This is a genomic window from Marinobacter sp. ST-43, assembly GCF_030541085.1.
Classification (GTDB): Bacteria; Pseudomonadota; Gammaproteobacteria; order Pseudomonadales; family Oleiphilaceae; genus Marinobacter; species Marinobacter nauticus.
Genome location: NZ_JASSVO010000021.1, coordinates 1 through 48,706 on the forward strand (window position 1 = coordinate 1; position 48,706 = coordinate 48,706).

The window sequence follows — 48,706 nt, forward strand, 5'->3', positions numbered from 1 at the left end:
TACGCATGAGCCGAAAGCACTGACTGGGTGAATGGATGTCAGATGCTATTATATCGCTCCAAGCCTTGTTATTGCAGGCTTTGGGCGTGAGTTCAGCTCGTTGAAGTCACGGATTCAGGAAGTATTTGAAAATTTCGAGCGTATATAAACCATTCACCGCCACCATTTTGATCACGGATAAAGGCCTTTGTGTGCTCAAACTCCAAATAAGGAGCGACATCGATACCTTTTCCTATTCTATGGACCGAGTCAGCCCTTCGTTCTTCAATAAAATCAATAAGTGCTACAAAGCCCTCCGATTGAGAAAGCTGAATTTCTTCGAAGGCTGGTAGTCTGGGATAAAACTGGTGAAGGGCAAAGGACCACTGGCAGCCAAAGAAAGCCGACTTGGAAAGAATAACGAAAATGTAGTAGGCACCCTGATTCTCGAGCGCAATGAGTTCTCCTGGTCGTAGGTGCTGCATGCTCGTCCTCCATGGCTAACGCTAGCCAGCATGCGCGGCTACGAAATGGAGGCGAAGCCGCAATGTAGTAGACGTCGCCGTGCCTGGCATGGTTATACAGACTTTGCCACCAACATTTTGGTAGCACCTTTTTGAAACCGGTAGCTAACAGGCTGCAACGACACATCGATACCATTTGCGGATAATGCCGTCATGACCTGATCCAAATGCTTCGATACCTCTCCATCCAGCGATACAACAGGAAAGACGCGAACCTCAGACGCAACTCTGCATAGCTCTCGCAGTGATTCCAAGTGAGCCGCCCCATTTACATGGTCACTGTAGAGAAAAAGATAATGGGAGCAGAGTGCCAAATCGAATTCAGAGTCAGGAAACGGCAGCGAAGGCAACGATGCTGATACATACCGCCCTTGCCGACAACCCGCATCAAAGTCGGACAGGAACCTCGACATGGCCTTCATCCGAACTTCGCCAAGCTGCTCGACGTTACTTAGTGATTCCCAGATATAGTTGTCTGCGCCCTGCCGCATTTTAGCCATTATTTCCGGGTACACGTCATCAATTCGGTGGCGTATTTCATCAGCCTTGAACTGGTATAGCGGATCACAAGACGTAACCTGGCACCCACGGTCTGTTGCCTCTACATTGAAGCTCGCCGGGCCATCACCACAACCAAGGATATGCTTGCTCAGGTCACCCTCGGATAATCCGAACATCGCCTGGTATTCTTCAAAAGACCGGCCCCATGGGACTACGCTGGTTAACTCCAAACCTGACTCTCCTTAGTCTGTATAACGCCAAGTTCAGCGGCCGCCTTGGAGTGCAACGGAAAGGCGGTCCGGTGGAGGCCCGTAGGGCCGGAACGAACTGGAACGATTGGTTATGCAGCCGACTCCTCGTAGATGACCTCAATTTCTCCGACGATATTGTCGTTGAAGTTTTCTAGGTCCTCTGCGGGAATCCACCACTCTGTGTGGTGCCTGCCACCAACTTGCTCAATACGGTATTTCTCGACGAACCCACGTCTTACCCTAAATCTGGTGACGTACCCTTTGCCGAACTGAGAGACATTCCATTTGTTGACCTCGATGGCATAGGCCTCGTTTGTCACCGGATAGAAGATGGGCTGTTCAGGAAGTCTTGGAGGCCACCTCTTGAACCCACTCTCCGCCACGAGATCCAGTTCTTTTTGACCGCAAGGGCGATACATTGTTATCAGTTCTTCTTCACTCAACTCTGGATATCTCCCTTGCATAACGCTGAGCACAGCGGCGACCTTGGAATGGCGACGAAGGAGCCATGGAAAGGGCGTCCGGCGGCCATCGGCCGCGTACTGCTGCGACTTGTTAGCTGGGGGCATCACTGAAGCCCGATCCCTGGCAACCAACATCGCAGCCTACACCGCTGCCCTTGCACCAAAATTCGCCGGTGCATTTTTGCTGAAACCACCGCCAATAATGCGGTGAATGAACCTGAACATCAGAGTAGCAGGTAAGCAAGGAACCAGCTCTCGGCGGACAGCCCCGCGCGGTTAACTCCAATTCCTAAACCACTACCGGTGGCCGATTGAGCTGCCAGCAAGACGCCAGATTTTCGGGCCTTGGCAGAGCTATAAACCATCCGGTTTTACTGCCAATTTCCGGCCAAGGCCAATGGCACCCAGCCACAAAAAAAGACCAAAGCACTACCAGCTAACGCCGCAAACACGCGCGGCTTTGTAGTGAAGGCAAAGCCGCAACGGAAAAGACGTCGCAGTGCTTTGCCTTGTTAACACTTATTTCTGCAGATAATCCAGCCATTGGTTCAATGAGATGAATTTTGTTGCAGCTTGCTTCAATTCATATGCGGCGTGGTCCCAGAACACTACGACGACTCTATAACCTTCAGCCTTCAAGTCCTCAATAACGGGTACGTAGTCTTTATCGCCTGCAACCAAGACTATTTCTGAGTCGTTTTTATCAACTTTTGTGTATGCGTCCTTGGTCATTGAGTGTGCAATGGCCACGTCTACCTTCTTTTCTTTCCCGGCGGCGTTGCGATCATAGGTCACAACTTCAAAGCCCTTTCGTTCAACCATGGCCCAGAAACTATCTGACGGCGGGGGCGATCCCCAGAGCTTTGCACAGCCAACCTGCCGCTCATCCTCGCCACACAAGTACTCGTAAAGCTTCCCATAGTCCAATTTATATTGGAAATTGAAGACTCTTCGATCTATCGCATCATTTAGATCTGCTGCCATTCCCACTTCAACGGCCGAGACTCTCTGCGCCTCTATAAAGACGTTTGAATTATCAACATAAGTATATGAAAGCATCTATGCTCCTTGGTTGTAGTGTTAACAGCTTATTAGTTTGCTTTCTTATTAAACCGCAACACCATCACCCAGTCCAATACTGCTTCACAACCTGAATAACCTCGATTTTTCAGATCATTACCCCTCCATCTCAGGGGGCTTTTGAGCTTTTGGTTCTGTGAAAAGTGTGCACGCGGGATATTTATGCACGTTTTTGCACGTTAAATCCAGTGGGTCGAATTTTTCCCATGCTGAAACAGATACCTACAGAGATGCATTGTGAAAAGCGAGCAGGGCCGTGCAAATTAAGCCGCAAGAATTTTGGCGTTTTTGGGTGTTTTTTATTATAACTGTACGTACATACAGCATTCAGCCACGGAGGGCGAGCGTGTCGAAATCACCGTTTCTACAATCGGTCCGCACAGAAATTAGGACAAAGCAGTACAGCTACCGAACCGAGAAGTCCTATCTTTACTGGGTTCGTCAGTTCATCATTTTCAATGACAAGAAGCACCCAAAAGTCATGGGTAATCACGAAATTGAGCGTTTCCTGAATCACCTCGCCGTCAATCGGGGAGTCAGTCCGGGCACTCAAAATCAGGCGCTATGCGCGATTATTTTTGTCTACAAGCATGTGCTGAAGCGGGAGATTGAAAACCTACAGTACAAGATGACGAAAACGCCTCGACGCATGCCAACCGTTCTGAGTCCCGATGAAGTTGCTTCTATTCTTCAAAACATGGATGCAGAGTATTGGCTCATCACTGCGCTTCTTTATGGATGCGGTTTGAGAATCAACGAAGCTCTTTCGCTTCGCGTGAAAGACATCGACCTAAAAAGCCGCAGTTTGCTCGTATTCAACGGTAAGGGACGAAAAGATCGATACACACTGATTCCAGGCAATCTAAGAGAAAACATGGAGCGACAATTCGCCCATGTCAGGGCTGTACATGAGTCCGATCTGGCCGATGGATTCGGGCTTACGTCAGTGCCGGCCTCACTTCACAAGAAGTATGGACCGGCCATGAAGGACTTTGGTTGGCAGTACCTGTTCCCATCCGTAACAAGATGCGTTCATCCCATCGCTGGTTATGTGTGCCGCCACCATCTTCATCATTCATCGTACTCGCGGCGATTGAGGCAGGCCGTTCTGGCCACGGAAATCACCAAGCGTGTGACGGCTCATACCTTTCGGCATGCCTTTGCGACAGAGTTATTGAGATCGGGGAGCGATATCAGGACGGTTCAGGAAATTCTTGGGCATAGCGACATTCGAACGACAGAAATCTACACGCATGTCATTGGCGATCGACGTGCTGGAACCGTCAGCCCTTTTGATCGTTTGCCAAGTTCTTGATGGGGCGTTGCTTACCCGTTTAAGGGGCGTAAAGCCTGGAATTGGGAGTGCGGCGAATGTTCGCTTTTGTTTAGGTGCTGGTCGCAAAGCGAACATTCTGGGGTCAGTTCACGAAACGGAAAAAATTGTACGCTAAGCCTTTGGCATCAATGATATCGACACCATTTTTTCCACAATTCATAAAGTTGCGCAGTAATTAGTCGACGACTGGCCCTTGCTAAATAATTTTCATTTCAGCATGAGTTGTGCTTTAAAAATTCAATTCTGCAACTACACTCATTGGGCGAACAGAGCGAGAAATCCGCCGTTAATTCCAATAGCGGGTACGCGAATGAATATCAGCTCTTAGGGGAATATTATGTTAAATTGTCTATTCACCGCTGAAGAACTAACCCCCCAATAACCCCTGCGCAAAATGCCCAGTAGCAAACGCCAGCCCCGCTGCGGCCGTACCCATGATCAAAGTCCGGAGTCCTGATCGCATTGCTGGTAAGCCATAGACGATACTTTTAAGCATTCCGATACCCAAGAAGACGACGCCTGCCAAACCAAGACTCGTCAGGAACTGAATCTGACTCTCCATACCCGGGATGGCATAAGGCAGTAAAGGTAAAGCACCAACCGACAAAAATGCGGCGAAGGTAGTCAACGCGGCTCGGCGTGGGCTGAGTCCGGCACCCGAGAGTCCGTACTCTTCTCGCAACATGGTTGCTACCCACACATCGGGATTACGACTGATAGCCTCCACTACTTGCTCCAGCAATTCGCCGTCGAATCCCTTCGCCTGAAACAGCTGGCGAATTTCCTCACGTTCACCTTCTGGCACAGCACGGATATGTTCACGTTCTGTGCGTTCAGCAAATTTGATCTGATTCAACTGCGCCTGGCCCGCTTCGTAATTACTTACCGCCATGCTGAAGCCGTCTGCAATCAGGTTTGCAAAGCCGAGTACCAACGCAACCTGTGGCGAGAAACCTGCGCCGAACGCACCCGATACAACCGCAAACGTTGTAACGCAGCCATCGATGCCGCCAAGCACAGCATCTGGTAGCGTCGAGGCCTTAACGGGACCAGCAAGCCGTGCACGAACGGCATTAGGCTGGTGCTCGCTGAGCAGTCTTTCATTTTCTGTGGATGGCATCTTTCAGCTTCCTGTTCAGGACGCGATTTGGTGCTTTGGGATTATAGGCTCAGTTCGACCTTGTCACTTTATCTGTCAATATACATCTTCAAGATAACGTCCCTGGCCTCTCAGAGTTTCAATATCGATGTGCAAGGGTTTGATAATGTCTTCTATAACCTGCCGCACAGCCGCCGCCATATCCCGGCCACCACAGACCAGTATCTGCGCACCGGTGTTAACCATCTGTCGCACGGCTAATTCATCCTGTTTGAGCTTATCCTGCACGTAGGCGCGCTCGTCTGTTCTTGAGAAGGCTGTGTTCAGCCCGCTCAGTCGATGATCCTCAAGATAGCGCCCAAGCTCAGGTTGGTAGAGAAAATCTGACCTGGCATCGCGACCGCCCCAGTACAGATACATAGGGTTGCAACTGGTATTGTTTCTGATGAAACCGGTTAACGGACCAATCCCGGCACCTGCACCGACAAGAATCACTGGTCGGTTACCGGTAGCTGGCCGAAAGCCTGGATTGGGGCGGATGAAGCCATCGATACAATCACCCGGCTTGAGGTCATGCAAATAACCGGAGCAAAGACCGCCGGCCTGCTTACGGACGCATATCTCAACAATTTCGTCATTTGCCGAGGACGCGAGCGAGTAGAACCGCGGGGGTTGACCGTGTGGGGGAATAACCCCCAAAAGGTCTCCCGCCTCGAACGGTGGCAGCGCTTTAAATCTTCTTGGAGAAGCCGTTAGCCATCCGCCCTGCTCCGCCGGTTTGAACCGGAAGATACTGGTGGGCGCCTGAACCGCAATCCCGTAATCCGCCCTTTCTACCAGTTCCAGTTTGACCGTTGCTGGCTGCAATGCACAGTAGTTCAAGAAAAGCGGAGTACCGATAACCTCACCAACCCGGTTTCCCCACTCACTGAATTGCGAGGCAGAACACCGATCAATCAGTTCAATGGCGTGCAAACGGCTGACGCCTTTACCGGCGAGCGCAGCATCCACCGACAAGGCAAACTGACAGAAGTTCGGAAACTGCCGGTCACCAAAACCCAGTACCGTGTATCGCAGGTTCTTCTCAGCCCGGAATTCTTTGAGCCTGGCCATAAACTGCCGGGCCGATGCGGGTGCATCACCATCACCGTATGTCGAAGTCAGCACGAACAGCCTGGAAGCCTGCGGATACTGCTTAGCCAGGGCATTCATCTCGCTGCAATGCACGCGGAAACCGGCCTTATTCAGGCTGCTATGGAGTTCCTGGGCAAATCCCCAGGTGGCATTACCTTCGGAGCCGACCAGAATAATTGTATCCGCCTGAGCGGCATCGGCGTTGTCAGGAAGCTGCCCTGAAGACCGGCGACGCTGCCACCAGATGGTTGCACCTGTTATCGAGAGAGCTGGCACAGTCAGTGCCGCAGCGCCAAGAATCAGGCCAAGCCACCATAGGCCTTCACCGGTGTGCAAACGTACAATCCAGTCCTGCAATACGCCGCTGTCAGAGCGCGGCTGGAACTGCAGCAACTCGCCCGTAGCCTGGTCCACGAATCCGGAGCCGCCGGCGGTTGACAGCGAATAGACGTCCTGCGGATCACCGGGATAGGGAAACACCAGTTCCCGGAGTTCGCCAAGATCGAAATTGCCTAGCGCTTTTAAGGTGCCCACAGGCGATGGTTGCCCGCCCGAGACCTCAGCCGGAAACCTTGGCCCGGTGTCAGGCGCTTCAGCCAGCAAACCAAAGCGCTGTGCGGACATATAGCTGCCGGTCAGCGCGGATAACAGTAGGCCGAGCACGGCAAACCGGGCCAATTCGGCATGGATTCGTTTCCCGCCAGAGCCGGAAAGCGGTCTTAATATATTCTTCCAACCCCCGGTACGCCGGGCTATCAAAAATATTCCCGAAAGACACAGAAGCACCGTCAAAACAGCCAATACGCCGGCCAGCGCTCTACCGGCATCATCCAGCATAAACGCACGATGCAGATCCTTGATCCAGCCAAAGAATGCGGAAGGTTCGTAGGGCGTGCCCTCACCTGTTACCGGATTCACCAGATCCGCACCGGCCTGGCCGTCACGGCTGTAATAGACAATGACCTTGCCAGAAGGCTCTCGCACGATCTGCTCAGTCCCGGGATAGTGAGCAACGACCCGGTCTGCCAGCTCGGCAATACTGACTTCACCGGAAGCCGGAATGACCGCTGACACTCTATCCAGCGTCGGAGCCAAAGCCAACACAGCTCCCGTGACCGAGAGAACGATCAGGAACACGCCTGCAAGCAAACCCGGTAAACTGTGGAACTTGCGCAACATAATAGCCGATGCTCCTGGTGAATTATTGAAGCTCGTAGGTCAGAGCGCGCACGTAACCACGTCCTGAAACCGGCTTTCCGGACCCTTCGGTGGTCAGGGGGGCTATCACATCGGCTCTGATATCGCGCATATCTTCAACAGCAGAGTCGACTCGAACCTCATAGCCGTTGTCGATCAGCGAATCATCGAGGTTCAGAGTCACTTTCAGCGTGCGGCCACTGGTAACACTGGCGCCAGTCAAGCCGTCATACTCTGCAGGATCAAGCCCACTGCCCCGGGCCCAGCCTCCCAGGTGTTTGTAGTATTTAGATTTCTTCCCGGAAACCCAAAGGGTACCCTGATACTCTCCGGCGGCATCGGTAAGATACAGCGCCAGATAGGCTCCATCGCCGCCGTAATTCTGTAGTTCCGTAGTGAAGGTCACGTCACGGGCCTGGGCGAATACCGGTAAAGCCAAGGCGGCGAAAAGGCTGCAAGTGAGAACAAACGTTTTCATAAATGGTCTCCAAAAACCTGATGAACGTTAAAGGAACAGGGCAAATTCGCTGAGTTACTCAACGGTAACCGTGGGACGCCCCTTGACGATGCCGTTGCGTGGCGCCTGACTTTTGGGATTGTCCTGTCCATTTTTCCTGTTGCCGCGGTCCCTCTCCTCATCGTCACTGTCTTCACGCTCCCATTTCATCATGGTCAATGAAGCGGGCGCGAAAGAGGCTTCTGCCCTGACCCCATCGGCATCGAGGCCCCGGACTTCATAACAACCGTCGTCAACCTTTATTCGGTGAACTGTCCAGCCTTCGGCTTCCAGCTTTTCACGCAGATTTTCACGGGGCTGCCAACTCGCCACCGGATCATCGCAGTCGTCATCGGCCACTGCGGTACCGCTCAGAAGTAACAAAGACAGGCTCAGAATAATGGGTTTGGTCTTCATGGTGTCTCTCCTGCTGGTTGTGTTAAATCCACTCTAAGGCGCTAACCTGACAACGACCTGAACAAACGAGGCCATTTCAGCGGAACTGAAAAGCTTCTTTATGGAAGCGAGTCAGGCGGAAGGGTGCTGCCCGCAAGCCGTTTCTAATGGCTTCCCCCAGCCCTGCCGGGCCGCAGAACCAGACCTCTGCGCCTGCTGCCGAGCGTCCGTTGGTAGACAACGTCTCGGCAGACAACCTCTGCCCCTTGCTGCTGTCATGAATCTCGAGGTGTATCCCGGGAAAGCCATCGCAAAGCGCCCGAAGTCGATCCACCATGGGATCCTGGCCGGCGTTGCGCGTGCAGTAATGCAGATCGGCTTCAGGCACGGTGGCGTCGGTGGCGCTGCTTAGAGCTTCGAGCCAGGCCAGAAACGGCGTGATCCCGATGCCACCGGCTATCCAGATCTGGTGGGATTTGCGGTTGCGGCGATCGAAGTTAAAACAGCCGTAAGGGCCTTCTATATTTACGGTTTGCCCCACGCTGATTTTTTGGCTCAGATTGCGGGTGAAGTCGCCGAGCGATTTAATGATGAACGTAACCGTGCCATTTTCCCTATCGGCACTGGCAATCGTGAACGGGTGCGCGCCCTCTAGTCGGTCGAAGGTCACAAAGGCGAATTGCCCCGCACGGTGACCGGGCCATGCCGGCCCCATGTGGCAGGTAACTTCGGTGACGTCCCGGTCTGGTGTTTTGATCGCGGTGACCATGCCGCGAACCTGGCGACGACGACCAACTCTGCCGGTCAGGGATAGCCCGCTGGCGATGCTGCCGCCAAAGAGCAAAATGGCCATCAGCACACCGATTGGCTGCTGCCACCATTGCAGCGGAGTAAGCCACGCCGCGTGGAAAGCGAGCAACAGATAAAGCACCGGCATGCCGCGATGCAAATAGCGCCAGTATTTGTAGGGGAACTTGCGCAACAAGGTGATCAGCAGCATGGCGAACAGCAGATAGATGGCGAACTCCCCTACCTCTTCCGCCGCATCGCGCATGGTGTCGATGAACCCGGAATAATCCTGATCGTGCAGCTTGCCGGCTTTTCCGAACACCGACTCTATTACATCGTCACCCATTTCAATCAGCCAATGGGCGGCGGCGAATACCACGGCCAGAATGCCCGCCCATTTGTGGGTGCGATAGATCTGATCCAACCCGCCCAGCGGTCTCTCCAACCAGGCTGGGCGCAGTGCCAACATCATGGCTAGTGACATCAGAGCAATGGATAACAGCCCACTGAGCAGCAGGCTCTGGTCATAGACTGCCCAGGGAGAACCGGCCCCAGGACCTGCAAAGAGGTTCCAGGCCCATAGGCCCAAAACCAACACAACGAAAGGAAAAATCATCCGCATCATCACATCTCCTGCGATCGGTACCTGGAATATTCCCCCGAAGGCTAGCGCCCAAACCTGACAGCCAGCTGAAGGTCGGTGAAGAGAGATCGAAGCGTTATTGACCATTCAGGCTGTTGTCAGGTTCGAGCTGTAGTATCTTGATTTCAGGGCTGGGTCAGAGGTGAACAATGCGGGTTCTTTTGGTGGAGGATACGGCGGGATTGGGCGAGGCGGTCCGGGATCAGATTGCGGACGACGGCCACGCCGTGGACTGGGTGCAAACTCTGCGCTTTGCTGAGGCGAGTATCAGGACCACAGCCTACGACCTGATTCTGCTGGACCTGATGCTGCCCGACGGCCATGGCTTCGGCTTTTTGCGAACGATCCGGGCTACCGGAATAACAACACCGGTGATCATTCTGACCGCCAGGGATCAGGTGTCTGACCGGATTGAAGGATTGAATGCCGGTGCTGACGACTACCTGGTCAAACCCTTTGATCTTTCGGAGTTGTCGGCCCGCGTGGCCGCGGTGGCTCGCCGATATCGCGGCAATCCAAGCCCGATCATACAAGTGGGCGAGCTGATGATTGATCTTGGCGATCACCGCATCAGTCGCAACGGCCTGCCGGTAGAACTTACGGCACGGGAGTGGGCATTGTTTGAGGGCTTTATCCAGCGACCCGGAATGCTGTTATCGCGATCGCAACTGGAGGATCGTCTATACGCTTTCGGGGCCGAAATCGAAAGTAACACCATCGAAGTTTATGTCAGCCGTCTGCGTAAAAAGCTGGGGCGGGACGCCATCGTAACCGTCAGGGGAATGGGCTATCGCCTGGAAACACATGGCCATTAGAACCAGTCTGCAAAAAACACTCGGTATCGGCCTGACGCTCGGCGTCACCCTCCTCTGGCTGCTGGGCGTGACCGCTTCGGGACTGGTGGCGCAGCACGAAATGAACGAGGTCTTCGACAGTGCCCTGGAAGAAACCGCCCAGCGAATACTGCCACTGGCGGTCACCGACATCCTGAACCGGGAGAACGGAGCGGGCAATCAAAAGGCCCCAGCCCTGAAAGACCATGACGAATATCTGACTTATCTGGTACGGGATGAACACGGAAATATTCTGCTCCAGTCCCACGATGCAGACCCTGGCGTGTTTAGTACAATCCCCGCGGAAGGGTTTTCAGACACTCTGACCCACCGGCTATATGGCGTATCTGCAGTCAGTAATACCATCTATCTTGAAGTGGCCGAACCCTTGGCGCACCGGCGTGAATCCGCCCTGGAGGCGGGTTTGGCCTTACTGATGCCTTTAATGGTTTTGATTCCGGTCAGCCTGGTGGGTGTCTGGTGGATTGTCCGGCTTTCCCTTCGCAAGGTGGTCGATTTTCAGCAAGACATTGAATCCCGCGGCGCGGGAGATCTGTCCCCTGTTGTAGAAAAGCACTTACCCCGTGAATTCGAACCAATCGCTATTGCCGTCAACCGACTGCTTGAGCGATTACACCGTGCACTTGAATCGGAACGGAGCTTTACCGCCAACAGTGCCCATGAACTGCGGACACCTCTCGCAACAGCACTCGCCAAAGTGCAGCGGCTGAAAACCAGAGTGCCCGATGATCATCTGAAGAACGATGTTGCGGAAATTGAAGAAGCGTTACGCAGTCTGTCTGTGCTGTCCGGAAAACTGCTCGAATTGGCAAAAGCAGAAGGCGGCGGTGCACTCTCACAAAGCCAGCAGGACCTTGCGCCCATCCTCGCGATGATAGCCCGGGATTTTGAGGACCATGCACCCGGGCGAATTGTTTTATCGCTGCCGGAGCGCGAAGCGAACTCCTTTCTTGATCCCGACGCCTTCGCCATCCTGGTGCGTAACCTGATCGAGAATGCGCTTAAGCATGGCTCCCGTAGCGAGCCGGTGGAGATCAACCTGAACGATAATGGCGTTCTAAGAATCTCCAATGGTGGTGAAAGGGTGCCACCTGAACAGCTCGCTCTTTTAAGAAACCGGTTTGCAAGGGCCAAAACAGAGGCAGCAGGTTCTGGCCTGGGCCTCGCGATTGCCGATGCGATTGCTAAAGGTGCCGGCATGACCTTGCATCTCAGATCGCCGGCAACAGGACGGCAGGATGGTTTTGAAGCGGAGCTGAATCTGGCATGTATCTGACACTCACCGACATTGTGCTGCTGACGAGCATCATTCAATCACTGGCTCTTGCTGTTTTTCTCCTACTTCCATCCAACATTGGGCTGATTTCTAACCGGCTCCTGGTTGCCACTCTTGTTTTCTTCGCCGCCGGGCTGGGAGAGATCTTCCTCTATGGCAGCGGGCTTGCGCTCCAGCACCCAAACTTCGCCTACCTCGGAACACTCATCGGACTTTTGCAAGCAGGCACGCTCTATCTATATGCGCAATCGCTGATGTATCAGAATTTCCAGTTGCGCGGGAAACATCTCGTGCACACGTTGCTATTCTGGGTTGTCGGTGCAATTTTCCTGGTTGAATATTATTTGCAGCCGAGCGAGACCAAAGTTCAGATTCTGCTTGAACGGGACCACCCGGGCGTACTTACCTCTCCCATTCTTGCAGTCGCTATTCACGCGGTCTTTCTGGGCTACCTGTGCACGACGATTCGTGCGATCAACCGTTTCGGCCTTGGTATTCGACAGATTTTCTCGAGTATTGAAAACAAACAACTTGCCTGGTTACGTGCGCTCCTGATCGGCTATGCAGTGGCCTGGACCGTCAGCATGTTGTACTGCCTTACGGCGCATGTGTTCAAAAGCGCGCCCGGAACCGAGTGGGTGGCCGGCGCTGGCGCTGTAACGGGCTTCATTTTCATCAATTTTCTGATGATAAATTCTCTTCGCCAACCCGTTGTTTTCTCTGGATTGGCAGCAGACCAGGCCGCCTTGCTGGAAGAAGAGCCCGCACCGCAGTTTGATCACGCATTAAAGGTCAGGCTCGAACAGTTAGTGCACCAGGAAAAGCCTCACTTGCACCCCAACCTCACTCTGGAACAACTTTCACGGAAATTGGACGCCCCTTCAAGAGAGGTTTCACGAGCCATTAACCAGGGCTTTGGCTGCAATTTCTTTGAGTTCGTCAGTCGCTATCGCATCGACGAAGCGAAATCGCGACTGGCCGATGCAGCCAATCAGAAAAATATTCTGCAGATTATGTATGAATCTGGTTTCAACTCGAAGTCCGTATTCAATACTGCTTTCAAGAAAGAGACAGGATTTACCCCCAGTGAATATCGCCGACGAGCCCTGCAGGGCGATATTCGCCCCGAGCCTCAATCCTGAACCTGGCAATCAGACGTTCGAGTACGCTCCCACCCGATACTAAAACCTCTAACTAACTGAATCGTTTATTTTTATTTCTAAACCATGGAATCGGTTCGGTTTCGTACTTGCGAACGATTCTTTGGCCTGCCTTCCGTACTCTGGTTGCCAAGCGTCACCAAACCCGGTGCTCGTGAAGCTCAACGCAATATGAGGAGGTTATGTATGAAAACCAAATTAAGCAAAACCGCTGTTCCTGCAGTGGCCGCAGCAATCTTAAGCCTGATATTTGCCGGTAGCGCCCAAGCTCATTGTGATGCTCTGGACGGTCCGGTGATTACCGAAGCCCGTGCGGCGCTGGAGTCAGGCAATGTTAAACCCTTGCTCAAATGGGTGCCGGCAAAGGATGAGGCAGAAATCAAAAGGGTATTCGCCGATGTGCGACAAGTCCGCGGGCAAAGCGAAACTGCGAAACACATTGCCGATCAGCATTTGTTCTCGACGCTCGTTGAGGTTCATCGTGCCTCCGAAGGCGCACCCTTTACGGGCATCAAGCCTTCGGGACAGATTGATCCGGGTTTAATGGCGGCGGATGCAGCGTTGGAAAACGGGCAAATTGATCCCCTCGTGGCAAATATAACCCGCAAGATCGAGGATGGCATTCGTGAGCGTTATCATGAGGCTCAGCGTGCAAAGGCCATGGTTGATCAAAGCGTTGATATGGGGCGTGCCTTTGTCGCTGACTACGTCAATTACATTCACTATATAGAGGGCGTGCATGGCGCTGCTGGAGGGCAGGGGCACTAATTCCTATCTTCACGCAGACGCAAAGCAGGCTGACGGCCTGCTTTGCCGTTGTATTCATTTCCAGTTTCGCCTTCGGCTGAATTGGTACCATCATTCTATTAAGGCGCATCAAAAAACATAAATGAAGCCAACACCAATCTCCGCTTCATAATCATTCCGGGATATCGGGCAGCCATATTACTAACTGAGGGGCGTGCTGTGTTTTATCTAATTTCGGTATTTCCGCAATTAGAGAAAAAAATTCCAAGCGCCAGGTATGGAAGGCGTATCAGCGCGTTAAATCAAATCGAGGTGCGGCCGGTGTAGATGGCCAGACGATTCAGGACTTTGATCGAGACTTGAGTAAGAACCTCTATCTAATTTGGAATCGGATGTCCTCCGGCAGCTATTTCCCACCGTCCGTCAAAGCAGTTCCAATTCCGAAGAAAAGTGGAGGAGAAAGATTGCTCGGGGTACCCACGGTTAGCGATCGTATAGCGTAAACTGTGGTTACTATGACGCTGGAACCTATCCTGGAACCTGTCTTTCATGTGGACTCGTACGGGTATCGGTGCGGGAAATCCGCGCATGATGCGCTTGTGATCACGCGAAAGCGGTGCTGGGAAAGGGACTGGGTGCTGGAGTATGACATCCGTGGCTTGTTTGATCATATTGATCATGAGCTATTGCTCAAGGCTCTTGACCACCATTGCTCTGAATCCTGGGTGCTGCTGTATGTGAGGCGCTGGCTAACGGCACCGATGCAGACGAAAGATGGTAAGCAGGAACGACGGAACGTTGGCACACCACAAGGTGGCCCGTTATCGCCAGTTCTGGCAAACCTGTTTCTGCATTATGCATTGGATCGTTGGCTGACCGTTCGTCATCCGGATATCCCATTCTGCCGATATGCAGATGACGGAATACTGCGTTGTCGAAGTGAGCGTGAGGCTCAGTATCTGCATTCCCAGCTAGATATGCGTGAGGTGGACCCAATAGCTATTCACAGAGATGCCCAACAAACGAGTATACTGGCCTGTGTTTGTCCAGGCTGCTCGGATAAATCACCATCAGCTCCTTGCTAAGGCCAGGCTCACTCACGGGAATAGCCACCAGACTTCCATTTTGGACCTCCTCCCGTACAGAACTTTCAAGCACCAACGATGCGCCAAGTCCGACCTTAACCGCTTGCTTGACGGCTTCGGTGCTACCCAGCTGCATAGATACCGTCGGAAATGGCCCATGCTCACCGAAGTAGGTCGCCAAAAGCCGGCCAGTGCCGGTGCCGGGTTCGCCGCCGATCAGAGCCATGTTAGACAGCGTATCGCGGTCGATATCGGTTCGACGGGCTAACGGGTGACCAGGCGGAACGATTAGAACAACGGGCTCGTTACGCCACGCCTGAGCATGGAATCCGGGTAGATCATGCCACCACTCCATAATCGCCACGTCCAGCTCACCGTCCGATAAATGCCGTGCAATAGTCGGATTGGAATCTATTACCACATCCACCTCGGGCCCTACGCCCAGCTCCTTGTAACGACGGATGTAGGGCTGGAGCATATAAATCCCAATATTGGAGCTCGCCCCAACGCGAAGTCGAGCCTCCATAATGGAAGATCTCGCCTGCTCCTCCAGCCGGAGCAGACTTCGGGCAAAAGGCAACAAGGTTAAGGCAGCCCGGGTTGGCTCACAGCCAGAGCGCCCCCTGTGGACCAATAAAACGCCAAGTTGGTTTTCGAGTTTTTGAAGGTGCTGGGACAGTGTGGGTTGTGCGATGTCCAACTGGCGGGCTGCGGCCTGAAACCCGTTGTGGTCCAGCACCGCCACGAAACTCTTCAGCCAGACAAGATTCAGCATGGGCCGCTCTCGCGGCCACTGGGATCATTGATCGCATCACCCGGCCGCTCACCCCGAAGCACTTGCAGAATGTTCCGAGCAGCGCGTTGCTCGATAGCCAGACGCACCTGGCTGACTGCCGATCCGATGTGAGCAGTAAACAGCGTGTTGGGGTGGGCCCTGAGCCCCTGGGCGATCTCCCTCGGACGATCTTCTCTCGCCCAATCTTCCATCTCAAACACATCAGCGGCGTACCCCCCCAACTGACCGGATTGAAGCGCTTGCAGAACACTACCCTCATCCACCACAGATCCACGGCAGGGATTGATAAGGAATGCGCCCGGTTTCATTCCTGTTAGCGTTTCGCGATTAATGGTGTGGAGGGTTTGCTCATTGAGCGCCAGTGCCAGGATCACAATATCTGACTGGGCCAGCAGCATCTTGAGGGGAGTATGGGACAAACCCAGTGCCTGCTCATGCTGCACGGGTAAACGTTCCGGCTGGGAATAGATTAAATCCGCTCCCCATCCGTTCAGGCGCTGCGCCACCGCTTGGCCGATGGCCCCCATACCCACAATACCAATCCGTGAGCCTTCGATCCCCTGCCCATAGAAGCGTGGTGTCCAGCCAGTAAATTCACCGGATCGAACGAAGTGGTCCGCCGCCTTGACTTGTCGGGTGAGACTGATCGTCAGCCCGACCGTTAGCTCTGCAGTAGGCACGGTTAGCAAATCCGGTACAAATGTCAGCCAAACCCCATGACGCGTGCAGGCATCCACATCAAAGTTGTCATAGCCTTTCAGGGCTGCACCAATCACCTTCAAGCGCGGACACCCCTGTAGGAACTCCACTCCAACTCGGTCTGGCATGAACGCCATCATCGCATCAGCGTCTGCAACGCGCGCAGCCACTTCCTCCTGGGGCAACGTGGCGCCGGATTGGTTGGTGACCAGCTCGCAATCTTGGGCAAGTTCATCCAGAACACTGTCATGGATCTTATGGGTTATCACAACCTTGGGTTTCATCGACGTTCCTTATTTGAATTTCTTACGAAGGCGGCCACTGAGACTGTCCACGACGGTGACCATCAACAAGATGACAATGAGAATGGCGCTGACTTCCTGATACTGCATGATTCTCAGCGAGCCCATCAATTCGAAGCCAATACCACCGGCACCCACCATGCCCATTACGGTCGAGGCACGGAAATTGTATTCCCAGCGATAAATGGACACGTCCGCGAATTGAGGAAGTGCTTGTGGCAGCACGGCGTGATAGAGCACCTGCAAGCGAGTAGCGCCGGCAGCATCGGCCGCTTCCACTGGCGCCTCATCTACATGCTCAATCGCTTCGGCAAAAAACTTTCCAACCATGCCAATGGAGTGAAGACCGAGCGCCAGTACGCCAGGCAACGCCCCAAAACCAACAGCAGCCACGAAGATGATGCCCATGATCAGTTCCGGGACTGAACGCAAACCGTTTAAAAGGGTTCGAGTTACTTGGAACACCACCGGATGTGGAGAGGTGTTGCGCGCAGCCAGGAATGCCAGTGGCACAGACAAGGTTACTGCAATGGCAGTACCGGCAATGCTCATCGCAAGCGTGTCGATTAACGGCGACACCCAGCTGGCCACATTGGTGAAGTCAGGTGGAAGAGATTCGCCAATGAGTGTGCCTATGGCTGGCACGCCATTGGCAAGTGTATTGAAATTGAGCAGCCCTACGTACCAACTTGCGACAAAAATGATGAGCAGCACTAACAGCGACTGTCCGAGTTTTTTCCGCCAGCCTTTCGCGTGCTCATCCAGCACGGAGGCCGACGGGGCCGGCGACAGAGTCGCCGGTTCCGTCGTTGTATAGTTCATGGGGCACTCCTCACATTTTTGCGAAATCAAGATTGAGCAGGCCACCCATAGCGCGGATGACATCGTAATCTTCGTCGGTAATTGCCGCGAATCCCTCAGCCTTCAGGTTGTCGAGAATCTCCGGGTCATCGATCTGCAGAAAGGCTTTCTGAATGTTGCTCTTCAGCTCAGGGGCCAGGTTCGAACGCATGGCCCAGGGGTATTGAGGAAAGTCACCGCTGTAGCCCAGCACTTTGACCTTGCTCCGATCAATCAAACCGCGGTCCATCACATGCTCGAAGATAACTTCGGACAACCCTCCGGCGTCGGCATTGCCATTGGCGACGTTAACCGCAACAGCGTCATGGCTACCGACGAAATGAGCCTCATAGTCCTTTCCGGCTTCGAGCTCTGCCTTCTCAAGGAGTACGGTCTTGGGGATCAGGTGGCTGGAAGTGGATGCGCGGTCACCGTAGGCCATTTTCTTGCCTTTGATATCCGCGAAGGAGCCAACGCCAGAGTCCGCATTGGCAATAATGATGGAGCGATAAGTCGGCTTCCCGTCTACCACCATGGCGGCAAAGGGTTCAATGTCACTCTTACTCTTGGCCATCACATAGGACAACGGACCAAAGTAAGCCAGGTCAATTCGGCCAAAACGCATGGCTTCGATCATGGAGGAGTAATCGGTGGTAACAATCAGTTCTACTTCCTTACCAAGAGTGGTTTCCAGGTAATCCTTCAAAGGTTGGTTTCGCTTGATCAGTTCTGACGCGTTCTCATCCGGCAGCAAGGCAACTTTCAAAAGATCAGGGTCTGTATCTGCGGCATGGGCTGACCAATGGATGCCGAGCATCATTATCAGAGCCAGCAAAGAGTGAATCATTGTCTTCATTGTGCTATCTCCAGTACGTCTGTCGTTATCGGGGTGGTCTTAGGTTTATGGATGGCTGGTTTGCCTTCCGCAGCTACCACGCTGGGTGAACGGTGGTAAATCTCGTCCAGGTGTTTCGATTTCAGGTTTTCAGGAGCATCGTCAAAAACGATATGAGCGTTCGAAAGGCCGATGATCCGGTCTGCAAAACGCTGGGCGTATTCCAATTGGTGCAAGGAAATAACCGCGGTGATTCCATCTTCCTGACAAATATCGCGCAGTAGGCCGAGTACCTTTTCAGAAGTGGCCGGATCCAGGCTGGCAACGGGCTCATCGGCAAGAATCATGGATGGTTGCTGCACCAATGCTCTGGCGATTCCAACCCGCTGCTGCTGGCCGCCGGACAACTGATCTACTCGGGAAAGCGCTTTGTCAGCCAGACCTACGCGGTCGAGGCATTGCAGAGCCAACTCCAGGTCCTGCCGGGGCAGGGGAAGCAGGCTTCGCCAAGTACCGTGATACGCAAGTCTGCCTGTCAGCACATTCTGTAACGCGGTGTATCGTTCGATCAGCTGGTGATGCTGGAACACCATGGCGGTGCGGCTGCGGTGCTGTCGCAGGATTCTACGGTTGGTCAGTTCACCAAACTCGCCAGACACAACCTTCCCGGTTGTGGGCTTAACCAGGTGATTCAGTGAACGAAGCAGAGTGGATTTACCCGCGCCTGAAAGTCCCAGTAGCACGGTGAATTCGCCCTTGTGAAAGTGAACGTTGGTGGGTTTGAGCGCGAGGACGTTTCCCGGGTAGGTTACGCCCATACTCTCGACTCGAAGCATCACATTGGTTGATTGAGTTGGCGCCACAGGATCACCTTTTGCAATAAATAAGCTCGCCGTATTGCGAGTTACAATTGAACGGTAAAGCTGAGAGATGACACTGTCGTGTCACTGACGTGACAGGTTGATGAAGTGCTTTTGGTTCGCAAGGATTTTCCGAAGGGCTCTGTGAAATACATGGAGCTCAGCCAAAGTGGAACGAGCCACCCAGGAGCTTAAGCAACAAAAATTGCGTTCCACCGTCAGTCGGCGAATCTCACGGTACAGTTCGTCCGTGCTGAGTTCATCGAATTGCTTACCGACTATACTCTTGCCTTCGAGGAGGTCGGACGCGCTCTCCAATAGGTCGCGCTTCCAGGTGCTGACTATGGTGGGGTGGATCTGGAAACGGGCAGCAATTCAAGGTGTGGCCTTAAGGGTGGGCAAGGACAGCCTTGCACTTACTAATTCGAAATAAAGTAAGCGAACATTACCCGGAGATATAAGCCAAATCCGGATGGCCAAAAAACGATTTCAATAGTCGTGGCAATTTTTGCAAACGTCGAACTGCGTCGCCGCGTGCAGGTTGGTTTGAATAAGGGCGAGGCTAAGAACGCGCTGGCTCGTGCCGTCTTCCTGAACCGGCTCGGTGAACTCCGCGATCGCAGTTACGAGAATCAACGCTACCGTGCAAGCGGACTCAATCTCGTCGTCAGCGCTATTATCCTTTGGAATACGGTTTATATGGAGCGGGCGGTTCAAGCACTGCGCGAAGACGGCCGGGATATCGACGAGACGCTTCTGCGGCATCTTTCTCCCTTGGGCTGGGAGCACATCAACCTGACCGGCGACTATATCTGGCAGCAGGACAAACAGGTCGAACAAGGAAAGTACCGATCGTTACGAACACTGCAGAGGTCTTAGCGTACGATTTTTTCCGTTTCGTGAGCTGACCCCATTCTGTCCCCCATCCCTTCAACCACGCGTAATCCTTCGTCGAGCCTTTGAATGTCTGCGAGATGACACTCCGTCGTATTCGCCCGATTAGCCAAACGCCACTGTTGCCAGTCCTCCTCCGCGCCAAAATAAGACGTTCAGCTAGTCATCGGAAAGTCCACTCCCTTTCCGACCGGGCGAGTGTGTTTTGGGAATAGAAAAGTGCTAAGATCTTCGGAACTGACAGAGTAATTGCATGTCAGAGCTCATGTCCTCAAAGCTTGGTGCTAAAGATCAGGATGTCCGCAAAGAACCGCCCAATCATCTCCCTATTGCTATCACTGCTTCTTGTGATCAGCGCGCCGGCGTTTGCTTTGTCAAAAGTAGCAGGCGGCCAGGCGGAGCCAGCGATGGCGGATTGCGGCACCATGATGATGGACCAGACTGAAGACACCGCTTACTCCTCAGACACAGAACCGGATTGTGTTTCCGCCCCGGAAATGGCCTGTCCAAGCGCCACTGGGCCGGTCAAATGCGGCGTCAACGTAAGCTTTGCCCTACTACCGGGGCATTCTATCGGTTTTACCGACACCGGTTCCCAAACGGTGTTGATCGGCCGAGCGGCCCTTTACCAGAATCCGTTCCTGGCCTCTATTACACCCCCTCCAGAACATCACTCCTGAGTTTTAACCCGGGTTTTTGCCCATCGCGGCAAGCTCTTTGAAGTTAATTCTTGCAACAAAGTCTCGTACTTCCGTTCATCCGTAACGAGGCTTTAACTGGAGTGAATCAAATGCGTAATTCAAATCTCAAGCTCACCGTAACCGCCGCCGTTCTGGCCGGCAGCGTCGCCCTTTTCTCTGCCCTTGCCCATGGCGAAGGCGCCGGCATGATGGCTGGTCATTCCGAACACAGCCGCATGATGTCCTCGCACGGTATGGAGGGTATGGGCGGCATGATGGGGATGATGAACATGATGTCAGATATGTCCCCGGAAGACCGTAAAGCCATGACCGAGGCTTGCATGAAGATGATGCAGGCTCATAGCGACGATGGCATGCCTGGTGGCATGAAAGACAAAGACACCGGCGCCAAATAACCATTTGGGCACCCTCATGAACTGAAGCTCTGGGCCGGGGATGCATGTGCACCCCCGAGCCCTGCACTGCCCATAAGCGATTACAAACGAGGATTTCCCATGAAGACCAAGAAACTCGCCCTGTATACGGGTATAGCCGCTATCGTTATCGGCGCTGGCGCCACCACATTGGCCCTCCAGGCCGACGAATCCGCCCAGCCGTCGGCTTCTCTAACCGAGAGTGAAGAGGCAGGCCAAACCATCACCATCTACAAGAGCCCCAATTGCGGTTGCTGCCAGTCCTGGGCCGAGCACCTCGCGACCAATGGCTTTGACACCCGAATCGTTGAAACCGACAACCTTAATGAAATTAAACAGCAGCATGGCGTGCCACGCGATATGGCGTCCTGCCACACCGCACTGGTTGATGATCTGGTGATTGAGGGGCATGTGCCGGCCAATGACATCCTGGCCTACCTTGAGGATCCGCAATTCAACACGGCCGGCTTGTCTGTACCCGGAATGCCCCATGGCACCCCTGGCATGGAAACCGGCCGGAAGGACGATTACCAGGTCATTGCCTTTAACGCCAATGGCCAGCAACAGGTTTTCCGTGAGCACAAGGATTACTGAGGTCAGCCCTATGAGAGCAATGGTTTCCCGCCTGAATTCAGCAGTCTCCAGACTTTTTCTGTTCGCGTTCGTGGCTGTCATGCCGACCCTGGTTCAAGCCCAGTCTGTGAATGAGGGCCAAGCAGTGAGAGCGCTGACGACGGACTCATCTGGCGCTTTGCTGGTGCTTCGGCAGAGCGGTCTGTTTGCCCTGGATAGCCAGAACACTACCGAGATCCCCCTGCCACCGTCCGATTCCGGCGCCCAGCCCCGGTCCATGGCAAAGGGCGGAGACGAAAGCCTGTACCTGGCAGGGCCTGGCCTTGGCATCTGGCGCTATGACGAGGCCAGCAAGCGTTGGCAATCCCTCAATGACACCCTGCCGGACCTGGGTGTCACGGCGATTGCCGCCCACGCCACCCAACCGGATACGCTCTACGCCTATCTCGGTGACGGCGGCATGTTCCGATCCAGGGACGACGGTGCCGAATGGGTGAAGGTAGACAATGGCCCTCGGGAGCCGGTGCAGGCCTTCCTGCACTCCGATATGCCAGGCAGCATGGAAAGTGGCTGGCTGTTCGCCGGCACCACCCGCGGTGTGGCCCGATCCATGGACTGTTTCTGCTTCTGGGGCGATGCCGGCGAATTGCGAGGAACTGTTTCCGCCATTGATTACGGTCCTTGGGCCCCGGAAAACGTCTACGCCGTGATCGAGGGGGAACTTCACCGCAGTTCTGACGGTGGCGAAACCTGGGCTGGCCTTGAGATACCCCAAGCGGTGACCGCTCTGACGTTCTCGCCCACGGAAAGACTCGTGGTCGGCACTGAAAACGGAGAGTTGCTTTCGCAGAACGCCTCTGGCGAATGGGTTCCTGTTTATGAATAAGTGGTCTTTCCCGCTGGTCTTGCTCGTTGCCCCGGCCCTTGTGATGGCGGGGGGCGCGCCAACAGACAGTGGCAGCGTGCCGGCCGGAGTAACCGAGGGCCGCCAGATTTATGAGCAATACTGCGCCGCTTGCCACGGATGGCAGGGTGAAGGTGCGGCCGACTGGAACAAACCGGATGAGAAAGGCGAAATGCCGCCACCGCCTCACGATGAGACAGGCCACACCTGGCGCCACAGTGATGCCATGCTGTTCAGGATGATTGCCGAGGGATGGCGGCATCCCTTCAACAAAACAGACCGCCTGACCATGCCAGCATTTGAGGACACCCTCACCGACCAGGAAATTCAGTCGGTGATCAACTACCTGAAAACACTCTGGACCGAGGACCAGCGCCGCTATCAACCTAACGAAAGTCAGGAATAACGAACAACCCTCCCTCAAGTCTTTGGTAACTGGAAAATGGCATTGAAACAGCTTTTTAAGAAGTGGTCATGGTTATTCGGCCTCATCGGTTTCAGCATTGTGGTCACAGCAATCTTCGTGCTGCCACAGTACCTGAAGCCTGATCTGGATGCCGGTGTTACCTTTTACGCCACCGAGGGATGCGCACCTTTCAAAGGTCAGTGTATCGGGCGAAAGGGCGATCAAACCATCACAGTCGGCTTAGGTAATGAAGCCATCGAATCGATGACAGAGATTCCCATCCGTGTGTATCTCGGCAACGTGACAGCCGACTCCCTGATCGTGGATTTCGAAGGGCTTGAAATGTACATGGGCGTGGTCCGCACCCAGCTGTTACCGCATACCCAGGGTGTTTACCAGGGAACCATTACCCTGCCGGAATGCGGTACCGGCAAAATGCTATGGCGCGCACGGGCCATCATCGACAACGGCACGTCCAAGGAAGGCATCAAATTTGATTTCTGGGCGGTTTAACGAACTAACAAAACTTAGGGGGCTGAATGCCTGATCTTGCAACCTGGCGAATTGCCGCCGCGTTTGCCGGAGGTCTCGTGTCGTTTTTCTCACCCTGTACTTTACCCTTGGTTCCCGGCTACCTGTCGGTTGTTACCGGAGGCGCTCTGACTGAGGCTTCAAATCGGTTGAAGGCGTTCTGGCTGAGTCTTTGTTTCGTGATGGGGTTCAGTCTCGTATTCGTTGCCCTGGGAGCAAGCGCCAGTGTTCTTGGGCAATGGCTGATGGCTTATCGTGAAGAGGCCAACCTGGTGGCTGGCGTGCTCATCGTGTTAATGGGCCTGTTTATGTTGGGTTGGTGGAGCATGCCGGCGTTACAGCGGGACTGGCGCATTGGGCAGTCTCTTGAAGGCGGGCGCCCCACTGCCGCCTTCCTCCTGGGCATCGCGTTTGCCATCGGCTGGACACCCTGTATAGGCCCCATACTCGGGGCCATATTGGCGCTCAGCTCCACCCATGCCAATGCTGAGGCTGGCATGCTGTATCTGGCGGCGTATTCGTTCGGGTTAGCTCTCCCTTTTCTCGGAACTGCCCTGTTTATTGAACACTTTCGGCAACGAGTACGCTGGCTCAGTCGCTGGAGTAGACTACTGAGAGCGCTTGCTGGCTTGGTGCTCGTTGTAATGGGAGTAATGGTGCTCACCGGTCGGATGACACTCTTTGCGTCGTGGATGTTGTCGACGTTTCCGGTTCTCGGAAGGCTTGGTTGAGCTTCCTACAGCCAAACTACAGGGAGCGGTCCATGGCTTCATACTCAAATACTGCGTATAAACAGGTTTCATGAACAAATGGGGCTGCCATTTCGTTAACTAATGGTTTTGCATTGCCGAACGATTGAAGCGGCTCATTGTTCTTCAGGACTAGATTAAAAACCGCTTCGCAGTGGAGGATGGTGAACGTTCGCTTTTGTTCAGAGCCCGGAATGTGACCAGGGGTCGCAAAGCGGACATTCAGAATGTATCAAGTTTATGAAAAATTATGGGATTCGAAGCAGCATAATTGAGTACTACAAGGCCAACCGCCCGCGATTCTCGTCTAGTAAGGGTGCTGACGAGTGATACCTACCCGCACAAAGATGACGCTCAGACCTGGCGCAACGACTGATCTCTGGATAGAACTCTGAAGCCCTCTGCTCAACCCAACAAGGATAGGTGCGTATTCCGGCGAACGTGAACACCCATACCGGTTGAACGTGAACACCATTTTTCTTAACGCATCACCCACCGGAGTTTTTACTCCGGGTGTTCACGTTCAGTCAATTTCCTGAAGTCGTTTTCTCATCGATTCCCCCTTCAGAGCCCAGCGATGGGCGTTGTGCATGAGCCGGTCCAGGATGGCGTCAGCCAGGGTGTTATCGCCGATGGCGGCATACCACTGATCCGTAGGCAGTTGGCTGATGATCATGGTTGAGTGCGTGCCGTGACGGTCATCCATGATCTCCATCAGATCGTTTCGGTGTGCCGGTTTTAGGGCTTCGAGTCCCCAGTCATCCAGGATCAGCAGCTTCACTTTGGCCAGCTGGTTCAGCGTCTTCTGGTAGGTGCCGTCAGCTTTGGCCTGAGTCAGTTCCAGCAGTAACCGGGAGATCCGGTAATACCGGGCACTGAGGCCGTTCAGGCAGGCCTGGTGCCCCAGTGCACAACCCAGGTAGGTTTTCCCGCTGCCGCAGGGGCCGGTGATCAACAGGTTCTGGCCACGCTCCAGCCAGTCGGTCTGAGCCAGCTGGGCCACCTGAGCTTTCTTCAGGTTGCGGGGGTGCTGGTAGTCGATGTCCTGGATCGAGGCACGGAGCTTCAAGCGGGCCTGGCGTACCAGGCGGTCCTGTTTCCGGTGCTCTCGGGTCTGGAACTCTCGGTCAAGCAGCAGTTCCAGGCGCTCCGCGAACGGCAGTTCGTCGTAGGTGCCCAGCTGGTTTTGTTGGTGTTCCAGGGCGGCAGCCATGCCGCCTAACTTCAGGTCTTTCAGTCGTGCCAGGGTCTGTGTTGTGCTCATGGGTGATCTCCTAGTGGAAGCTCTTCGGGCCACGGATATTCTCGTGGTGTTGAGGGAGTTCGGCGTTCAGGGACAACTGCTCCGGCAGCTTGTCCCGGTTGCTCCGGAGAATGGCCTTGATGTGCTTCAGCCGGTTCAGACCTTCCCGATTGGCGATGCGGCAGCCGGCATTCAGGCGTTGGCTGGGGTACTCCCGAGTCAGGTTGAGCAACCCGAGACAGACCCGGTAGGCCTGCTCCGGGTGTTCCCCCTCAGCCAGTCGATCACTGACCCAGATCAGCGTGTCTGGCCCGATGTCCCGGGCCCAGTTCTTGAGACGCCCCGGGGTCCACTGCTGCTGTTTTCGATGCCGGGCAAGCATATGACCGGCTTCGGTGGTGGTGCCCGGCCTGTGACGCCGTGGGTGACTTGCCACCTGGCGTTGCCGGAAGTGGACCTGCACCAGATGATCGCTGGCCTGGACTTCCACCTGCTCGCCCACGTACTGGTGCGGTACCGAGTAATGATGCTGGTCGAACTCGATGTGGTAATCGATATTGACCCGGCAACGCCGGATCTCGACGTACTCATAGGGCTGTTTCGGCAAGGGACGCAGGGCTGGCTGATCCAGTGTCTCGAACGCGGTTTGCCGGTTACCCGGGAGCCGCCGGAACGGGCGGCTGTTCAGCTCTTCAAGCAGTGACCGGATGCACTGGTTGGCTTCGGCGAGAGTGAAGAAGGTGTGGTGACGCAACCGGGCCAAGATCCAATTCTCCACGATTTGCACGCCGACCTCCGCCTTCGATTTGTCCTTGGGCTTGTAGGGCCTGGCCGGGAGGATGGCCACCTGATAGTGCTCGGCCAGTTGCTGGTAGCTGGGGTTTAGCTCTGGATCGTACCGACAGGCCTTGCTGACACCGCTGCGCAGGTTGTCCGGCACGACCATCTCCGGAATGCCACCGAAGAACTCAAAGGTACGCACGTGACTGGATAGCCAGTCTCGCAAACTCTGGCTCCAGGTGGCTTCAGCGTAGGTGTAGTTGGAGGCCCCAAGCACCGCCACGAACACCTGAGCGGTGCGTACCTCACCGGTCTGCGGGTTGATGATCGGCACGGTCGGGCCGCAGTAATCCACGAAGCACTTCTCCCCGGCCTTATGGGTCTGGCGCATGGAGCGCTTCTGCTGCTTCAGCCATTGCCGATAACGGTCACAGTACTGGGAGTAGCTGTAACAGCGATTGGGATACTGAGCTGTGTATTCCTCCCACAACAGCTGCTTGGTCATCCCTTTACGCTTGAGTTCCTGATGAACGGTGGCCCAGTCAGGCACCTGGTAGCGAGTCGATGTGGTGGGATCGGCACTGGGATAGAACAGGGCCGCAAGGCGGCCATCGTCCAAATCCTCGGGCAACGGCCAGTTGAGGTTCAGGGCATCGGCCCGGGCTAACAGCTTCTGGATGGCCCCGACACTGGTCTTGGTGCTGGCACTGATCTGCCGGATCGAGAGCCCGGCTTCCAGCCTTAGGCGAAGCACCTCTCTGATTTTACGCATTAGAATTCTCTTTGCTGGCACAACTCCGCTCCCCAGAAAAAGGAGTCAGAGTAGCAAACGGTCTAATAAACAATGCGTTAAGAAGGATTCCGGTTGAACGTGAACACCGTTTCCGGGAATGTGAACGCTGATTCCGGCATCGTGAACACCGATTCCGGAAAATCCGGAAAAGTGTTCACCTTCAATCGGAATGACTATTCACGTTGAACCAGAATCGGTGTTCACGTTCGTCCGGAATGGGTGTTCATGATGGGCCGTAATATGCAATAGGGGGATGCGTGTCTTACGGGCACTTTATCGTTACAAAATTAGTAATTTACGAACAAAATTGGCCCCACCTGTCGGTGGCCCGACAGGTCCACCCAGCTTGATGGAAACCTATCAGCCTCTTACAGACCTGACAACGACGCGCAGGAAATTAGCCGTCGATCACATCAATTGACACACAGACAAAAGCCTGACTACACTAAATCTTAATTCAGAATTCTATTCTGCACAGCAAAACAATAACCTCAAAAGAGCGCATACATGATGACAACAAAAAATATCATTTTAATTTCTCTTCTTGCCGGGAGCGCAACCACTGCGTGGGCTGCAGAGAATGTCGATCTGCCAGCCACCATCGGAATGACTGCCTATGGCACCAGCTCAGCAGGTTATAGCCAGATGGCTTCTATCGGCAATCTACTACGCAATGAGTACGGCGTATCACTGCGGATCCTGCCTGGCGAGAACGACGTTTCCCGGATGACACCACTTAAAACCGGGCGCGTACCGGTTTGTTCCTGTGGCATTGCCGCTTATTACGCCGCCGAAGGTGTACTGATGTTCTCCGAGGACAACTGGGGGCCGCAGCCGGTTCGGGTAATTACCACATCCATTGCCAGTTTTGGCCTGAGCATTGCTGTAGCCGGCGATATCGGCGTAGAAACCCCCTATGACCTCAAGGGCAAACGCATTTCCTACATTCGTGGTGACGATGCCCTGAACCTCGGCACCGAAGCCATGCTGGCCTTTGGCGACCTCACCTGGGATGACGTGGAGCGGGTAGACTTCCCGGGATACGGCCGTGCCTTTGACGGCATCGTCGCCAATCAAAGCGATACCGCATTTACCGTTTCTGTCGCCGGCGGCCCACAACAGCTTTCCGCCAGTCCGCGCGGTATATCCTGGCTGGAGCTTGATCCTGAAGACACCGAGGGCTGGGAGCGACTGCGCTCCGTAGCTCCCTATTTCCAACCGCACCTGGTTACTTCCGGCGCCGGCATCAGCAAGGATGAGCCGTGGATTGGTTCCAGCTACCCCTACCCCATCATCATCGCCAACGCCGATGCCGATAAAAAACTGGTGGACGGGCTGATTCGTGTCTTCACCGAGGATTACGACAAGTACAAGGACTCCGCACCGGGCAATGCAGGCTATGCGCTGGAGAACCAGAATCTCAACTGGGTCATCCCACTGCATGATGTGGTCGTCGACTACTACAAGGAAATCGGCCACTGGACGGAAGATATGCAACAACACCAGGACATGCTGGTACAGCGTCAGAATATCCTCCTGGACACCTGGGAGAGCTACACCAAGGCCAACCCGCCTGCCGACAAGGAAGCCTTCAAAAAGGGCTGGATGACGGCTCGGGCAGAAGCACTTCAAGCGGCGGGCATGAATCCGGTATTCCGGTAAAACCTGCTGTCCTGGTTGAAACCTGATTCCGGTGTAAAGACGAGGGGTCTGTTACACCGGAGTTCTTTCAGGAGTCTTACTGCATGTCTGAAACACACAACATTGAACCGTCGAAAGAAAACGTCAGCGGCATCCGGCGGCTTTCCGGCGGATGGCCATGGGTCCCCAGGGTTGCAACCCTTGTCCTGACACTGCTGACGATTGACTACCTGTTCAATTTGCAGCTGATCAATATTGTTACCAAAGTGGAAAGCCAGTTTTTCTATGTGGTGGTGGCACTTATGCTACCGCTGGTTTTTCTGCTTTGGCCAATGTCACGCCACGCTTCCCGGAACAAGGTTCCCTGGTACGACATCATCCTGTTCCTTGCCGCCTCGGTTATCTGCGGGTTCTTTGTCTACAACGCGGAAACTATTCTGGATTACGGCTGGGAATACGCGGCACCACAATACGCCGTAGTGTTCAGCTTCCTGTTCTGGGTTACCGTCATCGAAGCCATTCGTCGGGCCGGCGGCCTGCCGATTGCCATGATTGTCGGTGTCGCCAGCCTGTACCCGATATTTGCAGACAAGCTGCCGGGCCCCATCCAGGGATTTCCATCCGCCCCCGACCAGACCGCGATCTACATGGCCATGAGTCGAGAAGGCATCATGGGCGTGCCCTTACAAGCCTTTGCCAACATCGTGATCGGCTTCCTTCTGTTTGGCGTCGCCCTGCAGAAAACCGGCGGCGGTCGTTTCTTTATCAACCTGGCCTTCGCATTGCTGGGCCATGTTCGGGGCGGACCGGCAAAGGTTGCGGTTTTCTCCAGCGGCCTCATGGGATCCATGAGCGGCAGCGTAATCACCAATGTGATGACAACCGGAGTGATGTCAATTCCGGCAATGCGCCGAGTCGGCTTCAGCCGTTCCTACGCAGCCGGCGTAGAAGCCTGCGCTTCTACAGGCGGCGTTCTGATGCCACCGGTTATGGGTGCCACCGCGTTCATCATGGCCGCGTTCCTGAACATTCCCTACGGCACCATTGCACTGGCGGCAGTCGTGCCCTCCGTACTGTATTTCCTCGGCCTGTTTATCCAGATTGATGCCTATGCTGCGCGCAACAAACTTCAGGGCCTGCCGGCCAGCGAATTGCCGTCACTCAGGCAGACATTAAAGGAAGGCTGGTACTTCATCTTCGTGTTTGCCCTGCTGATCTGGATGCTGTTCTTCCTGCGACGAGAGGCCACGGCACCATTCTTTGCAACGGTTCTCTTGCTGGTGATCAACCAGGTACTGCCCTACCAGCGCTGGAAGTGGCAAGACGTGAAGGACTTCTTCGCAGAGTCAGGGAAGCTGTTTGCAGAGCTGATCGCGATCCTCACCGGTGTTGGCTTGCTGGTAGGTGCACTGTCGGTTACCGGGCTGTCAGGCACTATTGCCAATGACCTTATCTACCTTGCCGGTGGCAACACCCTGGTACTGCTTTTGATGGGAGCACTGACCAGCTTTGTGCTCGGCATCGGCATGACAGTTACAGCTGCCTATATTTTCCTGGCGGTTGCGCTCGCACCGGCCCTGATAAACGGCGGCGGCATGGATCCCCTGGCCGTTCACCTGTTCATCCTTTACTGGGGCATGCTCAGTTTCATCACCCCACCGGTTGCCCTGGGCGCCTTTGCCGCTGCAACGGTTGCCGGCTCCAATGCAATGAAAACCGGTGTGGAAGCCATGCGGCTGGGCAGCGTGATCTACTTTATCCCGTTCCTGTTTGTGCTTAATCCGGCGTTGATCTTCCAAGGCACCTGGAGCGAGATTCTCCTGGTGATTGTACAAGCACTGATCGGGGTAACGTTGATAGCATCGGCGATGCAAGGCTGGCTGATCGGGGTAGGCTCTCTGGCAGCAAGCAAGCTGTTGCAATGGCCAATCCGGCTGGGACTCATTGCCGGTGGCATGATCCTTGCCATCCCCGGTGGCGGACCGGTTCCGCTGACCAATCTGGAATTGTCTCTTATTAGTGCTGCGTTGATCATTCCTGCGGTCGTCGCCGCCGCACTGACGCACAAGAAATACGAAAGAAGGGAAAAGGCCCTGGCCTGAGACGGTCCTGCCCGGAGGGTGAGACACCCTCCGGGCAATTCAATTACAAAAAGCCGGAAAGTCTCTGGCGCACAATCCCTTCAGCCTCTTCCATGATTCTGCTGACCAGCTCATCGCATGAAGGGATATCATTAATCAACCCAACAACCATGCCACAACTCCAGGCAGCTTCATCCATCTTGCCTTCCTGCAGCACCAGCTTACCCTTTGCACCTGTGACAAGGTGGCGGATATCGTCAATGGTTTCCTGGTCACCCTTTTCACTCTCAATCCGGATGATTTCCCGCACGGCTGCGTTATCCATCACCCGCTCGGTGTTCTTCAGGTTACGCATGATCAGCCGGGTCTGTAGTTCATTGGCGTCCACAATTGCCTGTTTCACGTTCTCATGAACCGGCGCTTCTTTGGTGGCCAGAAAACGGGTGCCCATATTCATGCCTTCGGCACCCAATGCCATAGCCGCTACCAGGCTCCGGCCATCGGCCATCCCGCCAGATGCAATGAAAGGTATCTTCAGCTCTTCAGCCGCACGAGGCAGCAGGATGAAGTTTGGCACATCATCCTCACCGGGATGGCCGCCGCATTCAAAGCCGTCCACACTGACGGCATCACAACCGATTCGCTCGGCCTTCAAAGCGTGGCGAACAGATGTGCACTTGTGGATAACCTTGATACCCGCAGCCTTCAACTGCTCCATGTACTGCTCGGGGCTGCGGCCGGCGGTTTCAACCGCCTTGACACCGCTGCGGATGATGACGTCAATGTACTCGGGATAAGGCGGCGCGTTGAAGGACGGCAGGAAGGTCAGGTTTACGCCGAAGGGTTTATCCGTCATCTGCTGGCAGCGGGCGATTTCACTGGCGAGATGTTCAGGCGTAGGCTGGGTCAGGGCGGTAATCATGCCCAGACCACCGGCATTGGATACCGCCGATGCCAGTTCGGCAAAGCCTACATTGTGCATGCCACCCTGTACGATCGGGTGTTCGATTCCAAATAATTCCGTAATTCGTGTTTTCACGGCATCACTCTTTTGTTGTTGATAAACATTTCCGGCCCTTAAACGTGAAGGAGCCGCTGCTGCGGCTCCTTCGTTGTCTTGCGATTACAGCTGCAGCGAGCGAACTTCCAGAAACTCCTCAAGCCCCCACTTGCCGAACTCCCGTCCGATACCGGAATGGCCGAAGCCACCAAAGGGAGCCAGCGGGTTAAAGCCGCCACCGTTCACCGTCACCTGTCCGGTCCGGAGTTTTGCGGCAAAAGCCTTTGCCTTTTCCCGATCCGCCGACCAGACCGCTCCAGACAGCCCGTAGGCAGTGCCATTGGCGATACGCAAGGCTTCTGCCTCATCGTTGTAGGGAATCACGCACAGCACCGGGCCGAAAATCTCTTCCTGGGCGATTGTGCTGTTCGGGTCTACATTGCCAAACACGGTTGCCTGTACAAAGTAACCCTTGTCCAGGCCTTCCGGCGCGTCCGGGCCGCCGGCTACCAGGGTGGCGCCTTCCGCAACACCGAGCCGGATGTAATCCACTACCCGGTCCCGCTGCTGCGCGGAGGCCAAGGGGCCCAAACGGGTGGCTTCGTCCAGCGGGTTGCCCGGGGTCATTCTGGCCGCGGCTGCAGCCGCCAGCTTGCACGCCTCGTCATGGCGATCGGCGGGCACCAGCAGCCGGGTCAGGGCGGTGCAGGTTTGTCCGGAGTTGAGCAGGCAGTTGCTCACTGTGCCTTTTACTGCGGCTTCCAGGTCAGCGTCCGATAAAACAACCGATGCCGATTTGCCGCCCATTTCCAGCGCAATTCGCTTGAAGTCATCCGCAGCGGCATGGGCAATGGCATGACCGGTGCGGGTGGAGCCGGTGAATGACAGCATGCGCACATCCGGATGCCGGATCAGGGTTTCACCAACGGTTTGCCCGGCCCCGCATACCATGTTGAACACACCCGCCGGCAGGTCGGTTTCATCCAGAATGTCAGCGAGGATAAAGGCTGCCTGCGGCGCAATCTCAGAGGGCTTCAGCACAACAGTGCAGCCGGCAGCAATCGCGGGTACTACCTTCAGAATGATCTGATGCAGCGGGTAGTTCCAGGGCGTAATACAGCCCACCACACCGACCGGCGCATATTGCACTTCCGAGTTACCAGACTGCTCAACGAACGGAAACTCCGGCAACATATCGGTATAGGTCTTGGTTACAGTTGCCGGCAGGCCAGCCTGGATTGCCGTGGCAAGCTTCAGTGGCATGCCCACTTCCCGGCTGACCGCTTCCGCAATTTCCGGTGCCCTTTGCTTGAGTCCAGCATGCAGCTGGCCAAGCACGTTCACCCTTTGCTCTACAGAACTTTCAGACCAGACCTCAAATGCTGCATGCGCAGCGGCAATTGCCAGCTCCATCTGTCCCGGATCGGACATGGGCACCCGGGCAATCACGTCGCCGGTGGCCGCTTCATGCACATCCGCCATGTCGCCGTTCCAGTCGACCCAGCTACCATTGATGTAGTTCTTGTTCAGAATCTTCATGTTTTTCCCTCAGTCGAAGACAATCACGCCACGCGCGTTCTTGCCCGAGATCATATCGTCAAAGGCCTGAACAGCTTCATCTATGGAGTAAGTCTGGGTGATCAGCTCATCGAGTTTAAGTTTACCCGCACGGTACAAACCCAGAAGTCGCGGAAAATCGTGTTGCGGCCGGGCTGAACCCAGCCAGCTGCCCTTCAGGGTGCGCTCGTCGGCCGGCAGGGTGAGCGTAGTAATCGAGGTTTTGTCTTTCGGGTCAGCAACGCCCACCACGACGGCGGTACCACCGCGCCCGAGAGACTTATAGGCTTGCTCAACCACGGCACCGGCACCAACACACTCAAAGGCGTAATCCACGCCGCCGGTCAGTTTTCTGATGGCCTTGGCGGCATCATCCACTTCGTTGAGGTCAATCGTGTGGGTGGCACCGAATTCCCGCGCCATGGCGAGCTTTTTCGGGTTGTTGTCCACCGCCACAATCATTTCGGCACCGGCGGTTGCGCAGCCCTGAACGGCGTTCAGGCCAACACCGCCAATACCGAATACCGCAGCCCTGGAACCCGGCTCCAGCCCGGCAGTATTAAATACAGCACCCACACCGGTCATCACGGCACAGCCCACCAGCGCGGCATTCTGCAGCGGCACATCTTCGGCAACTTTCACGCAGTTATCCACGTGCAGGGTTGCGTACTCCGCCATCACGCCACAGGCGCCGAACACATTCAGTGGCTCGCCATGACTGTCGCGGGTTCGAACGGTTCCATCGGGCAGTGTGAACATCGCCTTGCGGGCGTTTTCGCACAGCACCGGATGGCCACGCACACACTGGCGGCACTTGCCGCACATTGAGATAAACGAACTAACAACGTGGTCGCCTTCACTGAAGCCTTCCACACCCTCGCCAACTTCAACCACCACACCGGCCGCCTCGTGGCCCAGTACCAATGGCGGTGGATACTGAATCTTTCCGGTGGTGGCTGAAAGGTCGCTGTGGCACACGCCGCAGGCGGCAACCTTGATAGTTATCTCGCCGCGCCTTGGCCCCTCCACAGTAATCTGTTCAATCTGTACAGGCTTACCCCACTCCCGGCAGACCACCGCCTTTGCTTGTCTGTCCATTACCCTGACTCCTGTTGTTTTTGTGTTGATTCAGAGTTGGCGAGGCCGGTCAGAATGCCTCGTCAAACATATCCAGTGCCGTTGAGTCCACCGATTGCAGCAACTCAGCCGTTGCTAGCACGCCCGGCAATTCATACCGGCAAAAATAATCACAGGCGCGTAACTTGCCCTGATAGAAGGACTCAGGCTGATCACCGGCCCCACTGACTCCAGCAAGGGCTTTCAGGGCCTGTCGCAGCCAGAGCCAGCCGACAATTACCTGCCCGAAGGCATCCAGGTACAGAGTGGCATTTGCCAGTGCTTTTTCCTTGTCACCGGAGGCCTTTACCTCATTGATCACCCGGGTAGCTTCAATCATTGCTGACAGGGACCGCTCAAGCAGGCCGGCATTAGAAGCCAGCCGTTCCTGCTTGCGGGCCTCGGCAATAGTGGCTTCAATCCTTCGCACCAGTTCGCGATAATACCGGCCATCGGCCATGGAAACCTTGCGGCCAAGCAGGTCCATGCCCTGAATACCATGGGTACCCTCGTGGATCGGGTTAAGTCGGTTATCCCGGTAGAACTGTTCCACCGGATATTCCCGGGTGTATCCGTAGCCACCATGCACCTGAATTGCCAGGCTGTTAGCTTCGAGACAATAACGGGAGGGCCAGGACTTGATCACCGGCGTGAGCAAGTCGAGCAGCCCGGCGGCAAGCTCGCGCTGCTCGCCAGTTTCCGCAAACTTCTTTTCGTCCACCAAGACCGCACCTTGCAGACAAAGCGCCAGCCCTCCTTCCACATAGGCCTTCTGGGCCAGCAGCATGCGCCGGATATCGGCATGGCGGATCAGAGGCACCTGGGGGCTCTCCGGATCCTTTTCTCCAACCGGACGCCCTTGCTGCCGCTCGCGGGCATACTCAAGCGCATGAAGATAGCCGGTGTAACCCAGCATCACCGAACCCAGACCAACGCCAATCCGGGCTTCGTTCATCATATGGAACATGGCAGCCAGGCCCTCGTGGGGCGCGCCAACCAGATACCCGACCGCCCCCGCTGCCTCACCAAAGTTCAACATGGTAGACGTCGTGCCACGGTATCCCATTTTGTGAATCAGGCCAGCCAGGGCGACATCGTTGCGCCCACCCAAAGAGCCATCTTCGTTAACCAGGACCTTCGGCACCAGAAACAGGGAAATTCCTTTTACGCCGGCCGGGGCCCCAGGTAAACGAGCGAGTACCATATGAATGATGTTCTCGCTCAGCTCGTGATCACCACCGGAGATGTAGATCTTGTTACCAAATAACCTATAACTGCCATCCGCCTGTGGCTCCGCGCGAGTGCGCAGATCTCCCAGAGAGGAACCTGCATGGGGCTCGGTCAGGCACATGGTGCCGAAAAAACGCCCCGCCAGCATCGGCTCGGCGTAGCGGCTTTTCTGCTCGTCGGAGCCATGGGCGAGAATCAGGTTAGCTGCCGCAATAGTCAGCCCGGCGTAGCCCTGAGTCCCTACGTTGGCTCCTTTGAGCATCCCCACACACATCTGGGCAACCGCACTGGGCAGCTGCATGCCACCGCGCTCGTAGTCCTGACTGGCCGCCATCAGACCAGTACTTTTCAGTACGTCCAGCGCCTTGTGAACTTCCGGGCGCATGTGCACACGGCCATTCTCGAAGGTCGGCTCTTCTTCATCCACCAAGCGAGCATGGGGTGCGAACTCCTCTGCGGCAACTTTCAGCGCCAGGTCCAGCGCCGCCTGCAGCGTTTCACGACTATGGTCCTGATAGCGCTCAAATCTGAGCACCTTCTCTACTTCATGAAGTTCATAAAGCTGGAAAGCCAGGTCCCGGGTACTGACGATTTTCTGCTGCATGACGGCGCTCTCCGTTTATACCACTTCGAACAGGCCGGCTGCGCCCTGACCGCCGCCAATGCACATGGTGACCACCACATATTTGGCACCCCGGCGCTTGCCTTCAATCAGGGCATGGCCGGTAAGGCGGGAACCGCTCACACCATAGGGGTGACCCACAGAAATAGAGCCGCCATTCACGTTGAGTTTTTCCATCGGAATACCCAGACGGTCGCGGCAGTAGACCACCTGGGATGCAAAGGCTTCGTTCAGCTCCCACAGGTCAATGTCGTCCATGGTCAGGCCGTTACGGGCAAGCAGGCGTGGAACAGCAAACACCGGGCCGATGCCCATCTCGTCCGGCTCACAGCCTGCAACAGCAAAGCCACGGAAAATGCCCATGGGCTCGATGTTATGCTTTTCGGCATAGGTGCTGTCCATGACCGTACACACAGAGGCGCCATCAGAAAGCTGGCTGGCGTTGCCCGCGGTAACAAACTGGCCCGGGCCACGTACCGCGTCCAGTGACGCCAACCCTTCCAATGTAGTATTCGGGCGGTTGCACTCGTCCCGGTCCAGGGTTACCTGTTTTTCGCTCACTTCACCGGTTTCTTTGTCTTTAACCAGCATAGTGGCGTCAAAAGGTACAATTTCGTCGTCAAACTTGCCGGACTGCTGGGCCGCGGCGGTGCGCTGCTGGGAAACCAGTGCGTACTCATCCTGCGCTTCACGGCTTACGTTGTAACGCTGGGCGACAATATCGGCCGTTTCGATCATCGACAGGTACAGTTCCGGCTTGTTCTTCATCAGCCATTCGTTAGTAGCACGGAAGCCATTAAGTTTGTCGTTCTGAACCAGGGAGATGGACTCTACGCCACCAGCCACGATGGCAGGTACCTTCTCCGAGATCACGCGCTGCGCAGCAATAGCAATGGATTGCAGGCCGGAGCTGCAGAACCGGTTAATTGACAGCCCGGCCGTGGTTACCGGGAGCCCGGCACGAATAGCCGCCAGGCGTGCCATGTTCTTGCCCTGACAACCTTCGTGAAAGGTTGCGCCCAGAATGACATCTTCAACGATGGCAGGGTCGATTCCTGCACGCTCAACGGCGTGCTGGATAACGTGCCCGGCCAGATCAACACTGTGCGTGTTGTTCAGGGCACCACGATAGGACTTGCCAAGGCCGGTACGCGCGGTCGAAACGATGACAGCATCAGACATAAGATGAACTCCTTATAATTATAGATCGCTGAACTTGCGGCCTTCCGCCACCAGCTTCTCGAGCAACGGTGCAGGCTTCCACTGCTCGCCACCCACTGTGTTGTTGTAGTTCTTCACTGCCGCCAGAATATTGTCCAGCCCAACCTGATCTGCCCAGAACATGGGGCCGCCACGATACGCGGGGAAACCATATCCGTAGATCCAGACCACATCGATGTCCAGTGACCGGTCGGCAATGCCTTCTTCCAGGATCTTGGCACCTTCGTTGACCATTACATACATGCAACGCTCAAGGATTTCCTGGTCGGTAACCTCCCGGGCTACGATCCCCTGTTCCGCGCGGAAGCTTTCAATCAGCTGTTCCACTTCCGGGTCGACAACCGGCGCGCGGCTACCTTCCTCATATTTGTATACGCCAGCCTGGGTTTTCTGCCCCAGACGATCCTGCTCAACCAGCTTGTCCATCCAACTGGCCGGCACATCTTCACCGGCGTTACGACGCTCTTCACGAATACGATAACCGACATCAATGCCGGCCAGGTCAGACATCGCAAACTGCCCCATCGGGAAGCCGAGGTCGGTCAGCACTTTGTCCACCTGCTGCGGCGAAGCACCTTCGTTTACAAGCGCCATGGCCTCGGCACCGCGTTTATGAAGCATCCGGTTACCAACGAAGCCGTGACAGTTACCGACCATGACGCCGACTTTGTTAATTTTCTTCGCTACGGCCATCACAGTGGCCTTCACCTCGTCAGACGTCTTGCTGCCACGAACATTTTCCAGCAGCTTCATTACGTTAGCCGGGCTAAAGAAGTGCATACCCACAACGTCTTCGGGACGATGGGTGGCCGAGGCAATTTCATCAATGTCGAGGGTCGAGGTGTTGGACGCCAGAATGGCGCCCGGCTTGCACACTTCATCCAGCTTGGCGAAGATTTCTTTCTTGATAGCCATATTCTCAAATACGGCTTCGATCACCAGATCCACATTACGGAAATCGTCATAGCTCAGGCTGGTTTTGATCAGCGCCATACGCTCTTCCACCTGCTCTGCAGTGAGCTTGCCTTTCTTGGCGGAGTTTTCGTAGTTACGGCGAATTACGGCAAGGCCTCGATCAAGCGCGTCCTGCTTGACCTCAACGATGGTGGCAGGAATGCCCACATTGGCGAAGTTCATGGCAATACCACCACCCATGGTGCCGGCACCGATAATACCCACACTCTTCACCTCACGTACCGGAGTATCCTTGGCCAGGCCTTTGACCTTGGAAACCTCGCGCTCGGCAAAGAACGAATGAATCAGGCCAGCACGCTGCGGCGATTCCATGCATTCCTTGAACAGTTCACGCTCACGCTTCAGGCCCTCGGCAAACGGCAGGGTGAAAGCGGCTTCTACGGCGTCGACACACTTGAAAGGAGAGAACAGGCCACGGGCTTTTTTGGCCAGACCAGCACGGAACTGGTCAAAGACATCGCTGCCCTTGTCAGCTTCAACCTTGTCGGCAATATCACGCACCCTGCGCACCGGAGCACCTTCAGCTGCCAGTTTCCGCGCATAGGCCAGCCCAACCTGGCGAATATCGTCACCGCCTTCAACAGCATCAACAATGCCCAGAGCCAGCGCGTCTCTGGCGCCTACGAAGTTGCCAGACCTAATCATTTCCAGTGCCTTCTGGGCACCCACAAGGCGAGGCAGGCGCTGGGTACCGCCAGCACCGGGCAACAGGCCAAGCTTTACCTCAGGTAAACCTACCTTGGCAGACGGCAGGGCGACCCGGTAATGACAACCCAGGGCCGTTTCCAGCCCGCCACCCAGGGCGGTTCCGTGTATAGCGGCGACAATGGGCTTGTCGCTGGATTCATAGGCATTGATCACATCGGGAAGACCCGGCTCCTGCAAAGGTTTGCCAAATTCACGGATGTCCGCGCCAGCAATGAACGTACGGCCTTCACATACCAGCAGGAGGATGTCTGCTTCTGCATCCTTCTGGCCCTGTTCCAGGGCGGCAACCAGACCGGCACGCACAGCATGGCTCAAGGCATTGACCGGCGGGTAGTTTACGGAAATGACACCAACATTCCCTTCACGGGTATAAGCAACAACCTCTGACATAATCTCCCCTCGCCTTTTATGAAATATGGTTTTATCTAGCGAAATCAATTAACGATTTAATACAAGTTTAGCCCTTATTTCAACCACCGTTTCGGTTCAGGCATAAAAAAACCGCAGACTTTCGTCTGCGGTTAGACTGCTGACGAACCCCGGTTTTTCCGGGGTTCGTTGCGTTTGGGCGCTTTAAATTTAGTTAGCCATGGAGTTAGCCCAATACTCCTGACCAGATTGCCAATACTTCAGCAAAGCCAGTTTCCGGGCCCATTTCCGGATTCGCCTCTGTAACCCAGGCATACCAAGGGATTTGAGCCATAAAAGACGCGCCAGGATCTGCGCAATCTTCTTCATATTCTGGGCTGCGGCGGCCAACAGGCATTGCTCACGCACCTTGGAGATCCCTCGCAAGCGAGCGTAGCGATGACCATGGAGTTGTTTGGCATCGGCAAATGACCGTTCCACCGTTTCTTGTCGTTGTTTGTAGAGCGCTTTACCCCACGGCGTTAATCGGTAACTGTCCGTTCGATCCTTACTGTCTTGCCAGACATGGCGGGTGAGCACTTTGACGTGGTTGGCGCTGCGGGTGCACTGATGCAGTAGCGGGCAGTCTTTGCACTGAGCGGGGTTGGATTTGTACTCCCGGTAGCCCAGGCGGTTGGTGGTGGCATAAATCAGTTGCCGGCCTTGCGGACAGCGATAGCTGTTGGTCTCGGGATCGTAAGTGAAGACCCGTTTAGGGAGATAGCCTTTGGGTTTATTCGGTCGCCGATAGCCCATGACCCCGTAGATACCCCGGTCTTCCAAGCCCTTGCAGATACCGGCGGTGTAGTAACCCGCATCCAGTCCGACGCCCCAGACGTCGAAGCCAAAGCGCTCACATTGTCGATCCAGTCGATCGAGATAGGGACGGCTGTCATGCAGATTGGCTGGCGTGGCGTAGCTGTCGGTGATGATGGCGTTGCGGCCATCGACAGTTCGGTGGTCCAGGTAGAAGAAGCCCTTGGGCTTGCCTTCCCGAACCATGTAACCACTGTCCGGATCGGTGCGGCTGATCTTGGTGTCTTTGGTCTTGGGTGTCTGCTCAGACAGCTTCGTTTTCAAGGGCTTTTTACCCTGAGCCTTGCGATCACCTTCGATGGCGTCTTCCAGGCTGTCCAGGTAGGCCGCCACCTTCTCCTCAGCCTGTTTCAGGTCGTACTTGTTCTTGTTGGCATTCGCCTTGAGATGCGTGCTGTCGGTATAAAGTACTTCGCCACCCACCAGGTCATAGCCCATCGCCTGAAGCACGATCTCATCGAAGATTTCCTGATAGATGCTGCTGTCCTGGAACCGCCGCCGGCGGTTCTGGCTCAGGGTGGAAGCGTCTGGAATCTTGTCAGTCAGGTTGAAGCGCAAGAACCAGCGATACGCCACGTTGACCTGTATCTCCCGCACCAACTGCCGCTCACTGCGAATGCCGAACAGATAGCCCAGAAACAGCATCTTGAACAGCACCACCGGATCGAGCGCCGGCCGACCATTGTTCGAGCAATACAAATGCCGAACCCGATCACGGATGAACTCAAAATCGATGTACTGATCAATCTTGCGAAGAAGGTGGTTGTCGGGGACCAGCGATTCGAGACTGACCATCTCGAGTTCGTGTTGTTGCGGGGACGGCTCTTTGAGCATGGGGCAGCCTCTGAAAAGTCGATACCCCAATTACAACAACCCCCCGCCGCGATGGCGAGGGTTTGTCAGCAGTCTGACCGCAGACTTTCGTCTGCGGTTTTTTTATGCCTTTCTGTCTGATCCGGCCGGCTACCGGCAGCCTGGCCTAGACACCGAGCGATTCAATATCCCGGGCTAACATAGCCAGCTGGTGAGCATAGGAGTCGCGCAACTTGTCGCCAGGCACCAGGTACGACGGCGCCGCACAGGTCAGAACCATCGTAGTGCCATCCTGCAGGTGGATAGGTACACCGGCGGAGTTAATGTTCCGATCCCAGTCTCCCAGCGACAGGCAGAAACCGTGCTCCCGGTAATCTTCCATGGCCTGGTCCAGGCCTTCTTTAATTTCCGGCCATTTTTCACCGTACTTCTTCGCCATGGCATCGTCGATCAGCTTGCGGGCCGGGTCGCTGATCGCGCAGTAATAGGCGCGCCCTGCAGAGGTTGTCGACATAGGCAGCTTCAGGCCAATATCCATCCGCAGGAGGGTTGCTTCAGGCGGCAGCCGGTTTTCTACATAAATCATGTGCAAGCGGTCGCGACAAGTCAGACCAACCGACATGTTGGTTTGCCGGGCGAACTCGTCCATGTAGGGCTTGGCCAGCTGACGCACCTTCAGGTTTGATACATAGGCGTAACCCAGAGCCAGCACGCCGGAACTAAGCTGATACTTTTCCAGCTGCTGGTTGTAGCCCAGATAACCCAGCTTGGTCAGCGTATAGGTCATGCGCGAAACGGTGGGCTTGGGAAGGCCGGTAATTCTGGCAATGTCCTGGTTGCCGAGAATGACAGACCCCTGACTGAACGCGCGCAGAACATCCAGCCCCCGGGACAATGCCTCCACAAACTTGCGATCCTTACCCGGCTGAACCGGCTCACCATCACCGGATGCCACTTGCAACTCCGGTGAGTTGTCCTGCTGTTTTTTTGCCATAACTTGCCTATTTCCTGAACTGCGTTGCCTGTCACGGATAGCCTGAAGAACCGTGGGCGTGAAAATTGGACATATTCTAGTCTATGAGAAACTCAAGAACCACAATCTGCCATCAAATTTCATGCCAGATTCGAAACACTGGCATTACCCGATGCCACGAAATAACCATGAAGGAAACCCGGGCAACCTTTACCATAGTATAGCGATACTTTATTCTGCAATGCGGAACAAAGTCATATGCACGACAACAAACACTACTCAGGAGCATGTATGAAGGTACTTTTTGTAGCGGGCGATCCCAAACCAGAGCGCTGGACCGTACCTATCAAACAACTGCTACCAGAAGCAGACATTTATGTCTGGGATCCGGACGGCCCGGCGATAAATGCAGACTACGCCATCGTATGGCAGCCACCGGCACAACTGTTCGAGCGTGAGACCCACCTGAAGGCCGTTTTCAACCTGGGCGCCGGTATCGACGGATTGCTGAAAGTGCCCAACCTGCCGGCAGACCTTACCGTGGTAAGACTGGAAGATGCCGGCATGTCAGTACAGATGGCCGAGCATGTACTGCACCAGATACTGGAAGTCAGCCGGCAGATGGAGCTGTACCGGGAGCAGCAACGCCAGCGCCTGTGGAAGATACACCGCCCCATCAGCCGGAAAGAGTGGCCCATCGGCATTATGGGGCTAGGGCACATCGGCAAGCGTGTGGCCAGCACACTGGCAAGCCTGGACTATACGGTAAACGGCTGGGCCAGGAGTGAGCACACGGTAGAAGGCGTGCGCACCTTCGCAGGCAACGGGCAACTCGGAGAGTTTCTGGGGACAACGCGAGTGTTGGTTAACACCCTGCCACTGACCAGCGAAACCGAAAACATCCTCAACTACGACCTGTTCAGCCAGCTCCAGCCGGGTGCGGTGCTGATCAACGTCGGCCGGGGGGAGCACCTCGTGGAAGAAGACCTGCTCAGAGCCCTGAATGAGGAGAAACTGCAGCGGGCCTCCCTGGATGTGTTCCGCAAGGAACCTTTGCCGGCTGGCCACCCGTTCTGGGAGCGAACCGACATCACAATCACGCCGCACATTTCGGCGCGAACTCTTCGGGATGCCACCCTGGAGCAGATCACCGGGAAAATCCGGGACCACGCCAGCGGGCGAGCCATCACAGGAATAGTCGACATAACCCGCGGCTACTAACCCGCAAGCCGATTCTGCCGGTCAGCCCGGGGCCGGCAGAATCACCGCAAACACCGCCAGCAATAACAGCAACAGCGGCACCACCAGCAAGACAAAAACACCGTTCCACTGAAAGGCCACTACGTTGCGGGAAACCTGACCAAACCGTGACAGCAACATCACCGACGGCCCGAACGGCGACACCATCATTGCCAGTGAGAAACCAATAACCAGGCCAATTGCCACCAGCATCGGGTCAGCGCCGCTAGCTACCAGTTGCGCAAGCATGCCGGACTGAACGCTGAGCACGGTAATCGGAATCACGCCCGCCATGGAAAACAATGGCATGATTAACAAGCCAGCAGCTGCAATCAGGTAACTGCCCCACCCGCTCACCACAAGCCCGTCAAACAGATCTGCAGGCACCACAGTGGCAATCGACACCCCCAGCATGGCCGACCCGGCAAAGATCGCCATCTCGTTGGACATTACTGCCAACTGGCCCACCCCCTCTGCCACCGTGGCCCCCGGAGAGCGCTCCTGCCACAACATATAGGCCAGGGTAACCGCTGGAACCGCCAGCATAGCCGCCACCGAAACTTTCACTCCCGCCAGCGCCACCAGCAACCCCATACAGGCAAACACCACCAGGACCAGTACGACTAACTTACCGGTTCCGGCGGGCCAGCCGTCCAGGGCAACCCGCTCACTGCTGATTTCCCTGAACCGCTGCCTTTCCAGCACCCAGCCAACCACAATCATCAGTAACGCTGCGACAAAACCAAAAGGCAAAAGCGAAGACCAGCTCAGCTGCGGCAGCTCCCGGGTCAGAATGGCGACCGCCACACTGGTTGGCGCCACCAACGGCACCAGCGCAAATCCCCGCAAGGCGCTGATCAGCACACTCCTGAGCCACTGCAGCCGCGCCGCGCCCTCAATGCCCCGCTCTTTGAGACTGTCCGCCAGGGTGCCGCATAAAAGGCTCATCATCCCGAAGCTGAGTACCGAGGCAATACCGCAGCTCACCGCCGCATACTTTGGGTATAAAAGGGATACCCGACCCCCGAGCAGCACATCGTGGATACGCCTGAGGACTTCAAAGCGGCGCACCAGGCACTGCATCATCCCCAGGCTGCCCAAAAACGCCGAATAGAACGCTGCATCCGACAACGCATCAAGGGCACCGTCCATTCCGAGACGGCCGGTCACAAACAAACCAGCACTAAACGTGAGGGAAAGCAGGAACAACGTCCTTGCATAGACCTGAAGGCGCATCGCGCCCAGAACAAACACCAGGATGAATACCAGCCCGGCAGAGGCGCTAAGGGCTTTGCTCTGCAGACAAATCGCGACAAGCTCCATGACCACGGCACAAGCCAGCAGCCAGCGAAGAGTTCCATTCATAAACCAGTCAGCCACCAATGATGAACAATTCTTGCAATTGAGATAGACCCAGATTAGTCTTTTCCAATATCATTTACAAAACTATATTCCGCAGTTCGGAATTACCTAACCATAATCGATACGGCAATTCTTATGAACGCATACATCTATGATGGCTTGAGAACACCATTTGGGCGGCATGCAGGCGCCCTGGCCAAGGTTCGCCCCGACGACCTGCTGGCCGAGGTCATTCGCGCACTCATTGAGCGCAACGCCTTTGCTCCGGATAATTATGAAGACGTGATTGCCGGCTGCACCAACCAGGCCGGTGAAGATGCCCGCAACCTGGCGCGGCACGCCGGACTGCTGGCAGGCTTGCCGGTTGAAACCGGTGGCCAGACCGTTAACAGGCTGTGCGGCTCAGGCCTTGCCGCCATCATCGATGCTGCCCGCGCTATCCGTTGTGGCGAAGGTGAGCTGTTTGTAGCCGGTGGTGCCGAGACCATGAGCCGCGCGCCGTTTGTGCTGGCCAAGTCCGAATCACCTTACAGTCGTGAATTCCGGGCCTTTGACAGCACCATTGGCGCGCGCTTCCCGAACCCACTGATCGAACGTCAGTTCGGTTCTGACACCATGCCTGAAACCGCAGACAACATTGCGCGCGAACTTAACCTGTGCCGACTGGAAGTGGATCGCTTTGCCGCGCAAAGTCAGGCCCGTTACGAGGCGGCCCGCCAGGAAGGCTTCTTCAAGGACGAGATCCTGCCCATTTCGGTGCCTCAGGGGCGCAAGCAACCGCCACTGACCGTGCAGGACGACGAGCATCCAAGGCCTACATCCAACCTCGAGGCGCTTTCCAATCTTCGCTCGCTGGCTGAAGATGGCGTGGTTACTGCCGGCAACGCCTCCGGCGTGAACGATGGCGCTGCCGCCCTGATTATCGGCTCCGAAGAAGCCGGCAAGCGGGCTGGCATCCAGCCCCGCGCACGTATCGTATCGGCTGCCATCGCCGGCGTTGCGCCCAATGTAATGGGCTACGGCCCGGTTCCGGCAAGCCAGAAAGCCCTTGCCCGAGCAGGCCTGACACTAAAAGACATGGATGTAATCGAGATCAACGAGGCGTTCGCCGCCCAGGTTCTCGGTTGCACCACCAAACTCGGAATCGATCCTTCCGATTCCAGACTCAACCCGAACGGCGGTGCCATCGCCGTGGGGCACCCTCTTGGCGCTTCCGGCGCCCGGATTGCCCTGACGGCGGTACGCCAACTCGAACGTACCGGTGGCCGTTACGCTCTGATCAGCATGTGCATTGGTGTAGGCCAGGGCATTGCTGCTGTAATTGAACGGGTTTCCAACTAACTTTTCAGGAGAACAACAATGGCTTCCGCACCTTGGGACGACCTGCTGAACTTTGAATCACAACTGGACGAAACCGAGCGTCAGGTACGCGACAGCATTCGCAGCTTCTGCGATAACCGTCTGATGCCCGGCATCGTCGAGGCAAACCGCCACGAAAAATTCGACCGCAGCATCTTCACCGAAATGGGTGAACTGGGCATGCTGGGTGCCACCCTGCCGGAAGAGTACGGCGGTCCCGGCCTGAACCACGTATGCTACGGCCTGATCGCACGGGAAGTTGAGCGGGTCGACTCCGCCTACCGCTCCGCGCTGAGCGTACAGTCTTCACTGGTGATGTACCCGATCTTCTCTTACGGCAAAGAAGAGCTGAAAAAGCGTATTCTGCCGAAACTGGCCTCTGGCGAGTTTGTTGGCTGCTTCGGCCTGACCGAACCCAACCACGGGTCTGACCCCGGCGGCATGGAAACCCGAGCCAAGAAAGTCGATGGCGGCTACCTGCTGAGCGGCTCCAAGACCTGGATCACAAACTCCCCGATTGCCGACGTTTGCGTGGTCTGGGCCAAGCTGGACGGCGTGGTAAACGGCTTTGTGATCGAGCGCGAAGGCGCCACGGGCCTGGAAACCCCGAAGATTGAGGGCAAGTTCTCGCTGCGCGCCTCCGACACCGGTTCTATCTTTATGGACGAAGTCTTCGTTCCTGAAGAAAACCGCCTGGAAGTTGAAGGCCTGAAAGGCCCGCTGAGCTGCCTGACCAAGGCTCGCTACGGCATCAGCTGGGGCGCCCTGGGTGCTGCGGAATTCTGCTGGCATGCAGCCCGCAACTACACCCTGGAGCGTAAGCAGTTTGGCAAGCCCCTGGCCGCCAACCAGCTGATCCAGAAGAAGCTGGTAGACATGCAGACTGAAATCACCCTTGGACTGCAATCTGTGCTGCAGCTGGGCCGCATGATGGATGCCGGCATTGCCACCCCGGATTCCGTTTCCCTTCTGAAGCGTAACAACTGTGGCAAGGCCCTGGACATCGCCCGCGTAGCCCGCGATATGCACGGCGGCAATGGTATCGCTGATGAATACCACGTTATCCGCCACGTTATGAACCTGGAAGCAGTTAACACCTACGAAGGCACCCACGACGTCCACGCCCTGATTCTGGGCCGTGGCCAGACTGGCATCCAGGCCTTCAGCTGATCCTTTCAGGAACAGTGTAAGCAAAGAACCCCTCCGCGGAGGGGTTTTTTAATGCCTGACATCCGGCAACGAGTTTCAGGCAGGCCCAAAAAAGCCCCGGTGTGCAGCGCACCCGGGGCAAGCGATGAAATACCTGATATTCGTTTTAACTCAACGGAAATCGCTGATCAGAATGACAGCTTGGCGGAAGCCATTACCTGCTCATACTGCTGGCTGCCGCTGCCTGCAATCTCGCCAAAGTCCCAGTAGGCATACTCAAGACCCAGAGTCAGGTTCTTATGAGCGGACCACAGCAGGTTAGCGTGGACTGAGGTGGAGGAGTCGAAATAGCTGAGCGTGCCCCCAGGAGAGAATTCCAGATCGTCCACAATCTCGGTATGGGAAACCGTCAGGTTACTTCTCCAGGTTGAATTCCAGAAGTGGCGGTAAGCAGCAGTGACCCCGTAGGTATTCAGCGGCTCAACCTTTCCGGCCGCCTGCTCGGCCCGGTCCACATCCGGGTAGGTGAACAGCCCCATGTAACGGCCAAGCGCTCCATAGCTGTACTGCAGACGCAGGTCATCACGGCCAAACGTAGGAATACGGGCACTCAGAGATACAGCACCGGCTGCCTTGGTGTCCTCCGCAGCATCATCTTCCAGATGGCGCAACAGGGCCGCAACAGAGTAGATACCGTAGTTGCCGCGAGTCTGATAGCGCGCTACGAGATCCGGATAGGACTGATCGCCATAGGATTCAGAGCCAAAACCATCTTCCGGGTTTTCGAGGGCGACCATCAACTTGCCACCCGGAGCGGACATGTTATAGCGGAGCATCGGCTGTCGGGTATAGATAAAGGCAGCCTGTTTACCTTGGTCCAGAATCTCTGGCAATGCAGCCAGATCGGTAAAGGTTGTGAAGGTCTGGCCAAAATCCCAACCATTCCAGGAGCCATACGCCTGCCGCATGCGCGGATTATAGCTGTTTCCTGAATCCGTGACTTCAACGAGCTGAACTCACGCCCAAAGCCTGCAATAACAAGGCTTGGAGCGATATAATAGCATCTGACATCCATTCACCCAGTCAGTGCTTTCGGCTCATGCGTA

The 48,706-nt window shown here is 55.5% G+C and carries 43 protein-coding genes and 2 pseudogenes; 19 read left to right on the plus strand and 26 right to left on the minus strand.

What is annotated here, in order from left to right:
* Positions 1-92 precede the first annotated feature (92 nt).
* The 4 genes from QPL98_RS17010 to QPL98_RS17025 form a co-directional block, all read right to left on the minus strand.
* A complete protein-coding gene (locus tag QPL98_RS17010) occupies positions 93-464 on the minus strand; it encodes a hypothetical protein (RefSeq protein ID WP_303293663.1) in 372 nt (123 codons plus the stop codon).
* 92 nt (positions 465-556) lie between these two features.
* Entirely contained in the window at positions 557-1,234 is a 678-nt protein-coding gene (locus QPL98_RS17015) for a class I SAM-dependent methyltransferase (protein ID WP_303293664.1), read from the minus strand.
* Positions 1,235-1,344: 110 nt separating this feature from the next.
* Entirely contained in the window at positions 1,345-1,698 is a 354-nt protein-coding gene (locus QPL98_RS17020) for a hypothetical protein (RefSeq protein ID WP_219194549.1), read from the minus strand.
* Between the two features lie 540 nt (positions 1,699-2,238).
* Positions 2,239-2,778 (minus strand): NYN domain-containing protein, encoded by a 540-nt coding sequence (locus QPL98_RS17025; protein ID WP_303293665.1) that lies wholly within the window; start codon positions 2,776-2,778, stop codon positions 2,239-2,241.
* Positions 2,779-3,145: 367 nt separating this feature from the next.
* Here QPL98_RS17025 and QPL98_RS17030 point away from each other — a divergent pair, with 367 nt between their 5' ends.
* Complete coding sequence (locus QPL98_RS17030) at positions 3,146-4,114, plus strand: integron integrase (RefSeq protein WP_199453024.1); 969 nt, start codon at positions 3,146-3,148, stop codon at positions 4,112-4,114.
* A gap of 388 nt (positions 4,115-4,502) precedes the next feature.
* On the opposite strand, the gene QPL98_RS17035 is transcribed toward QPL98_RS17030, so the two are convergent.
* From QPL98_RS17035 to QPL98_RS17055, 5 genes are all read right to left on the minus strand, one after another.
* A complete protein-coding gene (locus QPL98_RS17035) occupies positions 4,503-5,255 on the minus strand; it encodes a VIT1/CCC1 transporter family protein (protein WP_011784790.1) in 753 nt (250 codons plus the stop codon).
* Positions 5,256-5,330: 75 nt separating this feature from the next.
* Positions 5,331-7,547 (minus strand): PepSY domain-containing protein, encoded by a 2,217-nt coding sequence (locus tag QPL98_RS17040; RefSeq protein ID WP_199453022.1) that lies wholly within the window; start codon positions 7,545-7,547, stop codon positions 5,331-5,333.
* 22 nt (positions 7,548-7,569) lie between these two features.
* Positions 7,570-8,043, minus strand: coding sequence for a DUF2271 domain-containing protein (locus tag QPL98_RS17045; RefSeq protein ID WP_011784788.1), 474 nt, complete (start codon positions 8,041-8,043; stop codon positions 7,570-7,572).
* A gap of 54 nt (positions 8,044-8,097) precedes the next feature.
* Positions 8,098-8,478 carry a PepSY domain-containing protein gene (locus QPL98_RS17050; RefSeq protein WP_011784787.1) on the minus strand — a complete coding sequence of 127 codons (381 nt, stop codon included), beginning with the start codon at positions 8,476-8,478 and terminating at the stop codon, positions 8,098-8,100.
* A gap of 76 nt (positions 8,479-8,554) precedes the next feature.
* Entirely contained in the window at positions 8,555-9,871 is a 1,317-nt protein-coding gene (locus QPL98_RS17055) for a ferric reductase-like transmembrane domain-containing protein (protein ID WP_011784786.1), read from the minus strand.
* 167 nt (positions 9,872-10,038) lie between these two features.
* Between QPL98_RS17055 and QPL98_RS17060 the strand changes: the two genes are divergently transcribed.
* From QPL98_RS17060 to QPL98_RS17080, 5 genes are all read left to right on the plus strand, one after another.
* Positions 10,039-10,704 (plus strand): response regulator transcription factor, encoded by a 666-nt coding sequence (locus QPL98_RS17060; protein ID WP_011784785.1) that lies wholly within the window; start codon positions 10,039-10,041, stop codon positions 10,702-10,704.
* A complete protein-coding gene (locus tag QPL98_RS17065; protein ID WP_136632017.1) occupies positions 10,694-12,019 on the plus strand; it encodes an ATP-binding protein in 1,326 nt (441 codons plus the stop codon). Before QPL98_RS17060 ends, QPL98_RS17065 begins: the two co-directional genes overlap by 11 nt.
* Positions 12,010-13,161 carry an AraC family transcriptional regulator gene (locus QPL98_RS17070; protein ID WP_136632018.1) on the plus strand — a complete coding sequence of 384 codons (1,152 nt, stop codon included), beginning with the start codon at positions 12,010-12,012 and terminating at the stop codon, positions 13,159-13,161. Before QPL98_RS17065 ends, QPL98_RS17070 begins: the two co-directional genes overlap by 10 nt.
* A 204-nt stretch (positions 13,162-13,365) precedes the next feature.
* Positions 13,366-13,947: a DUF6448 family protein gene (locus tag QPL98_RS17075; protein ID WP_136632019.1), complete on the plus strand. Its 582-nt coding sequence runs from the start codon at positions 13,366-13,368 to the stop codon at positions 13,945-13,947.
* A 494-nt stretch (positions 13,948-14,441) separates the two neighbouring features.
* On the plus strand, positions 14,442-15,011 hold the full coding sequence (locus QPL98_RS17080; RefSeq protein ID WP_081432065.1) for a reverse transcriptase domain-containing protein: 570 nt from the start codon (positions 14,442-14,444) through the stop codon (positions 15,009-15,011).
* Here the strand turns inward: QPL98_RS17080 and QPL98_RS17085 are convergent.
* From QPL98_RS17085 to phnC, 5 genes are read right to left on the minus strand one after another with little or no spacing between them, the layout of a single operon-like run.
* On the minus strand, positions 14,926-15,786 hold the full coding sequence (locus QPL98_RS17085; protein ID WP_011783503.1) for a LysR family transcriptional regulator: 861 nt from the start codon (positions 15,784-15,786) through the stop codon (positions 14,926-14,928). The genes QPL98_RS17080 and QPL98_RS17085 overlap by 86 nt on opposite strands.
* Entirely contained in the window at positions 15,780-16,790 is a 1,011-nt protein-coding gene (locus QPL98_RS17090; RefSeq protein WP_011783502.1) for a phosphonate dehydrogenase, read from the minus strand. The genes QPL98_RS17085 and QPL98_RS17090 overlap by 7 nt, the downstream gene beginning before the upstream one ends.
* A 9-nt stretch (positions 16,791-16,799) precedes the next feature.
* Positions 16,800-17,630: a phosphonate ABC transporter, permease protein PhnE gene (phnE, locus tag QPL98_RS17095; RefSeq protein WP_011784781.1), complete on the minus strand. Its 831-nt coding sequence runs from the start codon at positions 17,628-17,630 to the stop codon at positions 16,800-16,802.
* Positions 17,631-17,640: 10 nt separating this feature from the next.
* Entirely contained in the window at positions 17,641-18,504 is an 864-nt protein-coding gene (gene phnD / locus QPL98_RS17100; RefSeq protein ID WP_011784780.1) for a phosphate/phosphite/phosphonate ABC transporter substrate-binding protein, read from the minus strand.
* Positions 18,501-19,319, minus strand: a complete 819-nt coding sequence (gene phnC / locus QPL98_RS17105; protein WP_020833797.1) for a phosphonate ABC transporter ATP-binding protein — start codon at positions 19,317-19,319, stop codon at positions 18,501-18,503. Before phnC ends, phnD begins: the two co-directional genes overlap by 4 nt.
* Positions 19,320-19,856: 537 nt before the next feature.
* Between phnC and QPL98_RS17110 the strand changes: the two are divergent.
* From QPL98_RS17110 to QPL98_RS17145, 8 genes and pseudogenes are all read left to right on the plus strand, one after another.
* A pseudogene (locus QPL98_RS17110) lies at positions 19,857-20,222 on the plus strand (Tn3 family transposase); the annotation flags it as partial.
* A gap of 386 nt (positions 20,223-20,608) precedes the next feature.
* Positions 20,609-20,917: a hypothetical protein gene (locus QPL98_RS17115; RefSeq protein ID WP_223268882.1), complete on the plus strand. Its 309-nt coding sequence runs from the start codon at positions 20,609-20,611 to the stop codon at positions 20,915-20,917.
* Between the two features lie 110 nt (positions 20,918-21,027).
* Entirely contained in the window at positions 21,028-21,333 is a 306-nt protein-coding gene (locus QPL98_RS17120; RefSeq protein ID WP_011784777.1) for a hypothetical protein, read from the plus strand.
* Positions 21,334-21,432: 99 nt separating this feature from the next.
* Positions 21,433-21,945: a DUF411 domain-containing protein gene (locus tag QPL98_RS17125; protein ID WP_011786663.1), complete on the plus strand. Its 513-nt coding sequence runs from the start codon at positions 21,433-21,435 to the stop codon at positions 21,943-21,945.
* Positions 21,946-21,955: 10 nt separating this feature from the next.
* Entirely contained in the window at positions 21,956-22,810 is an 855-nt protein-coding gene (locus QPL98_RS17130) for a hypothetical protein (protein WP_199453014.1), read from the plus strand.
* Positions 22,803-23,234 (plus strand): cytochrome c, encoded by a 432-nt coding sequence (locus tag QPL98_RS17135; RefSeq protein ID WP_011784774.1) that lies wholly within the window; start codon positions 22,803-22,805, stop codon positions 23,232-23,234. Before QPL98_RS17130 ends, QPL98_RS17135 begins: the two co-directional genes overlap by 8 nt.
* Before the next feature lie 36 nt (positions 23,235-23,270).
* Positions 23,271-23,747: a hypothetical protein gene (locus tag QPL98_RS17140; protein ID WP_011784773.1), complete on the plus strand. Its 477-nt coding sequence runs from the start codon at positions 23,271-23,273 to the stop codon at positions 23,745-23,747.
* Positions 23,748-23,773: 26 nt separating this feature from the next.
* The gene (locus tag QPL98_RS17145; protein ID WP_303293666.1) at positions 23,774-24,496 is read left to right on the plus strand and encodes a cytochrome c biogenesis CcdA family protein; all 723 of its coding nucleotides are present in this window, start codon (positions 23,774-23,776) and stop codon (positions 24,494-24,496) included.
* Positions 24,497-25,037: 541 nt separating this feature from the next.
* On the opposite strand, the gene istB is transcribed toward QPL98_RS17145, so the two are convergent.
* A complete protein-coding gene (gene istB / locus QPL98_RS17150; protein WP_199453430.1) occupies positions 25,038-25,778 on the minus strand; it encodes an IS21-like element helper ATPase IstB in 741 nt (246 codons plus the stop codon).
* Positions 25,779-25,788: 10 nt separating this feature from the next.
* Positions 25,789-27,330 (minus strand): IS21 family transposase, encoded by a 1,542-nt coding sequence (gene istA / locus QPL98_RS17155; protein ID WP_199453432.1) that lies wholly within the window; start codon positions 27,328-27,330, stop codon positions 25,789-25,791.
* 507 nt (positions 27,331-27,837) lie between these two features.
* Between istA and QPL98_RS17160 the strand changes: the two genes are divergently transcribed.
* Together QPL98_RS17160 and QPL98_RS17165 are read left to right on the plus strand one after the other, a co-directional pair.
* Complete coding sequence (locus QPL98_RS17160) at positions 27,838-28,992, plus strand: TAXI family TRAP transporter solute-binding subunit (RefSeq protein ID WP_058091199.1); 1,155 nt, start codon at positions 27,838-27,840, stop codon at positions 28,990-28,992.
* Positions 28,993-29,075: 83 nt separating this feature from the next.
* Positions 29,076-31,073 (plus strand): TRAP transporter permease, encoded by a 1,998-nt coding sequence (locus tag QPL98_RS17165; RefSeq protein ID WP_199453434.1) that lies wholly within the window; start codon positions 29,076-29,078, stop codon positions 31,071-31,073.
* Between the two features lie 43 nt (positions 31,074-31,116).
* On the opposite strand, the gene QPL98_RS17170 is transcribed toward QPL98_RS17165, so the two are convergent.
* The 8 genes from QPL98_RS17170 to QPL98_RS17205 all read right to left on the minus strand — a co-directional run bounded on the left by QPL98_RS17170 (position 31,117) and on the right by QPL98_RS17205 (position 42,512).
* Positions 31,117-32,091, minus strand: coding sequence for a nitronate monooxygenase family protein (locus tag QPL98_RS17170; RefSeq protein WP_199453436.1), 975 nt, complete (start codon positions 32,089-32,091; stop codon positions 31,117-31,119).
* Positions 32,092-32,175: 84 nt separating this feature from the next.
* Positions 32,176-33,591: an aldehyde dehydrogenase family protein gene (locus tag QPL98_RS17175; RefSeq protein ID WP_199453438.1), complete on the minus strand. Its 1,416-nt coding sequence runs from the start codon at positions 33,589-33,591 to the stop codon at positions 32,176-32,178.
* A 9-nt stretch (positions 33,592-33,600) separates the two neighbouring features.
* On the minus strand, positions 33,601-34,707 hold the full coding sequence (locus tag QPL98_RS17180) for a zinc-binding dehydrogenase (protein WP_199453440.1): 1,107 nt from the start codon (positions 34,705-34,707) through the stop codon (positions 33,601-33,603).
* A 49-nt stretch (positions 34,708-34,756) separates the two neighbouring features.
* The gene (locus QPL98_RS17185) at positions 34,757-36,559 is read right to left on the minus strand and encodes an acyl-CoA dehydrogenase (RefSeq protein WP_199453442.1); all 1,803 of its coding nucleotides are present in this window, start codon (positions 36,557-36,559) and stop codon (positions 34,757-34,759) included.
* Between the two features lie 15 nt (positions 36,560-36,574).
* On the minus strand, positions 36,575-37,759 hold the full coding sequence (locus QPL98_RS17190; RefSeq protein ID WP_199453444.1) for an acetyl-CoA C-acyltransferase: 1,185 nt from the start codon (positions 37,757-37,759) through the stop codon (positions 36,575-36,577).
* An 18-nt stretch (positions 37,760-37,777) separates the two neighbouring features.
* Positions 37,778-39,871 (minus strand): 3-hydroxyacyl-CoA dehydrogenase NAD-binding domain-containing protein, encoded by a 2,094-nt coding sequence (locus QPL98_RS17195; RefSeq protein WP_303293667.1) that lies wholly within the window; start codon positions 39,869-39,871, stop codon positions 37,778-37,780.
* Positions 39,872-40,060: 189 nt separating this feature from the next.
* The gene (locus tag QPL98_RS17200) at positions 40,061-41,539 is read right to left on the minus strand and encodes an IS1182 family transposase (RefSeq protein WP_199453448.1); all 1,479 of its coding nucleotides are present in this window, start codon (positions 41,537-41,539) and stop codon (positions 40,061-40,063) included.
* A 145-nt stretch (positions 41,540-41,684) separates the two neighbouring features.
* On the minus strand, positions 41,685-42,512 hold the full coding sequence (locus QPL98_RS17205; RefSeq protein WP_199453450.1) for an IclR family transcriptional regulator: 828 nt from the start codon (positions 42,510-42,512) through the stop codon (positions 41,685-41,687).
* A gap of 270 nt (positions 42,513-42,782) precedes the next feature.
* On the opposite strand from QPL98_RS17205, the gene QPL98_RS17210 reads away from it, so the two are divergent.
* Complete coding sequence (locus tag QPL98_RS17210; protein ID WP_199453452.1) at positions 42,783-43,712, plus strand: glyoxylate/hydroxypyruvate reductase A; 930 nt, start codon at positions 42,783-42,785, stop codon at positions 43,710-43,712.
* A gap of 21 nt (positions 43,713-43,733) precedes the next feature.
* Here QPL98_RS17210 and QPL98_RS17215 read toward each other — a convergent pair whose 3' ends face one another.
* Positions 43,734-45,095: a hypothetical protein gene (locus tag QPL98_RS17215; protein ID WP_199453454.1), complete on the minus strand. Its 1,362-nt coding sequence runs from the start codon at positions 45,093-45,095 to the stop codon at positions 43,734-43,736.
* A gap of 132 nt (positions 45,096-45,227) precedes the next feature.
* Between QPL98_RS17215 and QPL98_RS17220 the strand changes: the two genes are divergently transcribed.
* Together QPL98_RS17220 and QPL98_RS17225 are read left to right on the plus strand one after the other, a co-directional pair.
* Positions 45,228-46,433 carry a 3-oxoadipyl-CoA thiolase gene (locus QPL98_RS17220; protein ID WP_199453456.1) on the plus strand — a complete coding sequence of 402 codons (1,206 nt, stop codon included), beginning with the start codon at positions 45,228-45,230 and terminating at the stop codon, positions 46,431-46,433.
* An 18-nt stretch (positions 46,434-46,451) separates the two neighbouring features.
* Entirely contained in the window at positions 46,452-47,621 is a 1,170-nt protein-coding gene (locus QPL98_RS17225; protein ID WP_058342387.1) for an acyl-CoA dehydrogenase, read from the plus strand.
* Positions 47,622-47,788: 167 nt separating this feature from the next.
* Here QPL98_RS17225 and QPL98_RS17230 read toward each other — a convergent pair.
* A pseudogene (locus QPL98_RS17230) lies at positions 47,789-48,583 on the minus strand (DcaP family trimeric outer membrane transporter); the annotation flags it as partial.
* Positions 48,584-48,706 lie beyond the last annotated feature (123 nt).

Coding starts and splice junctions, on each gene's coding strand:
- istB (WP_199453430.1), bottom strand. CDS start 25,778: ATGAGCACAACACAGACCCTGGCACGACTGAAAGACCTGAAGTTAGGC.
- QPL98_RS17045 (WP_011784788.1), bottom strand. CDS start 8,043: ATGAAAACGTTTGTTCTCACTTGCAGCCTTTTCGCCGCCTTGGCTTTA.
- QPL98_RS17210 (WP_199453452.1), top strand. CDS start 42,783: ATGAAGGTACTTTTTGTAGCGGGCGATCCCAAACCAGAGCGCTGGACC.
- phnC (WP_020833797.1), bottom strand. CDS start 19,319: ATGCTTCGAGTCGAGAGTATGGGCGTAACCTACCCGGGAAACGTCCTC.
- QPL98_RS17075 (WP_136632019.1), top strand. CDS start 13,366: ATGAAAACCAAATTAAGCAAAACCGCTGTTCCTGCAGTGGCCGCAGCA.
- QPL98_RS17215 (WP_199453454.1), bottom strand. CDS start 45,095: ATGAATGGAACTCTTCGCTGGCTGCTGGCTTGTGCCGTGGTCATGGAG.
- QPL98_RS17025 (WP_303293665.1), bottom strand. CDS start 2,778: ATGCTTTCATATACTTATGTTGATAATTCAAACGTCTTTATAGAGGCG.
- QPL98_RS17160 (WP_058091199.1), top strand. CDS start 27,838: ATGATGACAACAAAAAATATCATTTTAATTTCTCTTCTTGCCGGGAGC.
- QPL98_RS17185 (WP_199453442.1), bottom strand. CDS start 36,559: ATGCAGCAGAAAATCGTCAGTACCCGGGACCTGGCTTTCCAGCTTTAT.
- QPL98_RS17090 (WP_011783502.1), bottom strand. CDS start 16,790: ATGAAACCCAAGGTTGTGATAACCCATAAGATCCATGACAGTGTTCTG.
- QPL98_RS17145 (WP_303293666.1), top strand. CDS start 23,774: ATGCCTGATCTTGCAACCTGGCGAATTGCCGCCGCGTTTGCCGGAGGT.
- QPL98_RS17035 (WP_011784790.1), bottom strand. CDS start 5,255: ATGCCATCCACAGAAAATGAAAGACTGCTCAGCGAGCACCAGCCTAAT.
- QPL98_RS17130 (WP_199453014.1), top strand. CDS start 21,956: ATGAGAGCAATGGTTTCCCGCCTGAATTCAGCAGTCTCCAGACTTTTT.
- QPL98_RS17165 (WP_199453434.1), top strand. CDS start 29,076: ATGTCTGAAACACACAACATTGAACCGTCGAAAGAAAACGTCAGCGGC.
- QPL98_RS17055 (WP_011784786.1), bottom strand. CDS start 9,871: ATGATGCGGATGATTTTTCCTTTCGTTGTGTTGGTTTTGGGCCTATGG.
- QPL98_RS17070 (WP_136632018.1), top strand. CDS start 12,010: ATGTATCTGACACTCACCGACATTGTGCTGCTGACGAGCATCATTCAA.
- QPL98_RS17135 (WP_011784774.1), top strand. CDS start 22,803: ATGAATAAGTGGTCTTTCCCGCTGGTCTTGCTCGTTGCCCCGGCCCTT.
- QPL98_RS17065 (WP_136632017.1), top strand. CDS start 10,694: ATGGCCATTAGAACCAGTCTGCAAAAAACACTCGGTATCGGCCTGACG.
- QPL98_RS17060 (WP_011784785.1), top strand. CDS start 10,039: ATGCGGGTTCTTTTGGTGGAGGATACGGCGGGATTGGGCGAGGCGGTC.
- QPL98_RS17195 (WP_303293667.1), bottom strand. CDS start 39,871: ATGTCAGAGGTTGTTGCTTATACCCGTGAAGGGAATGTTGGTGTCATT.
- QPL98_RS17080 (WP_081432065.1), top strand. CDS start 14,442: ATGACGCTGGAACCTATCCTGGAACCTGTCTTTCATGTGGACTCGTAC.
- QPL98_RS17190 (WP_199453444.1), bottom strand. CDS start 37,759: ATGTCTGATGCTGTCATCGTTTCGACCGCGCGTACCGGCCTTGGCAAG.
- QPL98_RS17225 (WP_058342387.1), top strand. CDS start 46,452: ATGGCTTCCGCACCTTGGGACGACCTGCTGAACTTTGAATCACAACTG.
- QPL98_RS17180 (WP_199453440.1), bottom strand. CDS start 34,707: ATGGACAGACAAGCAAAGGCGGTGGTCTGCCGGGAGTGGGGTAAGCCT.
- QPL98_RS17010 (WP_303293663.1), bottom strand. CDS start 464: ATGCAGCACCTACGACCAGGAGAACTCATTGCGCTCGAGAATCAGGGT.
- QPL98_RS17140 (WP_011784773.1), top strand. CDS start 23,271: ATGGCATTGAAACAGCTTTTTAAGAAGTGGTCATGGTTATTCGGCCTC.
- phnD (WP_011784780.1), bottom strand. CDS start 18,504: ATGAAGACAATGATTCACTCTTTGCTGGCTCTGATAATGATGCTCGGC.
- QPL98_RS17205 (WP_199453450.1), bottom strand. CDS start 42,512: ATGGCAAAAAAACAGCAGGACAACTCACCGGAGTTGCAAGTGGCATCC.
- QPL98_RS17050 (WP_011784787.1), bottom strand. CDS start 8,478: ATGAAGACCAAACCCATTATTCTGAGCCTGTCTTTGTTACTTCTGAGC.
- QPL98_RS17085 (WP_011783503.1), bottom strand. CDS start 15,786: ATGCTGAATCTTGTCTGGCTGAAGAGTTTCGTGGCGGTGCTGGACCAC.
- QPL98_RS17120 (WP_011784777.1), top strand. CDS start 21,028: ATGCGTAATTCAAATCTCAAGCTCACCGTAACCGCCGCCGTTCTGGCC.
- QPL98_RS17220 (WP_199453456.1), top strand. CDS start 45,228: ATGAACGCATACATCTATGATGGCTTGAGAACACCATTTGGGCGGCAT.
- QPL98_RS17040 (WP_199453022.1), bottom strand. CDS start 7,547: ATGTTGCGCAAGTTCCACAGTTTACCGGGTTTGCTTGCAGGCGTGTTC.
- QPL98_RS17125 (WP_011786663.1), top strand. CDS start 21,433: ATGAAGACCAAGAAACTCGCCCTGTATACGGGTATAGCCGCTATCGTT.
- phnE (WP_011784781.1), bottom strand. CDS start 17,630: ATGAACTATACAACGACGGAACCGGCGACTCTGTCGCCGGCCCCGTCG.
- QPL98_RS17175 (WP_199453438.1), bottom strand. CDS start 33,591: ATGAAGATTCTGAACAAGAACTACATCAATGGTAGCTGGGTCGACTGG.
- QPL98_RS17200 (WP_199453448.1), bottom strand. CDS start 41,539: ATGCTCAAAGAGCCGTCCCCGCAACAACACGAACTCGAGATGGTCAGT.